This window comes from Paenibacillus sp. Z6-24 (assembly GCF_054161335.1).
In genome coordinates this window covers 4,698,358-4,756,028 of record NZ_CP096398.1, presented here as the reverse complement: position 1 = coordinate 4,756,028, position 57,671 = coordinate 4,698,358, and the positions used below count along the sequence as shown (strand labels likewise).

Here is a 57,671-nt window from a genome sequence, read left to right as displayed (position 1 = left end):
GCGGATATCGTAATGGAGATAAATGATAACCCACGTAATAAATGTACTCGTGATTGACATGGCACAAAATACAAGATGCGGCTGCTGTCTGTGAATCCACTGCGTCCAGAGAATCATCCCGCTCATCAGTATAATGGGAATCAGCAGCGTATCAATATAGAACTCATACCGGCTTATTGGGTAATACAGAAATAGAAAAGATACTAACTGGGAGATCGTATGAACGGAGACGACGAGCCAATAGGAATGGATGAACTTGCGGATCCATTTGGATTGCTTACCCAGCTGCTCCGGATCATCATGGGGAAGCTCTAAAAATTTCATAACATCACCAAACTGCCTGTTCAGATGTAGATTGCACGTTAACTTAATTATTATAGATCATTATTCAGCCAGATTAAAAGGCAAGCATTACCAGTCAGTCACCAAATAAAACAGCGAATTTTGACATTCGGCACAAAAAGGAGATCAGTTGATATGAAGCCATCATGGTATAAGGAACTGGAGCTGGACGATTACCCGTACGACGTATCGGAAGAGGTCATTCTGTCTGGCGAACTCCCGATATCTTTTGCGGGAAAAGAGCCTGCTCTGGTACAGGTGGAGTTTGTGCTTGCGCCGGAGAGTGAAGAACAGATTGACGAGATTACCGAACCGACCGCCCGGCAAAAGGAAATCTGGGAGACTTATCTGCAGCAGCAGGAAAATATTCATACGGAGATTCTCCAGGCGATCCATGCCTACTATATGAAGGTAGAGGATCAATACCGCCAGGCTTATGCCGGTCAGGAAGCGGGAGGAGAGCCACTGGAGTTGGAATCCATCGTTCCTCATGTCACCCGGCCGCAGGAACTGCTGGATTATATCGACCTGATAGGCTTCCTGATCCAGAGCGTGCCGAAGACGGGAGAGATGTATCTCAATTTTCACTGTACATGGGATACGGAGCACGGACTCGGGGTTAAATTGAGTGACTGGCATCCTTCCTATATAGGCGGTGCCTACACACTGTATGATCTATGAAAATATGGCGGATATCGTTTCACTTTTTGCTGGAGTGTTAAATATACAGGGATGAACGAATAAGGGAACCGGCTGTAACTTCGATTCGCAATAACGTATTGATGCACATAACATCCAATATTCAATATCGATCAGGGAGGCGCAGACTATGACTACTTTTACGACACCGCTGGAGATTGAACATCATATGATCGCTACGAATGGAGTCGACCTGCATGTAGCCCAGGCGGGTCCGATTGATGGACCGCTCGTGATCCTGCTGCATGGATTCCCCGAATTCTGGCATGGCTGGATGAATCAGATCGAGGCACTTGTCGGTGAAGGGTACCGGGTATGGGCGCCTGACCAGCGCGGTTATAATCTGAGCGACAAGCCGCAGGGCATCGAATCGTATACACTGGATGTACTGGTGGATGATATCGCCGGTCTGATCCGTTCGTCCGGCCGTGAACAGGTGGATATGATCGGTCATGACTGGGGAGCGATTGTGCTATGGAGACTGTCCGAGCGCTATCCTGAACTGATCCGTCGTCAGGTCATTATGAATGTGCCTCACCCTGCCGTTATGATGGACTTTTTGAAAAGTCATGCCAAACAGATGATGAAGAGCGCCTATGTATTCTTTTTCCAGATTCCCGATCTGCCCGAGAAAATTCTGGCGGCCAAGGATTGGAAGCGCCTGACCGGTATGCTGCAGCAGTCTGCCAATGAGGGGGCGTTTTCCGAAGAGGAGCTGGATATGTACCGCGAAGCCTGGTCACAGCCGGGAGCTGATACAGCCATGCTCAACTGGTATCGTGCACTTATGCAAAAAAGACCCGAGATTTCCGATACGGCGATGATCACAGTTCCGACCCGAATGATCTGGGGGTCCAATGATCAGGCGCTGAGCAAAGAAATGTCCGATCTGAGCATCCGCAAGTGTGTAAATGGAGAATTAATTCATCTGGACCACTGCACACACTGGCTCCATCATGAAGATCCAAAGCGCGTCAATACCTTGATATTGCAGCATTTAAAGTATGATTAACAGCTATTGAAAAATAAAATTACAAAAATTACCTTATAGTCATTGTTTTTCTTCAGGTTATGGGTTATAATAAGAATATCGAAATCGTGACCTGAACTCACATATTGTAGAGGGTTATTATTTTGAAGGTTTATAACCTTGTACAATATGTGATTTTTCTATTTTATCGGATGTATTTTCCTCTGAATAAAGAAGGTCATGTAAATTTAATTTTGGAGGTATTCCACATGCAAACAGGTACAGTAAAATGGTTTAACGCAGAAAAAGGTTTTGGTTTTATCGAGGTTGAAGGTGGCAACGATGTATTCGTTCACTTCTCCGCTATCCAAGGTGACGGCTTCAAAACTTTGGACGAAGGCCAACGCGTAGAATTCAACGTAGTTGAAGGAAACCGTGGACCACAAGCTGAAAACGTTGTAAAACTGTAATTCAGCTAAGAGACGCCCTTAACGTTTGTTAAGGGTGTTTTTTTATTAAGCAAGCCCATGTATTTCTATGAGCTGGATGATACGGTATTTCTTACTGTTGTTATATTAGTTATCGGTAGTACGCCGTGTACATTGAATAGATGGCCGCAAATACTAGCGAAATATTGATCACGCTCTGGGAGGGGACTACATGTACTATTCACGGAAAAATCCATTGCAAGAAATTCCTACAGAAATGACTGAGATCTGGGTATGCACGGATTCGGAATGCAACGGTTGGATGCGTAACGATTACGCGCTCGCAGAAGAACCGGTTTGTTCACAGTGCAAGTCACCTATGACCCGAGGCCAGAAAGAGCTGCCTGTTCTGGATTATGCGTATTCCAGCAAGGGGAAAGCCGCTAAAAAGAAATAATATTTTGGCACATAGGATCATATACACGCACCACTTTATTGAGAGCATCTGAAGAGGCTCCGGTAGGGTGGTTTTTTGTTTGTGTACAGAAAGAATACTCCTTTACATAAAATTTACGCAAATCACTTTACAACGTGTACAGGTGTTGTATGATATAGTTTGTTCCAATGAATAATGAAATCGATAAAGCCGGTGAGCAGTTGATCGGAAGGCACGACCTATACCATATGAATAAGGTGAATAATACGAATGAAACCAATTGATTTGCAATATAAGATGCCTGCCGAGTGGACAGCGCATGAACGTACCCTGTTATCCTGGCCAGTACAGGACTCTATGGTGTATCCGGAAGATTACGAGAATGTATGTAAAGGGTACCAGGAGCTGGTAAGTGCGATTGCCGAGTTCGAGCCGGTAACACTGGTCGTGAATCCGGAAGATCTGGAGGCGGTTCATCCGCTGTTCGAAGGACTGGCTGTAGATTTCCTACCTTTGGCACATAATGATGCCTGGCTGCGTGATAATGGACCGACGATCGTCGTCAATGAAGCCGGCGAACGCGCTGGTATCAACTGGGGATTCAACGCATGGGGCGGCAAATATGAGCCATGGGATCTGGATGATGCGGTAGCACCGGCTGTATTGAAGCATCTCGGTATGCGTCAATTCGATGCTCCGCTCGTACTGGAAGGCGGCTCGATTCATGTGGATGGCGAAGGAACCATGCTGACTACCGAGGAGTGCCTGCTGAATACCAACCGTAATCCGCAGCTGTCCCGCGAACAGATTGAACAGCATGTCAAGGATTATACGAATGTAGAACAGATCATTTGGCTGAATCGTGGTCTGGCCGGCGACGAGACCGATGGTCATGTCGACAATGTAGCCTGCTTTGCAGCGCCGGGTAAAGTCATTCTTCAGGTATGCAATGATCCTGCCGATGATAATTATGAGATCACCCAGGAGAATCTGCGTATTCTCGGCGAAGCGACCGATGCACGCGGACGCAAGCTGGAAGTCATCCAGATCGAACAGCCGCCGCTGGTCATGTATGGCGAGCAGCGTCTGACCCTGAGCTATCTGAATTTCTATTTTGTCAATGGCGGCATTATTCTGCCGGTATTCGGCGGCACAGCCGAAGAAGCGGACCGCAAGGCGATTGAAGTGCTGCAGCAGACATTCCCGGATCGCAAGATTCGTACAATTGACGGAATGGCGGTTATCCGCGAAGGCGGCAACGTACACTGCACTACACAGCAGATTCCGGCAGGCCAATAAGCCGCTGCAACCTGTCCTATTATAGACAACTGTAAAACGGTATATATAGAAGCAACGACATGTCTGCTTATCAAAGACAGCAGGCAAGAAATGCAATCCACTATGGGAAGGATGACTTCGATACGATGAGAAATGTAAAAGTGGCAGCCACACAAATGAGCTGTTCCTGGGATATTGACGATAACATCCGCAAAGCGGACCGCCTGGTACGCGAAGCGGCAGCACAGGGTGCACAGATTATTCTGCTGCAGGAACTGTTCGAGACGCCGTATTTCTGTCAGAAGGAAAAAGCGGAATATTACCAGTATGCTACAGAGCTGGAGCATAACAAAGCGATCAACCATTTCCGTGCTGTTGCCAAAGAGCTGGACGTTGTACTGCCGATCAGCTTTTATGAGAAGAAAAACTATGCGCGTTACAATTCACTCGCTGTGATCGATGCAGACGGCGAGATTCTGGGTCGCTACCGCAAAAGTCATATTCCGGATGGTCCGGGCTATGAGGAGAAATTCTACTTTAACCCTGGAGATACCGGATTCCAGGTATGGGACACTAAATATGCCAAAATCGGCGTAGGCATCTGCTGGGATCAATGGTATCCGGAAGCGGCGCGCTGCATGGCACTGATGGGCGCAGAGCTGCTGTTCTACCCGACAGCGATCGGCTCGGAGCCGCAGGATACGTCCATTGATTCCAAAGATCACTGGCAGGCGTGCATGCTTGGTCATGCAGGCGCCAACCTGATCCCTGTTATTGCCTCCAACCGGATCGGCAAAGAGGAAGACGAAGATTCTTCGATCAACTTCTACGGTTCTTCCTTTATCGCCGGACCACAGGGCAACAAAGTCCAGGAAGCCGACCGCAGCAGCGAAGGTGTGCTGGTAGCCGAATTCGATCTGGATCTGCTGGAGACCCAGCGTCTGGAATGGGGCATCTTCCGCGACCGCCGTCCGGATCTGTACCAGATGATCGCCACGTACGATGGCGAGCGCAGAATCAAGTAATGGATATATAAAAGCAGGCCGTAGATCATGAGGTATGATGATCTACGGCCTGCTTTATTTTGTTTGGGAGGTATTTTGAGTACATAAACCCACCCAAAGTGCTACTTGATAGCAGTCAATTTCCGCACGGCAATTGTTGGTCGTACCACTGCATGGATCAACAGAGATACACGTTCTCATTTCCTTATTGAGAATTATTATCATCTTTAGATAAGTGCAAAATAACATAATTATCCGGTTCTTGACTATGACGTATCTGTCTTTTGCCATTCTCCTGCAAAGACAATAGATTCATCATGTTTTCGGTTCTTCACCAGTCCATAGCGGTTAATGGTTAGATAGGGGACACCGGCAGTATAAGCCGGAAGCCGACATATCGTTAACCAGGCAAAAGAATATAAAAAGCCTATCATAAACAGCCAAGTAGAGAGGAGCTTCCACCGATGAATAACGCACGCTATATTACGTTAAAAGATGGAACACAGCTGCCTGCCATCGGGCAGGGGACGTGGAATATGGGAGATGATCCTGCTCGCAGAATGGAAGAGATTCAGGCGCTTCAGTATGGGCTGGAGCTCGGAATGACCGTGATCGATACGGCAGAGATGTACGGGGAAGGACGGTCCGAATCCCTGGTCGGTGAAGCGATCAAGGGACGGCGGGATGACGTATTTCTCGTATCCAAGGTATATCCGCATAATGCTGGCGGTGAGCGGCTCGTGAACAGCTGTGAAAACAGCCTGCAGCGTCTCGGCACAGACCATCTTGACCTGTACCTGCTGCACTGGCGCGGACAGATTCCGCTGCACGAGACCGTAGAAGGCATGGAGAAGCTCGTCCAGCAGGGCAAAATCCGCCGCTGGGGCGTCTCCAATCTGGATGTCGAGGATATGAATGCGTTGTTCAGCCTGACAGATGGCAAGAACTGTGCGACCAATCAGGTACTGTACCATCTGGGATCACGCGGGATCGAACTGGATTTGCTGCCATGGCAGCAGGAGCACCAGATGCCGGTTATGGCCTATTCGCCGCTGGCGCAGGCAGGTACGCTGCGTCGGGAACTGCTTTCCCATCAGGCGCTGCAGGATGTTGCGGAGCAGCAGGGGGCGCATCCTTTCCAGATTATGCTGGCCTGGTGTATTCGCAGCGGCAATGTTATGGCGATTCCCAAGGCATCCAGCCGTGAACATGCGGAGAGCAACGCCGGAGCAGCTGCGATTGAGCTGACTACGAAGCAGCTGGATCAGCTGGACCAGGCATTTGCCGCGCCGTCACACAAAGTACCATTGGATATGATCTGATATGGCACACCACTATCTGTTCGTCAGCAGCTGGAAGATCGGCACACCCCGGGAGCAATTATGGGAGCTGGCTGATCATATTGAAGACATTGAATTCTGGGACAATGTAAACTTTGAAAAGATTGAACAGGGCAGCGGGCCCGAAGGCATCGGCGATGTATTTCGCTGCACATTCAAGACCAAAATGCTGCTGCGGCTATCGATCCTGCTCAAGGTAACGGACAAGCAGAAGCCTGACCAGTTTACACTGGAGGTCGAGGGTCCATTATCCGGTACGGGTACATGTTTTATGAGCAAATCGGACGATGGCCGCTCTACCCATCTGCGCTGTGAATGGAAAGTGCGTATCGACCACCGTATGCTGCGAGCCGCCAACCGGTTCATGCGCCCGGTGTACATATGGAGCCATGACAAGGTGATGGACGAAGGTGTATACGGTGTAGCCAGACAATTAAACGCGGAAGTTACGGACACTCACCATGAGACTACAATATACCGCTAATTCCCGGCAATGAACGAGATCATGGAGGGTTGAGAATGGGGAAGTACCAGTTTACGGACAGGCATCAGGGATTGGCGCTGCCTATTTGATGAAAATGAAGACCAAGCTGTGGTACAGCCTTTCTTTTCGCTTCCATGCGATAGAGAAGCAGCAGCCCTATCTGATCCGGCTGAAGGCATCCGGTGATCTTAAAGGTCATGGAATCTTTCGGCTGGAGCCGATTGGGGAGTGCACCGGGCTGGTGTAATGTATGCTTCTATAGTATTCGGCAATGAAAGAATCTGGTTGATGGATATTGTTAATTTGCATGTTTACTTTCTACAGAGAAGGGTAAATTGTAGTTAAGCAACAACGCGAAGAAGAAAGCAAAACAATTGAACATCTAAGGAGGAAAAACATCATGACTGGAAGAAAAGCTCTATGGACGACAATTGGACTGGGTGCTGTATATCTTATGCGTAACAAAGGTGCACGTGACAAAGTGATGAATCAGGTTCGCAATATCTCGGGTTCCATGCGTCAGCGTAAAGACACAACGACAACAACTACGCTCAATCAGTAATCCATACAGAGAATCAAAGCCTAACCTAATCTGCTCAGGCTGGATTGCAGCCAGGCAGCAAGGTCATACGCAAGACACTGGTGATGCACAAATTGCAGCGCCGGTGTCTTTTTCATTTGCCGCTTTGTTGTACCCCACATTTCATGGAAGAAAGATAGCGCGATACTATTCGGTTATCCAATATAAGGGTAATCTGCAGTATATATAAATTATAAAGAAAAGATAAAGAAGAATCCGGGCAAGTGTGTTATTGGAGGGGAATAATGTGATTAATCAATCAGGACATGACCGAATAATTTACGAACATATCTATCATGCTGCCTCTATAGGGATTGCAATAATTGATCCGGAGAATGGTACGTGGATGCAGGTGAACCCTGCGCTTTGCCAGCTGCTGGGCTATGAAGAGAGCGAACTGTATGCATTGCGTGAAGAAGATCTTGTTCACCCGGCAAGTCCGACCACCTATCCATACACGACGATTGCATCGGAAGCAGCTGTCTCCCAGGGAGAACCGTACTGTACCCGCAAATATTATAAACACAAGCTCGGACACATGCTGCAGATAGGCATCGAGGTTTCTACCATACACGATGCAGCGGGCCGGGCTGTATATTATATTGCACAGTTTCAGGAAATCCAACCGGTTCGTCGCCATGCGTATTTGACCGGGATCGACCAGGAAATTTATCGTCTGATTACGGAAAATGCCAATGACCTTGTCTCTTACAGTACGCCGGATGGGATTCTGCGTTATGTGTCCGAATCTTTTTATAAGGTACTGGGCTACAAACCTGAAGAGATGATCGGCCAGAGTCGGATGCAGTATTATCATGCTGACGATTCGGCAGGCATGATTGCCAGCGGTCGGGGCTATCTGGATCAGGGCATGACGACCCGGAGACTCAAACACAAAAAGGGCTATTACCTATGGTTTGAAATTTCTTTCCAGGTCGTTCGCGATGAGCATGGCGAAATTACCAAGGTGCTCGGAATCGGTCGCAATATCAATGACCGCAAAAAGTACGAAGACAGTCTGCGTGAAGCCCAGCGGATTGCGCATATCGGCTCGTGGGACTGGGATATGTCCACAGATCGGATTACGGTGGGCAGTGAGACACAGGAGTTGTTTAGCTACATTTTCGAATATACCGAGGTACCGATCGAGAAAGTTCGGGAGATTGTGCATCCGGAAGACCTGCCCTCTCTGCAGGCCAAAATCCGCCAGTCCATGCAGACCGGAAGCAACGGAGAGGATATATTCCGTGTCCTGCTGAAAGACGGGTCGATCCGCTATCTGCAATCTCACTGGAATGTCACAACCGATCATCAATCCCAGCCGGTTCAGATTATCGGGATGACCCAGGATATTACTCCGCGGATTGAGATGGAGGAGCGGCTGAAGCAGAGTGAGCGCCAGTATCGGCTGATCTCGGAACAATCGCTGGACTTCATTTCCCGCCATTCTGTGGAGGAGGCTGTGTATCTATATTGCTCTCCTGCTTGTTATAACATTCTGGGTTACCAGCCGGAAGAACTGGAAGGGGAATCCAGCCTGCATTACGTTCATGGGGATGATGTAGCTGCGGTCAAAGAGTATATAAATCTTCATCTTGCCGGTGAGCAGACCAAGCCTGTCATTTACCGGCATCGCCATAAATCCGGGGGATATGTCTGGCTGGAAGCATCCGGCCGCTATATCCATGATGAGGAAGGCCAGGTCAAAGAAATGATCTCGATTGCGCGGGATATTACCGAGCGTCGTCAGGCTTCTTTGCTGATTCAGGAAAGCGAGCAGCGGTACAAATCGCTGTTTGATTATAACCCGGCCAGCGTATTTTCCTTTGATAACCAGGGCAGGTATACGACGATCAACGCACAGATGGAGCAGTTGATGGGCCGTACGGAGGAGGAGCTGATCGGCAGATCCTTTGAGTGCTTTGTCGCTCCGGAAAGTATCTATGATACGGCAGAGCATTTTGAACATGCCCTGCACGGCGAGCCGCAGTCGTACGAGTCCGAAGTAGTGGTCAAAGGCGGCCAATACCGCCGGATCAGTGTCGTTAATCTGCCGATTGTGGTCGATCAGCAGATTGTGGGCGTCTACGGTATAGCTACCGACATTACGGAAATGAAACGTCATATGGAACAGATCGAGAAGCTGGGCAATGAGTATACATTGATCCTCAATTCCGTATCGGAGGGCATTTTCGGTCTGGACAATGAGGGCCGGGCGACATTCATTAATCCGGCAGCGACCCGGATGCTCGGATTCAGCACCCGTGAACTGGCCGGTCAGCTGCTGCTGGATATGTTCCAGCTGACGCATGCGGACGGCACCACGTACACGTCGGAAGACAATCCGATCGATCAGGCACTGCGGGAAGGCACATCGTATGAAGAACAAGAAGCGATTTTCCTCCGCAAGGATGGTTCTAGCGTCCTCGTCTCTTACCGGATCACTCCGATCTGGGATCGCGGACAGCGCAAGGGAGCTGTCGTTGTCTTTAACGACATTACCAATGAGAAGCAGATTATTCGCGCCAAGGAACTGGCGGAAAGGGCAGATCGGGCCAAATCGGAGTTCCTTGCGATTATGAGTCACGAGATCCGTACGCCGATGAACGGCATTATGGGTATGACCGGTCTGCTCGCAGATACGCCGCTCGATGAAGAACAGCGCAGCTATATCGATATTATCCGGGACAGCAGTGACTCCCTGCTGCATATCCTGAACGAAATACTCGATTTTAGCCGGATCGAAGCGGGCAGAATGGTGCTTGATCATGAGCCGATCCAGCTGACGAACCTGCTGGACAGCGTATTTGATCTATTCTCCACACGAGCTGCCGAGAAGAAGATCGAGCTGACTTATCATACTGATGACCAGGTTCCATCGATCATTATCAGTGATGCGTCCCGGATGCGCCAGGTGCTGGTGAATCTGATCAGTAATGCGATCAAATTCACCGATAAAGGCAGTGTTAATCTGTCTGTCCGTCAGCTGGAACGCCGGTCAGATGAATGTGTACTGCAGTTCGAAGTCAGTGATACCGGTATCGGTATCTCCAGTGACAAGCAGGGGCTGCTGTTCCAGTCCTTCTCTCAGCTGCATCCCGCGATCAACCGCAAATATGGCGGTACCGGTCTGGGACTCGCTATTTGTAAAAAGCTGATTGAACTGATGGGCGGTACGATCAGCGTAGACAGCGAAGAAGGCATGGGAGCCACTTTCCGCTTTATTCTGCCTATGCAGTACATTGTGGAAGAGGCTATTATGGAATCTGCTTTCAGTTCTAATGCAGTCTCCGCTCTCAGCGAGCGGCAAGTCTATACAAGCGGCAGCGGCAAATATGGATTGCTGCGCATCCTCGTCGCCGAGGATCATCCGGTTAATCAGAAGCTGATGCAGGAAATGCTGCGGAAGCTCGGTTACCAGACGGATATTGCCTACAATGGCCGGGAAGCGGTAGTAGCTGCTTTAACTCATCCGTATGACCTCATCTTCATGGATATCCAGATGCCTGAGATGGATGGCATCGAAGCGACCACGGAGATTCGCAGCCGCCTGCAGCCGCATGAGCAGCCGGTCATTGTCGCCACGACAGCATTTGCCCGTAATGAAGATCGTCAGATGTGTCTGAACGCAGGAATGCAGGACTTTATCAGCAAGCCGCTGCGTCTGCAGGAAATCGACCGTATTCTCAAAGAATGTGCGTACTATCTCCAACAACTCGACCAGGGAGGACGACTATGAAGCGCAAATTACTCATTACCGGAGCTGGCGGCCGCATCGGCAGCGCGCTCTATCAGGGACTGAAGAAAGAGTATGATATTGTGGCGACAGACGTAGTGGCGAATGAGGCAGAGGGGATCCGCGAACTGGATATTACAGATCCCGACCGCATTGAGGAAATGATGCAGGGGGTGGATACTATTCTGCATATCGGCTGGCAAAAGGACAATGACGATTTTCTCGGCGTCGCCCTGCCGGTCAATGTCACCGGCGCGTATCATTTGTACGAGGCCGCCCGTAAAAGCAGCGTAAGGCGCCTGATCTTCGCCAGTTCCAACCATGCGACCGGCTTTTATAAGGTTGGTGAAGAAGTGGATGTGAATGATCCCTACCGCCCGGACAGCATCTATGGACTGAGCAAATGTTATATCGAGCTGCTCGGCCGACTGTACGCGGATCAGCATCAGCTGTCTTCATTTAATGTACGTATCGGTAATTTCCCCGGTGATGATCGTCCGCATTCCCAGCGTGCTGCTCATATCTGGATTTCGGAGCGGGATATGGTACAGCTGATGCGCTGCTGTATCGAAGCGGATGACAGCCGCAAATTCATGAATCTGTATGGCACATCTGCCAATACGGATAACTACTATGATATTGCCTATCTGGAGCAGGAGATTGGCTATAAGCCGCAGGATGACGCCGCCGAGCTGCTGGCTGAGGAGGAGCGCCGTCAAGGTGAAATTCCGCAGGACGAGACAATCTATCAGGGGGGTCAAAAAGAATAAATAGAAAGAATACGTTTAAAAACAAAAGCCTGGAACCTAGCTCCTTTTTAATAAGGAAAGGTTTCAGGCTTTTTATTGATTGAATGATTACACTTTAAATACGGAAACGGAGTCGTTGAGTTCTTCGGCCAGTGAAGCAAGGGATTGTGAAGAAGAGGCCGTCTCTTCGGCTGCAGCGGCAGATTCCTGACTTGCAGCAGCAATGGACTCTACCGCAAACATGACCTCATTGGCCTGAGCGGATTCCTGCTCGCAGGCAGCAGCAATATCATTTACTTTAAGTGCTGAATTGTTGACCATTTCGATAATTACCTGGAAGGAATCCCCGGTTTGGGTAGATTGGTCTACACTCTGTTTTACAGAATCTACGCTGTCCTGAGTGTTTTTTTGCATCACTTTGATAATGGTGGAAATTTGTTTGGTTGCATCCATACTGCGCTCAGCCAGTTTACGTACTTCATTAGCGACAACAGCAAAGCCTTTACCCTGATCTCCTGCTCTGGCTGCTTCAATTGCAGCATTCAGGGCAAGCAGATTGGTTTGATTGGCGATATCGTCAATTACACTAATAATTTCACCAATACGCTGTGAATCTTCTTCCAGGCGATGCATGGATTCGTTGACATTCTGCATACTTACCATGGACTGATCTACAATACGGCCACCTTGATGAGCCATTTCAACTGTTTTATTGGACAGATCTGCAGCTTCACTTGCGCTAACCGCTACCGAATCAATAGCAGCAGATAATTCCTTGAACAATTCGGTAATATTGGCGGAAGATTCGGCTTGTGTACTGCTCGTATTGGCGATTTCCTCGGTAGTGGCTGAGATTTGCTCCGATGCAGCAGCTACGCTTTGGGAGGAGAGGGAGATTCGTGCAATTAGGTTACGCAGATTATCTGCCATAGTATTTACAGAAGCGGATAATTGGCCTACTTCGTCTTTTGTATCAATATCGGATTTACCGCTAAGATCTCCCTGAGCGAACTGGGAAATCAGTCTGGACAGCTGAATCAGCGGATTCGAGATTGTCCGGGCAATCAAGTATCCAAGCAGAATACTGAATATTGTAGCCGTTACAAGGACGATAATAGTGATATTGCGTGTACTTTCATAACTGGATTGAGCATCAATGCTGGCCTGACTGGCTAGATCTGTGTTGATTTTGAGCAGTTGCTCCAGAGAAGCAGTCACTTTATCTCCGGCCTGTTTAAGAGTTGTCTCTTTAAATTCTATAAACTTTGCTGTACCTGCAATAGTATGCACCTGAGCCATTTGACTAGCCTGATCATACAATTGAATATATTGAGAATAATTAGTATGAAATTCAGCTAATGTTTGCTGCTCTATTTTTGTTGTCGCTAATGGAGTAAAGAGTGAAATATTTTCGTTAATATTTGCTTTGAAATCAACCATTTTATTTAGGTAAGATTGCTGTTCTGCCTCAGCTGTAACGGTGTTGAGATCCCTTACGGCTACTCTAAGACGTTGGTAGTAAATTTGGATGGCGGACAGACTTTGTACCGAAATCAGATTGTTACTTGTAATCTGATGGGTACGTTTATTGGATTGCTCCAGATTACGCATGCTATAAATACCAAATGCGATTAATACAAGGATAATAAGGGAAAAGGAAGAAAGGACTTTAACGGATGTTTTCAAGTTATGAAACCACTTCATAGTGTGCCTCCAATTTCAAATTGTGAATTTATTATATATTTCGACAAAGTTAAACAAATGGTAATAGGTAAAAAGAACTATAAAAGCTTAATTAGTTAATTATTTACAAGAAAATTTTTTTGTGTGAAAAATTTATATGTTAATAGTTTATTAGATTAGGTATTTGGCAAGCAGCCGTGTTTCTGAGATGGAGATTAAGGGGATAAAAGATTAGTTGAAATTTTACAATAAAGGAGATAAGACTTATGCAGGAAATCAAACAAAATGACACGGGATTCGTTATGGAAGTGGATGGAGATCCCAAAGCGGAAATCGGCTTCGGCCCGTATGATGAACAGTCGATTATCATCGACCATACTTTTGTCTCGGAAGAGCTGCGCGGTCAGAAAGTAGGCCAGCAGCTGGTGCAGCGTGTAGTGGATGTGGCGCGCGAGCAGGGCAAGACAATTGTACCAGCCTGTTCCTATGCACTGGCACAGTTCAAGCGCAATGAGGAATATCATGATATCTGGCGTCAGGATACGTAAATAACGCCCCAATTGCAAAACGTTCAAACTGTTGTCACCAATCCGCTTATCCTTATCCGGTTTATTAAAATATAATATAATGAGGATATTTCGATATTCCCAGTATGAATCGCAAGGATGGGAGAGTACACATGGACAAGGGTACACAAACCGGCAATCTTAAGCCAACGACCAATAAGAATTTTACAGGTCTGATCATTACCGTATCTGTAATTGCGAATGTCATCATTTTGCTGCTGTTTTTCTCACCGGCTATCGGCTACAAAGGAACGGTTGGCTTTGATATTACCCTGCTGCCGCGGATGAATGCGATCTTTAACAGCTTTACCTTCATCTTCCTCGTCGCAGCGCTTATCTCAATTTTGAAAAAGAACATCAAGCTGCACAGGAGCTTCATTCTGGCGGCATTTTCATCCACACTGCTGTTTCTGGTTACCTATTTAACCTTTCATTATCTCTCACCGGAGACTGCCAAATACGGCGGCGAAGGATTTATCCGTACCGTCTACTTCTTCATTCTGATTACGCACAGCTTCCTGGCCGCGATTATCGTACCGCTGGCACTGTTTGCACTGGTATGGGGATGGACGATGCAGATCGCCAAGCACAAAAAAATCGTCCGCTGGACGATGCCGATCTGGCTGTATGTAAGTTCTACCGGAGTTATTGTCTATCTGATGATGGCACCCTATTATTAAGCATATCGGGTACGAGGATATGTACAAAAAACCGTGGCTTCCCGGGCCACGGTTTTTTATTATGCTATTTGAAAATAATAGTGTTATATCCAATCTTCATCTCATGGAATGTCGGTGTGTACGATAATGGATGCATCTGTCCAGGGCGGTAATTGTAGTTCTTATTTGATACCGTCTTTGTAGTTTTTGCTCCAGTTCTTGTCACCCAGGTGGGAAAAGTCTTCTACTGTTCTTTCCAGTGTCTCAATCAGCTGAGCTTTGATTTCGGAAATGGTATCACGATATACACGTTCTTCGTTGCCATTGATGCGATCGCCGTAAATAGCCAGAGAAGCAGTGTACTGACGATGTTTTTCGACCAGCTCATCGATGGATTGCAGAGCGTGTTCAACATAGCGTGTAATTCCTTGCTGTTCTTGTGGCAGCAATTCCCGAAGTTGCTGTACTTTGTTATGAGTTGTCATTTTCGGTCACCTCGTGTTTTAATTGTAAATTTACATTAACATATTTTCATGGATTATTCATTAAAACTAGATTAAATATGTTAATTTTTTCATAGACTAGCCAACATTGAAATAAATTAATTACTGATAACATCTATATATCATCAAGATTTAGTGTGAAAACACCATAATCATTGGTTACAGAAAAATGATGTGTCTAATCTGTGAATGTGCTCGCTTATAATATCATTTCGGCAGTTTGTTTCACTAAGTTAATAGCTTCAGTGACTTTAGTCGCAATTTGTCGACAAATAGGAAAAATCTCCTATGCCAAATGATCTATTTAAGAGTGGGCAAAAAGGAGCGGGTTAGAACGGGCTTTTTGCGTGTAGTTAGTTTTATAATGAAATGTATCTTTATAGAGCTGTAAATCGACAGCTCAAGTCAAAATCATACTAGGATGGTGAATGAATGGAACTACAATCGTTAAAACAGGTGGAGAAGCTGGCCCTGGAAAAGAATATGATTTTTAGACAGAGCAGACTCCGCTACCTGTCGCGCTCCATGCTGGCGAGTATGTTTATCGGATTCGGGGTTATCGTAGCGTTTAAAACAGGGAATTTCTTTTATGCGGTGGAATCTCCTGCAGCCTACCCGATGGCAGCACTCACCTTTGGCGCGGCGATTATTTTGATCTCGCTGGGCGGAGGAGATCTGTTTACAGGGGATACGTTCTATTACTCCTATGCAGCACTTATACGTAAACTACGCTGGCTGCAGGTGATCAAGATGTGGGTGACCAGTTATATCGGCAATATTATGGGGGCTTGTGCTTTTGCCCTGCTGATCTATCTGACGGGGCTATATTCGGATTATTCGGTCAATGCTTTTTTGCTGAATGTGGTGGAGCATAAAATGCAGGCGCCTACGTCCCAGCTATTTTTCCGGGCGATACTATGTAACTGGCTCGTCTGTCTGGCATTCTTTATCCCTATGGGTCTCAAAAATGAGGTCGCCAAGCTGTTCTGTATGATGCTGTTCGTATTTTGCTTCTTTATTTCGGGCTATGAACACAGTATTGCCAATATGTGTACATTTGCAATTGCTCTGGTAATCGATCACCCGTCCACCATCAATTTTGCAGGCGTTATTCATAACCTGATTCCGGTAACCATCGGAAATCTGATCGGCGGTTCGGTCTTTATGTCGATGATGTATTATTATGTGAACAAGCCTTTTATGGATACCGATTCAACGGATGAACATACTGCAGACCAGGATTGATTTATATTCCTTTACGCAAAAAAAAGATAATCAGCGGTATTTACTGTAAATAACTACTAATATTTTATGATTCGACAAAATAATTAATGATATAGTTCTTAGTACCTTGATTATATAAAATTATTTTAGGTATATAGTTTCGATTGGGTTCTTGGCTGGTTACAATATACTAGAAACAAGAATGATTGTAACCAAAGGAGAGCGTAAAACCAATTATGAGCGTATATCAATTTGCGGCAACAACAATGGCTGGTAAGGAAGTATCTTTGGAGGAATACCGTAATCAGGTTATTCTGGTTGTGAACACAGCGAGCGAATGCGGATTTACTTTTCAGTTTGAAGATCTACAGAAGCTATATGATCGTTATAAAGATAGAGGCTTCATCGTACTCGGATTTCCTTCCAACCAGTTTGCCGATCAGGAACCGGGCGATAATGAACGGATACAGGCTTTCTGTATGCTGAATTATGGCGTAACTTTTCCGATGTTCCAAAAGGTGGATGTACGGGATCAGAATGCGCATCCTTTGTTTACGTATCTGGCGGATTCCAAGCCTTTTGAAGGTTTTGATATGACGCATTCGGTCGCGAGAATTCTGCTGCCGCTATTGCATGAGCGCCATCCTGAATACATGCCGGGCGATTCAATCAAATGGAATTTTACCAAATTCCTGATTGACCGTAACGGCGAAGTGATCAAACGCTTTGAGCCTACAACCGATCCTTATGATCTTGAAGGCGATATTGAAGCTCTACTGTAAGTAAGGCATCCAAATAGCATAAAAAAAAGCCCGGTGATATTTTCACCGGGCTTTTTGGATACTGCAACAACCTAAATGGGATATGAGGAATAGACCATCGTGCAGATCCATGTATTGAGGATAGAATGAGAAGCCCATTTGCCCTACATCGCACTCGCAAACATGCGTATAACATCTTCCCTGGAAGGCTGAATCGGATTAGTGGCGCCACAGGCATCCTTCATCGCATTGGCAGCCAGGGTATCAAAGTCTTCGGGCTTGACGCCCAGCCCCTGCAGACCGGAAGGAATACCGACCCGCCGGGATAGCTTCTCGATCGCCTGAATCGCCAGCTCTACACCCTGCTCGGGCTGGGACTCATCGACCTGCTCGCCCAGCGTACGGGCAATGATGGTCAGGCGGTCTGCGGCAGCCTGCATGTTATAGCGTTCTACGTGAGGCAGCAAAATGGCATTGCACACGCCGTGAGGCAGATCGTAAAATCCGCCCAGCTGATGGGCCATGGCATGAACATAGCCAAGACCCGCATTATTAAAGGCCATACCGGCGAGGAATTCGGCATAGGCCATTTGTTCACGGGCTTCTTCGTCCTGACCGTTATCCACGGCACGAACCAGATAGTCGCGGATCAGCTCGATCGCTTTGAGTGCACAGGCATCCGTGATCGGCGTGGCATCCGTGGATACATATGCTTCAATTGAGTGAGTGAGCGCGTCCATACCGGTTGCTGCTGTCAGCGATTTGGGCATCGCCATCATCAGCTGCGGATCATTGACAGCGATCAGCGGTGTGGTGTGCTTGTCGACGATCGCCATTTTCACATGACGCACTTCATCGGTAATGATGCAGAATTTGGTCATTTCACTGGCCGTTCCGGCAGTGGTATTGATCGCGATCAGCGGAGCAGCCGGATGGGAAGAGCGGTCAACGCCCTCGTAATCCTCCATAGTGCCTCCATTGGTCGCGAGCAGGGCGATGCCTTTGGCACAGTCATGAGGTGAGCCCCCGCCGAGAGAGATGATGCAGTCGCAGCCATTATCGTTGTACGCCTGCAGCCCTTCGGTTACATTGCTGACCGTAGGATTGGGACGTGTGCCGCTGTAAATGACGGATGTAATGCCTGCCTGCTGCAGCATATCGGTCACTGTAGCGGCAATACCGATCTTCACCAGCGGTTGGTCGGTAACGATGAGCGCTTTGTGATATTGGAGCTTGCGGATTTCCTCACCGGCGTCCTGCAGGGAACCGGAACCCATCAGACTCATACCGGGCATCATGAATTTTGCTTTACCTGCCATTCTGATCGACCTCGCTTATTGGATGTTAGAAGCAATTGGGTTATACTTACTTTATTAAGTATAGCTTGAGAACGGATACAAAAATATCAATTGCTGCCGTAAAATATACGTGGTTTCAAAGAGGGAGAATCTATGGAACAGGCACTGCATGGTTTTGACCGTTACGATGAACTTCAGTATGGATATCAGACCGATCTGCTGCGTATTTTGTACTATGATCTGCCGGCGGATTACAACGAAAATTATGCCGCTTATGAGTCTCCCAAGCTGTGTACGGTGCTGGAGGGACAGAAACATGTGCGCACCTGCACAACAGAGCAATTTTTCACCCATGACTGCAGTGAAATGCTGCTGCTGCCCGCCCATTCACGGATTGAAATCAATGTGCCCGTACCGACACGTGCGCTTGTGTTCGAGCTGAGTGACCAGCTGATATCACGGCTGCACCCTGTTGTGGAGGAAGAGCTGGGCAGCGATATTGCGATTGATAGCAGCACGATGCTGCGCTGTGCAGTGAATCATCAGAGCCGGGATCTGCAGGAGACGATTCGGCGAATCCGGCGTCATCTCAGCCTGCACAATGAGGATCGGCGCTTCCTGATTGATTTGGCTGCACAGGAGCTGACCTACCATCTACTGCATATTCAGGGGGCAGAGCAGGTATTGAAGCTGAACCGGAGTGATCCGGTGTATCAAGCGATCCGCGATATCAACGATCATATCGGCATGATCCACCATATCCGGGATCTGGCGAGCCATTACCGGATGTCCCACACGAATTTTACAAGCCGGTTCAAAAAGCTGACCGGGCTGACGCCGCGGGAGTATATTACCAACCGCAAGCTGGAGGAAGCCAGCCGGATGCTCCGGCATCACACGGTAACCGAAGTGGCAATAAGCCTGCAGTATGATAATATTTCCCACTTCATCGGATTGTTTCGCCGGAAATATGGCATTACGCCGAAGCAGTACCAGCTTAGTCTGCATTCGGCAGTTGAGCTTCCGCATTAGGCTGGAGATGATCGGTTGGAGGGACAGAGAACAAGGGCAGACCGCTTGGTAAGGTTGATAATATTTCTCACTGCTTGCTCTCTATATGCAAGTACAAAAACCAGGCGCAGCAATAAATAGGCACAACAAAAAACCGACTCCTCGTTAGGGTCGGTTTTGTCATATATGGATGATTCTGCACTTACTGCAACGGAAGACTAGCGGCTGCGGGAAGGTACAGAGCACTTTTTGAGATACTCCAGCTTACGGATAATTTCTTTTTGCCATTTGTGGTCGCCCACATGAACAGCCAGATTGAGAAGATCCAGATAATCGTCGATTTGTAGTGAAGTTTTCTGAGTCATTGCGTTCATCAAGATTCCGTCTCCTTTGAAGCGCAGGGATAGCAGCGCATATATAATGAGGCACAGGGTGCACGTTGCAGCAATCGTCAAATTTCCGTATTCAGGAATTATCAGTGGATTATCAACCGATCAGGAATGATAATCATTATCATATCTACATTCTTATTGTAAGCATTCAACCGGTGAATTGCAAACCATTTATCTAAATTTTTTTGGAAATTATTCAACTGTTCACAGGTTATACACGGTTCGGTCATGGGATAATACGGATAGCATGTAATTGTAGCGTCGTCTGGCGCAATAAAATGGACTTCCGGTGTCCGATGGCACCGATCAGCGGAATAAAGGAGAATGATATGTCTTACCGATGGATGAAATGGACGATCTTGTTTTTACCGACCGTTACTATTGGGTTATGGGAGTATGTGAGGCATCAGCTGCTGATGCCGTATCTGTCCATGGAAGTGGGCAACTGGCTGTCGCCGGTGATTGTATATATTGTCAGCGTCACCCTGCTGCGCCGGCTTTTCACGATGATGGAGCATACGCGGGCTGCACTGGACCGGGAACGAATTGCCAAAGGCAAGTTGGAGGAACGGCAGCTGCTCGCCGGGGAACTGCATGACGGGGTCGCCCAGTCGCTGTTCCTGCTCGGAGTCAAGCTGGACCAGGCCCGGCGCCGGTTTGATGACCCGGAGGTGCACAAGATGCTGAACGATATCAGCCGCACTGTCAGTGAAGCCAATCATGATGTACGCCAGTCGATTGCCAATCTCAAGTATTCCCCCCGTCAGGAGGATGCCGGAGAGACCTCACTGGAATATCGCATCCGTGAGATGATTCCGCTGGCCGGGATCAAGGTGGATTTGGACTGGCAGCTGGATGACGGATTGTTAAAGCCGGATGAGCAGGCCGAACTGCTGGCCTGTATCCGGGAAGCGCTGCTGAATATCCACAAACATGCGGGAGCACGAAGTGCGACCATTTCCGGTATACGCAGTGATGCAGGCTGGCAGATCATCGTGCAGGATGACGGACAGGGATATAACGAACAGGAACTGACCGATCCGGGCAAGTTCGGACTGCGCATTACGGCGGAACGGGCCGAACTGCGCGGCTGGACGTTTGCGCTGCGGCGTGAGCAGAACCGGACCCGATTCGTACTGACAGGAGGAAACGGACATGGATAGAGTACGTGTACTGATTGTGGATGATCATGCCCATGCCCGGGAAGCCACAAGTGTTATTTTATCGGAAGAGCCGATGTTTGAAGTGATCGGCACGGCCGCCAGCGGTCAGGAAGCACTGGAATTTACAGAGAAATGGATGCCGGATCTGATTCTGATGGATATTTCCATGAAAGGCATGGATGGACTGGAGACGACGCGGCTGATCAAGCTGAGATTTCCCTATGTGAAGATCATCATGATGACCGTGTCGGATGATGCCGCCCATCTGTTCGAGGCGATCAAGCAGGGAGCACAGGGTTATCTGCTCAAAAGCCTGCCGCCGTCGACCTGGCTGGAATATCTGCGCAGTGTGGCCTCCGACCGAGAGGGCATGAGCCAGGAGATTGCGCACCGGATTTTGCAGGAATTTCCGTTTGGCAAGGCACAGAGCGATCCGGCTGCCGATACGCTGACCCGGCGGGAGCGGGAGATTCTGCAGTGGGTATCATCCGGCATGACGAACCGGGAGATTGCTGCCGAGCTGGTCATTTCCGAGCAGACGGTCAAAAATCATCTCAAAAATATTTTGCAAAAATTGCAACTCGAGAACCGTGTGCAGCTGACCCGGTATGCGCTGGAGCAGGGCTTGGCTTCGGATCAGCGTCCGCGTCCATAATTCATTCAAATTTGAACCGGTGAATGACGGTTATATAGCCCTATGTAGTCATTTTCCACCGACAGATGTTCCGTTATGATGAGAAAGGTTCATTGGATTGGGGTCCCATGACCGTTCGGAAAGCAGGTGAAGGATTGAGCAACATGATAATACGATCAGATAAATCACAGAATGTACAGACAGCAGGGTTACTATCGTTCGCTGATCGCTGTGACGGGTCTGCGAAAGGTGGGAGCTACCGCGGAAAGCATGCAGCCCGGCGTGGCGCAGCAGGCAAAGGCAAAGCCTTGCTGCACAGCGTACTTGCTCTGCTGGTACTGCTGATGTGTATACTGTTCCCGCAGCAAGGTATGGCTCACTCGGCGGTCGTGGAATCATCACCGTCACAAAACGAGGTGCTGGAGCAGTCCCCGCAGCAGATCAAGATCCGTTTTAATGAAGATATTCAGCGTGCGTATTACAGCATCCAGCTGATGGATTCGTCCGGCAAGGTGATCGGACCGATCCAGGCGAAGATTGATGAGAATGACGGTACCGTGTTAAAAGCGGATGTGCCGATGAAGCTGGCAGGCGATATTTACAATATTTCCTGGAAAGCCGTATCCGGCGACGGACATCCGGTACAGGGTGGAATCGTGTTTCAGGTCGGCGATGGCGCCGGCAAAGACGTAAACGATACGGATGTGCGTATTAGCGACAAGCCGGTCAATCCGCTGCTGGTCGTTATGCGATGGCTGCAGTATGCCGGACAGGCGATGCTGCTCGGGGCACTCTGTCTGACCCTGTTCTTGCTGCCGCAGCGGCTGCGTGCCGGGGAGCATACCGGATGGATGACAGGCGGCCGCTACCGCTGGTTCGTGATAGCGGGCAGTGTGATTGCCTTGGCAGCTCTGGTGGCACAGCTGCCGCTGCGAATCGCCTGGGATGCGGATGTACCGCTGTCCGGCACCGGTGCCGAAGTAATGACGACTTTGCAGGCGACCGTGTTCGGCAAGGTCTGGTTGTTCCAGATGATCTTTACCATACTGGGCATCGCGGGTCTGCTGCTCATACAGCTGCGCAAGTTATCCGTATCGGTCCGCAAAGGGATCGGTATGACAGCATTTGTAATGCTGGTCGCAGCGCTGCTGGCCAAGGCATTTGATGGACATGCCTATGCAGAGCCGTATGCAGGTATTGCGATTGCGGCTGACTTTATCCATCTGCTGTCGGCTCTGATCTGGAGCGGAGCGCTGCTTGCACTGGCACTATTTCTGCCGAAGATTACGGAAGCGTACAGCGGTGAAGAGCGCCGACTTGTATACTGGAGCATCGTTCGCCGGTTCTCCTGGTGGGCGATCGTATCGGTAGCGGCGTTGCTGGTGACCGGGATTTACGGCAGTCTGGTCTATTTGCCGGAGCTGAATTCGTTGTTCACGACCGCGTATGGATTGACACTGCTGGGCAAAATTCTGCTGTTCCTGATCATGGCAGCCTTTGCCGGGCTGAATTATGTCAAAGGGCGCAAGCAGGAGGAAGAGCTGGGCAAGGATCTGATCTGGGAAGTGCTGACCGGATTCGTCATTCTGGTGCTGGCTGCGATCCTCGTGCATCTGTCGCCTATGGGCGGCTCGCTGGTCAAGGTCAAGCCGGAAGAGATTACGGCGCAGACACAGCAGATCGAAGGCTATGAAGTGAGTCTCAAGGCGACACCGCTGGAGATGGGCAGCAATGACTTTATCGTGACGGTCAAGGATGCCAAAGGACAGCCGGTGAATGTGGAGCAGATTCAGATTACGATGACTCACATGGATATGGCGATGGCACCTGCGGAATTCACGATGAGCAGCGCAGATGAGCAAAATGGCGTGTACCAGAAAAAGTCCATGATCAGCATGAACGGACGCTGGCAGATCGACATGCATATCCTGACCAAAAAGCTGGATAGCATGGATGTGCAGTTTACGATCAAAGTAGGATAATAAACAGCAACAACTGCAGGACACATTGCATGATGGAATGTGTATAACTCAGACAAAGGGGCTTATTCATTTATGAAATCCAAATCCGTATTTACCCGTATGATCTCGCTTACCTCGGCTGCTGTTCTGGCCGGATTCGTTACATTCGCAGGCGTTGCCAGTGCGCACGTGACCGTCAAGCCCGCCGCATCCATGACCGGTGCCTGGGAGACCTACACAATCAAGGTACCTTCGGAAAAGGAAATTCCGACAACCAAGGTAACACTGAAAGTGCCGGAAAATCTTTCTTTCAAACAGTATCAGCCTGTTCCGGGCTGGAAGACGACCACCGAGAAAAATGATGCAGGCGAAATTGCAGCCATCACCTGGGAAGCGGAAAGCGGCGGCATTGAAGCCGGACAGTTCCAGCAGTTTGTATTTGTCGGTGAGAACCCGGCCAAGGATAGCGAACTCGCCTGGGATGCCTACCAGTACTACAGTGACGGCAGCATTGTGGAATGGACCGGAGACGAGGGCAGTGATACGCCTCACTCCATGACTGTGGTCAGTGCCGAAGCGACCGGTGCAGCAGCGCCGGCTGATCATGGACATGATAGTGCAGGTACGGCAGGCAGCGGCACTACCGGTACGGATAGCGGAACCCCTACGACCGGTGAAGATGCAGCGGGCTCCGCGCAGCCAGCTGCAGACAGCGGTGCAAATGCCGCTCCAGCCGCAAACAGCGGTATGCAGACGGCGACACTGATCCTTTCCATCGTTGCTCTGATCGCAGCGATCGGCGCATGGGTGACGGCTGCACGCAAACGCAGCAAATAAATATAACAACTCTACTCAGCAAGCCTGATTTCCCGCTAGAAGGAGATCAGGCTTTTTCATGGCTTGGATGCTTCTTTTTGCCGGGGGAATTGGTATACTTGCTATAATAATGATAGCTGGATTGATAACAGATGACATGGTGAAGGAGAATGCTATGACGTACCGTCTTGGTGTAATCGGACCTCAGCCATCCGTCGACCATATTCTGGAAGTGACCCGGAATATGGCGGAGGATGCGCAGTTTATCCCATTTGTCTATAATCATCCGCAGGAGATTCCCGGCATTCTGGAGCAGAACCGTCCTGGTCTCAAAGGCTGGTTCTTTTCCGGACCGGTCCCGATGTCTGCAGCGCGTCCTTACTTGCGGGAAGCGGAACTGTCGGTTTACTGCAAGCCTGCCGGTTCTGGCCTGTACAGGGGAATGGTGCAGATGTTGATGTCGCAGCAGATCGGAAGCCGCCCTTATTCGATTGATATGGTACGTTCGGAAGATATAGATTTGCATGAATCCCTGGCAGAGCTAGGGATTGTGACAGAAAGATTGTACATGCATATTTTTGATGCAATGGAAGATCCGGAGACGATCATCGATTTTCACTTGCAGTTATGGAAAAGCGGCAAAAGTGCCGCTGCGCTGACTTGTATGCACTTTATCTACAACGGGCTGCAGAAGCATGGCATGCCGGTGTACCGGCTGACGATTACCCGGCAGGATATCCGACAGGCGGCAGAGCTGCTTATCCAGCAGGCACGCAGCTCTTATTTCAAGGATACCCAGATCGGCATGCAGATGATCGAGGCGGATCTGATGACGCTGAGCAATCGTACAGGAAGAGGACGTTACTCCATCCAGTATGCCGAGCTTCAGATGCAGCAGCGCATGCTGGAGCTGTGTGAGCGCATCGATGGAGTCATGATGCCGCATGGAATAGGCAGCTACCAGTTAATCAGTACCCGCGGTGCCATTGAGCGGGAGCTGCCGGAGCTGCGGCGGGCGGTTGGCAAGCTGGAGCTGGAACTGGATATTCCGGTATCAGTTGGAATCGGCTACGGGGATACGGCTTTTACAGCGGGCAACCATGCGATACTGGCACTGCAGCATGTACGGAGTCGGCAGCAGCCGATGCTGGTCATCATGCAGGATAACGGCGACATTCGTGAAATGGTCAAAGATGAAGCGCAGTGGAGCTATGCTTCACGGTCCGTGGACCCCAGCCTGCTCGCCCTATTGAATGAAGCCGGAATCAGCGTCAAAACCTACAGCAGAATCGAAGCGCTGACCCGTCATCTGAACTGGGACGGCTTCACCACTTCTCAGCTATCCCAGCAGCTGTCCATGACGATTCGCAACGCACAGCGCATTATGAGCAGTCTGTGCCGTATCGGACTGGCAGAGGTGGAAGGAGAAGAGCAGCAGTCAGTACGCGGCAGACCGCGCAAAATTTACAGGCTGCGCCGGGATCGGCACGATGAATAGTGAGAGGGTGAAAAACGTGAAAAAGGGTACTTTCCCAATCAATACAATACTTAAAATATATTATCTGATCATGGCAGTGGCCGTGATTGCACTAATAATCGGCAAGGAAAGATGGCTGGAAGGTGCTGGAGGCACGCAGGCAGCGATGTGGCTGTATTACGGAGCGGTGACTGTGGGCATACTGATCCTGGTGCCTGCGTTGGTAATGGCATGGTTCTGGCTGCGGCGCTGGATGACCACCTACAAGGTTGAGCCGGGACTGCAGAAAGTTCTGCTGATTATTACCATTCCGATGATGCTGGTGATCGGGTATATGCTGGAACTGGTATTTATCATGATTTTTATTGGTCTGGGCGGCAGCTCTTAATGCTACGTTTCTATTGAGGCTGTTGATCCATCAAGCCGGAAGACCATCATCTATAATATAAATATGTAAATCATATCGACTTACCCAACAAGCCCATGCAGCTGTAATATCTGCATGGGCTTGTTGGCGATTCACTGTGAAGGTGAATCGGTTATTGAAGTGGAGTCGGTGCTCGCAGGAATCACATTATTCGATCCGGTCGACACGAACCACAGGAGCACTCGTAGTTACACCGATTACCCCGGATGGTTGAGTGTCACCCAATCCATATTCCGGTTCAAATTCCGGATCGGGCATTCCCGGTGCTCCGGTATCTGCACTGCCGTTAGCTTCATTATCCGTGGCAGCACCGGAATCGGGACTGTTGTCTGTATTATCGGCGCCTGCTCCGGATTGCTCCGGGGTCAGCGATTGGAATTGTCCGTTAAACTGTCCATAAATGGTAAAGCTGCCGGTGGCAAATTCCATATAGCCGGTCAGCCATACATAACTGTCTCCCTGCCGTGCCAGCGCACCATTCTCATCCACCGATATGATCTCGGCGCTGAACTGTATCGTCTCATTCGGATGAGAAGCCACTTCAGCAGCCGTGATAGAGCGATACATGCTGTTATCGGTCCGGCTGTCGCTGAGTGTATAGCTGCCATCCTGAACAGGGCGGTAAATATCCGTCTGTCCAGCAGCGCCGTCAGCAGGTTCATGTACATCAATACTGCCGTCCTCTGCGGTCTCATAACCGGCGGCCGCAACAGACAGCAGACTGCGGAACCCGCTTCCGGTCAGTCCATAAAAGGAATACTGATGACGGTCATCTTCAGCCGAGCCGGACTGGACGACGATGACCGGCTGCTCGCTGCTGCTGAGCCGCGGCTCAAGGGTCAGCGACAGTATCTGATTCGCAGTTTGGCCGATCTCCCCGGACCATACACTGGCTGCGCCATCGGACGACATTTTGCCGAAAAATAGACGGTTATTATGATCGGTAGCGATGCTGTACACCGGCACATCCGCCCAGTTGACCCCGCCGGTTACATGCTCGTAGGCGACAGAAGCGTTGGAGCTCTGCAGCAGATGGACTGGATCGGCGGTCGCCCAGGCAATCTGAGTACGGGCGATCGGCTGACTCATATCTTCCAGTGTGCCCAGGGATTCATACAGATTCACAGCCTGCTGGAACTGCCCGGCAGCAGACAATGAAGCAGCCTGACCCTGAAGGGAAAGGATCTGCTGGCTGATTTGCGTCAGCACCGGAGATGAATCCAGTCCCAGCTCGCTGGCAGCATCCCTGAAGCTGCGGGCATGGGATACAAACTGCGCAGTCCGTTTTGCCTGGATGTCCTTGGTAATGACCGAGCGGGTCCCGCTTTCGGCGAGGCTCACGATCCATGGAGCCTTGTAATTATGCTGCTGATACATCTCTGCTGCATATACCGCCTGATTCAGAAATTCCGTGAAATTCCCGGCTGCCGCCAGCCGGTTCAGCTTGGTCTGGTCATAGCTTTCCAGCAAATTGCGGATATACTGCTGCATCGGTTCCCTGGTATCCCAGTAAGCCTGCGGGATACGCAGCAGGTTCCATTTATAGGATTCATCCTTGTAATTCGCAGTCTTTAGATTCTCCTGCAGACCGTCTTCAAAGCTCTGGCGAAATTGGGTGAAACCGGTCTGCAGCTTTTCTTCCATCGTATAGTCTTGCTGAATCTGTTCGTATTCCTTTTGAAAGCGATCGTCGGCCTGCTTTTGAGCGCTGACATGCCCGCTCCAGCGCTCATAGGCGCTGAGAAAGGAATCGAATTGCCGGGTGTCGATAGCAGCCTGCAGCTCACTGGCACTGGCGGATACGACGCTGTTCCACTGGCTGATTGGCTGCAGCTCAGCCAGCCGGCTGCGGATATGCTGTTCCTGGTAGGACAGATACCGGTTCTCGGCCGCCCGGCTGTACCACTGTTCTGCCGGAATCCATTCCTGGTGGGCATAATACTGATCCGCCAGCTTGATCCAGCTGATCTTGTGATAAATGCCGACACTTTTGAACACGATCAGTATCAGGCCCACTGTGCAGCAGACGAGCAGCAGATTGCGTAACGAAAACAGCCGAAGCACGCTCATGGACGTTCAGCTCCGGCGGCATCCGGTTCAAAGGCAGGATCGGACGGATACAGTTCTGCCCGGATACTTTCCATATCCTGACCGAGTACTTCGCTCTGCAAAGCCGGATCGCTGTGGACCACATGATATAATCGGACGAAGCGTTCCCGGGGCAGGAAGCGGGCATACCGGCGGATAAAGCCCTGATACATGGTCACATACCGCTTCATGCGCACAGCAGCCGATGCCACGCTGATCAGAATATTCCAGCCATTTTCCATTTCCAGAATTCTCGGTTCGTTGGCAATAATGTAGCGGATTGCCCGGTCCTTGATCATATCCCGTTTGAGCCGGGCAATTTCCCCGATATAATCGGCGACCAGCGGATCAAAATCCCTGGTAATCAGCGATTCCAGCTCCAGATCCATATCGCTGCGCAGCCGGAAGTTCTGCAGCAGGGACAGCAGCGCGAGCCGCAGTCGATCATTGCGGACGAGTACGGCGGTCTGACGCAAAATATGATAGCCTTCCACATCTTTCCCGCTGCGCACGGTCTCTACGCCGGTCGACTGGTCATGCACGAGTCCGTCGTGTATGGTGGCATGATCATAGCGGAACATCCGGCTGAGCTGACGCAGCGTCTCCCGCTCTGTCATCCGGCGCTGTACGAGCACCAGCAGAGCGAGCAGGATCAGACCGGTACCGGCGGCAATAGCGATCTGGGTCATATCCTGTGCCAGTAAAATGGCTATGATTATAAGCAGCACTGTAAATAAAATTTCGTTCAGCATTTTCCGGCGTGCCCGGGAGCGCGCCCGTTCCATCACCGGTACCAGTCTGGCTCTGCCGCAGCTCGGACAGGCTTCGCCGGGCAGGATGGTGTACTTCCCGCATCGGCGGCAGGTCCGCAGCCGGTCATAGTTGCGGCGGCTTCGTTCGAGCACAGGCAGCTGAACCGCTTTTTTGGTAGTTGTCATAGTATGCAATCACTCTCTGTAATTCATATTTGGTTATTCCCGTTCGTTGACGGCGGCCAGCAGCTGTTTCTCCAATTCTTCCTCGGAAGGGGCCTTTTTACGGCGAAAGGCATAAGCTAACAACCGGCTTACGACAAAAAGAAACATAATCGCGACACATGCGTATGCAAGTATATCCATAGGATAATCCTTTCTGTATGTTCAGGTAGTAGAAGTTTGGTTATTTTCTATTTTATGCGAAAATCTATTCCAGAATAAAGGGAGCGGTGAAGAATATTCAACTTTTAGCCTGTAGTCCAGTGATTTCCCCCGTCTTAAGGTGGGGAAAGAATTCAACAAGATACGTTATAATGGTATCCGGCTTCCTTTGAGGAATCAGACGGCAAACGAGACTTTTTGGATGTGTATGGATTATTATGGATATTGTGGTGAAAATGGTATCAAATTTTTCACTTTATGTGTTTTAAGGCATGTTAAGGTGAATTTAACCGGCTTTTAATCATAATCCGCTAAACTATGAGAAAATCGCCTGTCCTGTGTGTCTACATTTTACCTTAAGCGAAGGAGTAGAATGATGTTCCGTAGAAAACTCAATCTTATGTATATAACGCTGGCAATGATTCTGTGTCTGACACAGCTGCCAGGTACGCTGTTCGCCGCATCGGCCGCAGCCAACAATAACAGCCCGTCCTCTGAGGTGGACGCGGTACTGCTGCTGGATGTCAGCAACTCGATGAAATCCAGTGACCCCGAGCAGCTCGGGAATGAAGCGATGAAGCTGTTTATCGATATGCTGCCCACCCAGGGTGACCGGGTCGGCGTGGTTGCCTATACCGATCAGATTGAACGGGAGAAGGCGCTGACAGGCATTAACTCAGCCGATGACAAAACGAATCTCAAAACCTTTATCGATGATCTGAACCGCGGTCCGTATACCGATATTTCGATCGGGATGAGAGAAGCGGTCAATATTTTGCAGGACAGTTCGCAGCAGGGCAATGAGCCGATGATCGTGCTGTTCGCAGATGGCAATAACGAACTCAACAGCAACTCGGGCCGCTCCAACAGCGAAGCCGATCAGCAGCTGCAGGAAGCGGTGCAGCAGGCCAAGCAGAAGGGCTATCCGGTCTATACTGTGGGTCTGAATGCCGACGGCAAGCTAAATCAGCAGGCGCTGAAGAACATCGCCACCGAGACAGGTGGTAAATCTTTTGTAACCAGCTCAGCGGATGATCTGCCGGGAATCCTGAGTGAAATCTTTGCGGCTCACCAGCAGGTGAACGTGGTGCCAGTGGATTCGATTACCGGTAACGGACAATTTCAGGATGTGAAGATCAATATCCCGAATGCCAGCGTCAAGGAAGCCAATATCTCCATTATGTCTTCACAGAAAGTGGAAGTGAAGCTGGTCGATCCGTCAGGCAAAGCAGTGGGCGTTCCTTCGGATCAGGTGAGCATCTCCACCTCCAAAAGCTATTCCCTGGTCAAACTGCTGAAGCCTCAGCAGGGAGACTGGACGCTGCAGGTCAAGGGAGCCGATCAGGACAATATCGATATCAACCTGATCTTCAACTACAGCCTGGAGATGGCGCTGGACCCGATTCCGGCCAAAAACTATGGCAAAGGCGATAAAATCGATATCGTATCCTATCTGACCAGCAATGGGCAAAAGCTGACCGATGCCTCACAGGTTGGCAACCTCAAAGCTGTACTGAACGTCAAAGACATGGACACCGGAGCGACCAGCCAGGTGTCACTTAGCGGCAATGGAACAGAGTTCAAGGGAACTTTTGAAGTGACGGATAATCATAAATACCAGCTCGTTGTGAGAGCGGAAGAGCAGAGCTTTTACCGGGAGACGACTCCGGTTACTGTAGATGCGACCGGCGCTGGTGCAGGGACCGGCAGCACGGAGGAAGCGGCCGGCCTTGGCACAATGGCATGGGTACTGATCGCAATCGGCGTTCTGCTCGTACTGACCGGAATTTGGTTCCTGCTGCGTCTGCTCAAGCAGAAAAACAGAGGATTCGTCGGTCAGATGGTCATTGAGATCCGCGACGAGAATACCGGAGAGAAATCCTACCCGCAGTACAAGAAACTGACGACCTTCCGCGGCAAGTTCAACCTGCATCAGCTGCTGCAGCTGGCGCCGGAGCTGAAGGAGACCGAGAGCATTACCTTTACACCGGGCAATAATGACCGTATCATCGTTCGCAACAATGCGGACAGCATCATTGAGAAATCCGGCCGTGCAATCGATGCTTCCCGCGGCTATGAACTGAAGAGCGGCGATCGTCTGACGATTGCACTGCGCCAGGTGGACAAGACCGTTCTGCTGGAATACCTGACCTGATGATGGACATGCCATTTCCATAGCCAGGGTTACCGGGGAGATGGCATGGCAGTTGGGTGCAGACAGATAGCCGGACATATTTAATTCATGATTGAACCGTATAATAAATCAGACACCAACTGGAAATACCAAAATACAACAGACAAATGGGAAACCAATCAGAGCATAATTCAATACGTTAAAAATAGAAGGTTACAAGGGGGATCATCCATGAAACCAATCGTTAGAGAACATATCCAGCAGCTCGACGTATCGCTTGGCGGCGGTATTGTCAGTGAGAAAATAAGAGTCGATACCATCGACAATCCGATCCTGATTATCGGCCTTGGAGGCACAGGGATTGATGCCCTGCTGCGTCTGAAATACCAGATTAACCGCCGCTTCCGTCTGCCGGAAGATCCGGTTACCAAGAAAAAGCAGGAAAAACCGGATAATGTGGAATTCCTCGCTTTTGAGACCAACGAACAGGATCGCAACAAAAAATACAAAGGCATCGGCCTTGATCCGCATAATGAATTTGTACTGCTGTCCAATCCGGAGATCGGCGGACTGCTGCAAAACCGCAGCCTGCTGGAGCCTTATATCACTGAATGGCTGTCGCCGGAGATGAGCATCACCGACGGCATGAACGGCGCGGCGGGTGTACGCCAGGCCGGTCGTCTGCTGCTGTTCACCAAGATCAACCAGGTCGTACAGAGCATCGATAAAAAGATCAAAACCCTGTCTGTCGGCACCAATAAAAAGCTGATGGTGTTCCTGCTGACCGGTCTGTCCGGCGGTACGGGCAGCGGTTCGTTCCTAGATATCTCATATATCGTACGGGGTATTGTAGAGCGCGATTACGGCTCTGCCGGGATTGACCGTCTGACCATGCTGGGCTACCTGTTCACACCGGACGTTAACCTCTCCAATAAGAGCCTGAGCGAGCACACCCGTGAATATATTCGCAAAAACGGCTACGCCGCGCTCAAGGAACTGGATTACTGGATGAACGTGGACAGCCGCGGCGAACGCTTCAAGCAGCAGTACGGCAGCATCCTGAACGTGAATTCACCGCTGCCGCCATTTAACCTGTGTCACCTGATCTCGGCGACCAATACCGAGGGCAAGCTGCTGGAGAATGCCTACGATTACTGTATGAATGTAACAGCTGAGAATATCACCAACTTTATGGCCAGTGAGGAAAAAGCCTCCGGCGAAGAGTTCGCGATTCATGACTATATCAGCAATATCCGTACGAATATCGCGCAGATGAACCGCGCCTATCCGGCGAACTATGAATACAACATTATCGGTGCATCCTCTGCGGTGCTGCCGATTGAGGAAATGACGACCTATCTGGCGTATCGCTTGTTCCAAAAGATGGACAAAATGTTTGATCAGGCACCGGATCAGGAAGCGGTAGAGAACTTTGCCCGCAAGCTGGGCGTCGATCTGGATACGATGACCAAAACATTCGAGTCCCGTGTACCGGAGCCGCTGCCAGGCTTTGAGAACAGCGAGCGTCTGAGCTACAACAATGTTGTCAAAATGCAGGCGGTCAATATGGATACCGAGCTGGAACAGACATTCCTTGTCCGTGCCCGCGAAGAATATATCAAAGCCAAGCAGCAGCTGCCTGGTGAGATTGTCGGTCAATTCTCCGACCAGATCCGCCGCATGTTCCTGCATCCGGAACAGGGACCATTCTACGTATCCCGCCTGCTGTATACGGAAAATGGCTTCTCTCTGCTGAAAATGCTGCTGTCCTATATTGAGACACTGCGCGAGAGCCTGACACGCATCCCGCGTGATATCGAATCGGCGGCAGAGTATGCGAACGATCGTCTGGGCGATGCCAAGAGCGCCTTTGTCTCCAAAGATAAAAAGAAAAATGTCTATATCGAAGCGAAGATCGACGAGTACTGGCTGCGTGCGGATATCGAGCGTACCCAGCAGATGATCGAATTCTATGAAGATCTGTATCAGCTGCTGAACCGTGAGAATAACCGGATTTACGGCGTATTCACGGAAGTGCTGAATGCTCTGAGCTCCATTTTCGAGAAAAATGGCGAGTTGCTGACCAGCGGTACCGAGCAAGCCGACCATCGCGGCAACAAAACGTACTACTGGAATCTGGTTAGCGTGCCGGACATCTCCAAAGCGGTCAGCGACATTATGGACAGCAAGGACGGCGATGATCTGATCCGTGATTTCTCTACCCAGCTGCTGGATCATTCCGATCAGTGGGTCAAAGAGCAGGAAGTGGATATCGTACGTTCCATCTCCGACTTCCTGAGCGACAAGTTCGGCGATCTGATCACCCGTTCGATGGAAGACTTCCTGGTGATGAAATACGGCGAAGACGAGCCGATCGAGAAATTTGTAGAGCGCCAGATTGCCAGCCGTCTGGATGACGATGCAGTACCCGTATTCCACCTGAGCAACAGTGCAGGCAATCTGCACTTCCCTTCGTGGGGCTTTGTGTCGGTGCCGGTACAGGCGCCAAGCATCCTGCGCGGTATTCGCAACTACCAGACCAATGCCATCGGTAAATCGCACTTTACGATCAAGGAGAGCCAGGTCAAAAACCGGATCTTCTGGCTGAACACCCGCAATGGTGTACCTCTGTTCGTCTATACACCGCTCAAAGTGTATGAAGAGAACTACGAGCGCACCATTCTGGACCGTGAAGGCGTCGGCCGTCACCTCGTGATGACCGAGAAGGAGAACTGGACGTATCTGCCGTCTCCAATTCCTGAGCGTTCCTGGGGAGAGACATACGTCAATCCGCGTGTACAGTCGTACAATGCGCGCATTCGGGCTGACTTTGCCCGTGCCCGTGCACTGGGAATTATCTCGGAGAAAGATGTCGACCAGAATACGAGCAACCGGTTTGCGATGAACTTCAGCCAGCCGTTCGATCTGGATGCGGTACTGAGCGGATACGATCTGCGTCTGGATGCTGCCCGTCCGAATCTGGGTGAAATCAAGCGTGCGCTTACCGAACTGCGCCGCCTGATGGGCGAGGGACTGCCAGCGGAATCGTCCAAAGATATCTTTAACAGCTACAACGAAGATCTGGCTGCCGAGAATCTGATCCGTTCTCCGAAACTGATCGAGCGTCTGCGTGAAGAGTTAGCCAAGTACGACGGCATTCAGCTGAAAATCACCGAGCTGGAAAGCATGCTGGGCCGTTTTGAAGGCGAGGAAAAGCTGACCGATCAGTTCGTACAGGCATTGTACACCGATACGATCACCAAAAAAGGTGCATTGTACGTATATGACCGCGATCCGGAAGAAGAAGCATGGGAGCCGTTCGCGAATCTGATGAAAACCAAAAACGTGGTCGAGTTCGAAGTGTTCGAACATTTCCGCAAGCTGGATGAGAAAAACCGTGCGGTACTGATGCGTAAAGCCGACCGCCGGGATAACGAGCTGACAGCATCCGAGGATATTGCTCCGCTGCTGTCCAAGCTGGATGAATTATATGAGACTTATCTGGAAGCGCGCGATCGTCTGGAATACGAGCGTGTCGAGCTGGTCAATGGGGACGAAGCCTACCAGTTCTACAAGCAAATGGTAACCAAATTAAACGATCTGCGCCGGAAGCTGAGATAATATGGATGTTCGGCTGAGACAATTCGCAGAGGCATACGCTGCTGCCGAAGAGAAAACAGCCGGGCAGGGAGACGGGCGGAGCAGTATTCACTACCCCGCCGTTTTCCTGTTTATCGGGGACCATGTCCGCGATGCGGCTGCTCATATCAGAAGCGTAAATGCACAAAAGTGGGATAATGGCGCTGGTGTCATGTATGTTGAAGTATTACCGGAATCTGCTGCAGACTCTTCTTCCCGATCACCAGAAGCGGATGATCCGCAGCAGATTTTGTCATACCTGTCTTTACCTGCTGTATCTTCCGGCAAGCGGGGGCAGCGACCGGACTGGAGCACGCATTTCCGGGAAGACGGCAAGCATCTGCTGGAGCTGAACCGGGCATTTCGCCAGGCGGCCCGCAGACTGGCCGACTTTGGAAGAATATATTCTTCCTTTGACCGGCTGCATCTGTCGGTGGTGACACGGGTGGAAGATCCGATGAATATACTGGTTCCGCAGATTGCCCTGCTGGCCCGCTCGATTCTGGGACAGTCCTTCAAATCGGTACAGATGGATATCTATGCACTGATTCATGAAGGAGAGCAGGAGGAGAACTTTGGGTATGCCAACTCGGCTGGGGTTGCTTTTCTGCTCGAGCTGGAGCAGGTGCAGCGGGAAGATTACAGTCTGAGCGCACCGCTGCAGCGCACCGAGGATGGACTCGCGGTGATGGTCCATCATACGGCGGCTCCGCTGTTTGAACTGGCTTATATACTGTCGGATCGTAACGAGCGCGGGGTGGCGGTTAGCGGCGGCGTGAACAGCAACTACGATATGATCTGCCGAATCAGCCTGCTCAAAAACCGGCAGCGTCCGGAAGATGGCAGCGATCTGGCTTTTAGCGGCTCGGATTACAACAATACGGCTTTTAAAAACAATATCCGCAATGCGGATGGCAGCCAGGGGCTTGTATCGGCCGGGTATGCCCGTGTGCGCAGACCGGATCTGGCAATTGCGCTGACCGTATTGGAGCACTTTTTCCAGGGGATTGTGGAGCGGATGAAGCGGGAGCCTGCGCTGAATATACGGGAGCGCGAACAGCTGCTGGGGATGGATGAACCATCGATGGACCGGCGGCTGGAGCGGCTGATTCCGGATGAATCGCGGCTGGAAGATATGAACAGTCTGATGACGCGTTCGGTCAGCTTTTCTTCACTCAAATCGATGAGTCTGCGGGAAGCAGAGTATGCTTTATTTGAAAAGGGCGGCGATGCGTTCTTCCGGGACAATTACGAGCAGGAAGCTGAACGCAGACTGGCCCAGTGGGATGCTGCACACGAGTTCAAGCATATCGTGGCCGAGCAGATGTGGGAGCATCCGGATGTGCACTTTTACCAGCTGGCTGCGTGGAGTGATGAAGCGGAGAGCACCAGTCTGTGGGAAGTGCTGCGCAGCCGCATCCGCGATCTGAATATAGCGATCGAGCAGGCGCAGCTGGAGCTGGAACAATGGTATAACAGCCGAGCCGATGAACTTTCTTTTCCCAAAATGCCGTTTATGGACAAGCATAATGTGCGTAATCTGACCCGGGCGCTGATCCAGGCGATCTATCCGCATCGTCTGCATATTCTTCGTCTGCAGACCCGGCTCAGGCTGTATCGAAGCTGGGAAGAGCAGCTGGCTGCCCTGCACCGGGGCAGCATGGAACTGATGCGCCGAATGGACCAGATCGGTCGGGACCTGCACACGGCATCGGCAGAAAGCATCCGTACCGCCGATGATTATATCGGCCAGAATATCACCGACTACTACAGCCGCCTGACGGCCGAAGTAATGCGGGATATCGAGGATAAGCGCGGCGAGAAAGCCTTTTTCGAAGAGCGCAGCATGGCGGATGTAACCCATCTGCTAGAGCAGGGTTCCGCGGTACTGATCGAACGCCTGATTACCGTATGCCGCCAGGAACTGCTGCCGTCACCGGCACTGTCCCAGACGTTCGAGCAGGAGCTGCTGCAACGGGCGAATGTTACAATCGACTACGCCAACAAACAGGCTCTGTCGCAGGAGGACCTGTTCAAGGAGCTTTACCGGACGCTCGAAGACCGGGCGACCATTCATATCCGGCTGCTGGATTATACCCATAAGCACCGGTATGAAGAAAAGTACATGTTCGGCAACGCGAACGGAGAGTTCGTCCGCTACGCCGCCGGCGTCGATAATACGACCCGCATTTACAAAACCGGCTTCATCCATGAAGACCGCACCAGCGGCGTCGAAAAACTCAACCTGATGGGCGGCTTCGGCATCACCGATCTGATCTATTACCGCAACGGCAAAACGTACTACGATACGTATGTCCAAAACGGCTACGAATTCCATACCGAAGAATCCGGCCTGAAAGAAACATAAGTTGCAGTAGACTAGCTGGTTAAGATGTAGAATCATAAAGAAGACTTCAACACACTAACGAACTAGTAATAAAAGTAGCAATCAAAAATTACCAGCTTCTACAACCACCAATATTTACCGACATAACAGCGCGCGCAGCGCAAGCCATCATTCTCTTTGCCAGTCTGTTCCCGGGTGGCAGGAAGCACAGAGCGAAGGGGGAAGAATGATCCAATCGAAGCGAAGCGTTCGCCTTTGAAAATGGATATCGACTGCGGTAGGCAGTTATTTCGGATATCCGTTTTCAACAGCGATCGGCTGGATCATCTTCCCCCGCAGCGCTGTCCCTTCCGCCCACCCACGGACAGATGCAGCAAGAGAACCGATGGATACTTATAATGTGAAAAGGGGAGACGCCAGAGATGCAGCGCAAAGTAAACTGGCTTATGGTTTTATTCAGTCTGATCGGAGGAGCAATCGGTTTTATTCTCAGCGAATGGTTTTTACATTCCTATCTGGACCGGATGCCCCGTATTTTTTTGATGGGGATTTATTTCGGGATTATCAGTCTGATGATCGGCATTTTCTGCCTGCTGGCTGAAGTGATTTCGCCCAAATTAAACGGGGCGTCGTGGAGACAGCGCTATACGGATGTGTCATGGAAATTGCTCGTGCCGGCTACACTCGTGGTAATGTTTATCGGCGGACTGGCGGCCGAGGCACTGTATCAGCTTGATTTTAACGGAGCCAAGACAGTAAAAGATGTTGTGGTTGTCATTGATAATTCGGGCAGTATGCAGGGAACCGATCCACAGAATCTGCGCTATCAAGCTGTGAAAAACATGGTTGATTCCATGGATAAGGATATGCGTGTCGGCATTGTGCAGTTCAGTGATGAAGCCAGTGTGGCACTACCGCTGACCGTACTGAATCCAGCTTCCAAGCAGCAGGTACATCAGACCATGGATACGATGGTAACGACCGATGGCGGTACGGATTTTACGCTTGCCCTTAACACGGCGATGCAGATGATTCAGGAACAAAATGATGATACCCGTGGTACTGTCGTAATTATGCTGTCGGATGGAGACAGTACGCTGGATTCCAACACATTGCAGCCTTTTCAGCAGCAGGGAATTGCCATCCATACGATTGGTCTGAGTCTGCAAAATGGGGTGAATCCGAATCTGCTGCCTGAGATTGCTTCGCAAACCGGTGGACAATACTATGATGTGTCCCAGGCTACCGACCTGCCGAAAACATTCCAGCAGATCTATGACACGCTGGACAAGCGTACACTGGTCACAGAGCGCAGTGAACCATTCAACAGCAATCTGTATTATCAGATTCTGCATGTGGTCCTGATTATGATTCTGGGAGCACTGCTCGGCGTAGGTCTGGGGTTGCTGTTTGATAACAGGTTCCTGGCACGAAGCTTCGGTATTGGAGGCGGCGTTGGCGGTCTGCTGGCCGGTCTGCTATTGGAATGGGGAATTGGCAAGACGGACTGGACGGACGGCGTTATCCGCTTTCTGGCGATTATGATTCTGGCGCTGGTCATTGCCCTGTTCACCCTGGTGATTCCAATCGGGGAGAATAACAAGCGCATGATTCGCCGCAACGCCCCCCCGCCACCACCAACAAGTTCAGGCAGTCCACGCCGCAGACGCGGTGAGAGTGCGCGCAGCTTCCAGCGGTAGAGTGGTATCATTTACAATTGCATGGATAATGAAAGTAGATAATAAATATGAGGGTACAATCAAGTCCTGAACAGGAAGGAGATGGTGCAATGCGTTATATCGATGCAGAGCCTGAAGGTGAGCAGGGGATTCATGGGCTGACCGCTCAGGTGGAGGATGGATGGTGTACACTGCGGTGGTTATGGCCGCGTGACGCCGAAGCGGTATATATTCAGCGATTATCCGGGAGCGGCACAGCAGGTCCTGCTGCCGCTAATGAAGAATATGCTCCGGCAGCGGATGGGCAAAGCGACCAGGCTCCTTCCGCTGCCGGACTGAAACTGTATACCCGTGAAGAATATAAAGCCGTCAATGGCTACCGCGACCGGCTCGACCAGTTTGGCAAAATGGGCTATGTGATCCATCTGGTTGTCGAGCATAACGGTGAACAGGCGCTGCTGCGCCAGCCGGATGGGCGCAACCGGATTGAAGTCAGCGCTGGCCGGGCGAAGATCCATTATTCGATCCGTCAGCAGGGCAGCTGGCTGAGCAAACGGAAAACGGTGCGCATCGAGGTGCATGCCGAAGTACCGGTCGCCCGCGATGTGCTCTGTTATGTTAAAAAAGAAGGCGGTTATCCGGCAAACCGGGAAGACGGAATCGTTTACCCGTTTGCGGAACCGTTCCAGGCCGGACGCAATGAGCTGCCGGCTATAGAGATGGGCAAGAACGAGTATGTACGGCTCTTTTTTACCGATGGGCGTATGTATGGACAGATGTATGAATTGATTTTGGAATAGGGGGAAGATGGTGAGATGAAGATCTTCGATTGGTTCAAGAAAAAGCCGGATGCCGAACCCAGACCGCTATTTTACGATATCGTGTGCCCATTTTGCTTTAACAAGTTCTCACCGGATGATGTGGAATTCCGGGCGAGCCATCATCGTGAGGATGATGAAGATTATGCACTGCGTGAAGATGCGCGTCTGAACCGCTATCGTGAGCGTTATGGTCTGGATACGGTCCGTGATATGGAAGCGGTGCTGCTGCCGGGAGATGTGCCGGAAGAGCACCGGATCTACTCGGATCATGTGTTGGTGGGGCTGAATGACCGGTATGGCGAGGTCACCCGTCGTCGTCTCTGTCCGCACTGTCATAACGAGCTGCCGGTTACTGCCGGCAAAGTGCCAAGCAATATTATCTCGATCGTTGGCGCTTCCCAGGTCGGCAAATCGGTCTATATGACGGCGCTGATTCATACGCTGCAGAACACGACAGCGGATAATTTTGAAGCGGCCTGTATGCCGCTGACGACAGAGATCAGCCGCAAGTTCCGTATGAACTATGAGGAGCCGCTGTTCGAACGCGGTGATTTGCTGGCTTCCACGCAGAAGGAACGGATGCAGGAGCCGTTTATTTTCCAGTTTGTGTTCAAGGATGAGGAAAAGCCGCCGCTCACACTGGTGTTTTTTGACGTGGCCGGTGAGGGAATGGTCGATCAGGATTATCTGGGACTGCACGGTCAGCATATCAAAAATTCGTCCGGCATCCTGTTCATGGTTGATCCGCTGCAGATCCGGTCCATCCGCGATCGTATCCGTATTCAGCTCGGTGACAGCCGCGGCGAATGGGTGTCCCGTTATGACGAGCCGCGTGATGTGGTATTGACGCTGTTCAGCGACTTTATCGCCCATCAGGAAGACAGCAAGACGGATATTCCGACGGCTGTTGTACTGACCAAGAGTGACATGCTGGAATCGCTGCGCGGCGATGATGGCGAATATATTAAGTCCAACAGTAATATTTTCCATAATGTCGTGCACCGGAATCATTTTGATCTGGATGAGTTTGAGAATATCGACGGAGAGATCCGCCGCTTTATTGAGCGAGTGGATCGTCCTTTTAAAGGGACGATGGATGTGTATTTCAAGGATACCGCTTACTTTGCCGTCTCGGCGCTGGGCAGCAACCCGGTCGAGCAGAAGCTGCAGAGTGTGGTCAGCCCGATCCGGGTGGATGAGCCGTTTATCTGGCTGCTTTACAAACTGAATTATATTGAGGGGAGACGAAAAGTTTGAGTTTACTGTCGAACACTCCGATTCAGCAGCAGCTGTATACACGCGAGAAAAGCGGCATTTTCCGGACGACCGAGGGTTACGATACGATTGCCCGGTCGCCCGGTCTCGATGACGCCTATATCAAAAAGTATCTTCACCCGCTCTGCAGCTACGATGCACCGGTGGAACTGTCATCACAGGGAGAGAAAGATGCATCGCTCTATCCCGAATCGCTGCAGCTGGTGAGGCTGGATAACCGGGATGCGGTACTTGGCCGCAGCCAGTATGTCGCTGCCGACTTTACCGGTCTGCGCAGTACCTTTTTTACCCATAACTATGTATTTGCTTCGGCTTTGACAGAGGAGTGGGTGCATCATTACGAGCGGTGGCTGAATGCTTCCTTCCGAAGCAGTTATGATGTGGAGCAGGGCACGGTGCTGGAGCCGCTGAATGAACTGCCGCAAGAGCCGGCTGCCGCTGCAGATCCATTAACCGTGCTGGCTGAACTGAATATCGATGAAGCGCTGTTCCGGCAAATGCTGGGCGCTGTCATGTCGGCGATTCATAAGCACCGCAAAGTATATATTTCGCTGAATGTACCTGTACTGGAACTGCCGGTGCAGGCGAAAAAGCTGATCGGCGTCCTCATGCAGGCGCTGCCGTATGCATTCCGCCGCAGACTGGGCTTCACTACATATGCCAAAGAGCCGGAAAGCCGCAAAGGCATGCAGCTATTATTCGTGGAGACAGGCTCGATTCGTGCGGGTGACCGCAATATTGAACGGGATTACATTTTCGACCTGAGCAATGGACGTATTCAGGCAGCCCAGGCGGGCAAATCCGGTCAGATCTATATCGACTGGGCCTGGCGGCATCTGAATCAGCCGGAGCGGCTGCGTGAACTGCTGGAATTTGCCGATCAGGGACAGGCGGGTATCGATGCTGCCGGGGAATCGCTGCCTGATCCGGGGCAGTATGATGAATGGACCTTGCTGTTCCGGGTGGAACAGGGAGACGAGCAGCTGTACCGCGAGCAGCAGGGCATGATTCTGCAGTCTCTGCTCAAGCATCTGCGTCCGGCCGGTGCACTGGAATCGGCGATCCGGCTGAATGATCTTTTTCTGTCGCGGTTTGACCGTGAATTTGACGTAGTGCGGAATGGTCAGGTGCCGGATGTATCGATCGCCGAAGTATTTGCGGAATATTACGGCATTGATCCGGACCATACCGGTCGCAAAATTGTGGAATATTTTATCTGGGCGATCCGCAACGCTATCAGCAGCGGCCAGGCGGTCAAGAGTCAGGCTTTTTATGCGATGATGGAGAATCAGCCCCGACTGTATGAGGCGTTTCTCGCTATTGTCGGCAGCCAGCCGGGTCTGGCTACGATGCTGCTGACACCGCTGATCGACCGCAAGTTCCAGCAGGCACAGTCGGTGGAGGAAGTGATTCACCTTGCTGCCGAGTGGGGCAGCAAATATCCACAGCTGCTGGAAATGGAAGATTACTGCAGTCGCGCCAGTCAGTCATTTATGGAGGCACTGCGTCGCAGTCCGGATCTCATGACAGCGACCGGTAATGCCTTTCATATGCTGGAGGAAGTGGAGCAGGATAACCAGGCAGCAGACATCAACAGCGAAGCCTGGATCAGATCCGGTCTTGGTCAGGAAATGCGTGCACTGGCAGAACGTTTCCTGCTCAGCGAACTGGAATGGTCCTCGCTCACCCGCGAACGCCTGCTGCAGGCGGATTTCCTGGCGAGTCCGCTGCCAAGCGACGATTATCCCGAACTGGCAGAACGTCGTACCGCTTCCAAAAAACTCGCGCTTCAGCTGCTGTACATCTGGTTTACCGAAACTAAAAATCCCGAGCAGGTAGTCGATTTGCTTGAACATCTGCCTATCGCGGAAAAGGACCGGATTCAGCAGCTGGGCCGTTCCTGGCTCGGTGAAGATATACGCAGCAAGCAATTTGGGCGACTGCTGGGAGCTTTTAGCTACAGCGCCCAGCCGAACGATATGGACTATTCCGGCATGGTGGAGGAAGTGCGCAAACAGGCACCGGATTCGCAGACGATCTATGACTTTTTCCGCTGGTCGGAGGATCGTCCTGAATTTATGCGGGAGGCTGGAGGAAATGATCGCGGATTCCCCGAACCTGCGCAGCGAGCTGCCGAACGCGGCGCTCGTAATGAGCGGACAACCAAGCGTGCAGCGGCAGAGCCGCGCTTTGTCCCTGCCTATGAAGCGGCCATCCTGGCTTATTTCCGTAAATACGATCCGGAAGCATTCCGCAAAGGTACGCTGTCCAAAAGCGACTCTGGCAGCGAAGGTCCTGCCCTGCAGGCGGTCTACGGCCGTGCCCGTGACGAACTGGCGACACCGCTGGCCAAATGGATGAAGCGCAACCGCAAGCGGCTGCCTTTTCTAGGACTGCTGTCGGTGGTTGGGCTGGCTGTTATCGTCGGACTGGCATTCTATCTGGTAAACGTGTTCAGTGGCGATCCGATCCAGGTCGCGACTCCGACCACGTCTCAACCAGGCACAGGAACCGAGTCGCAGCCAGCGGCCGATCTGCCGGAAGTGATCGTGACGCTGACCGGGCTGCCGGATGAGGAAGATGCTGCAGGAGCAGCGACCGACTCGACCGACGCAGCCTCCCCAACCGGGAGCAACACAGCCGCAGCATTTTCCGGCGTTGTCAAGACGAGCAGTACCGGCACGTCTACCGACACCGGAAGCTCGACGACCGGTTCGGCAGATGATGCGCGAATGGTGTTCCATTTTACCAGTATGACGGCCTGTCAGGCATTCCAGCCCAAACAGGCTACATTCATCCTGGGTACCGGACAGACGGCAGACTACAATCAGCTTAAACCGCAGTCTGCCTGCGACGCACCGGCTGCCGATGCGGGAGCGGCGGATTCTTCCACTGCTGACAGCAAGGGTACAGCCGGAAGCACTGATTCGGAAACAAATACGGACGCTGCTACCGGCACATCAGCAGAGACGAACAGCGGCGCAACTGCCGGGACTGCAGCGACCAATGACCCGAACGCTGTGACCAAAGAAGATTCATCTACAGCAGTGACGGATAGTTCGGCAAACCGTTCAAGTACCGGAACATCCACCAATGGCAGCGGAACTGAAACCGGCTCTTCGACAAGCGGCACTTCAGCAGCCGGCACGGATAACGATTCCGCCGCACTGGAGACGCTGACCGAGGAAGAGCTGGAGACGACGCATCCCTTTACGGTAACCGTCAGCCTGCCCAAGGATATTGAAGCCACCAATATTAATCAGGTCAAAGTTGATGGCAAGCAGTATCCGGTCACTTCACTCACCAAACCGGCCGGTTCAGATACTGAAACCGAAACTGGAACTGAAACTCCGTAATCTAATGCTCTCCAACTCGGTGCTTTTCCTGATATTTACGCAATGACATTATACGAAATACAATCCATTACGCAGATGTCAGGTCCAATGACCGGGATGAATATGGAACATTAGGCAGGACGACAAGCAGGAAGATAATAGAATTAAATTCGCTTTATCCGATTAAGACGAAGATGAGCAGACCGCTGTTTATATTATAAATAGCGGTCTTTTTTTATACGGAGAGAATCTTATCGAACAACACCGGACACTATTTCAGATGAGGGACAGTCCAATCGATCCAAGGAGGCGGGGCAATGCCGAGCAATCAGGAACGCAGACCACCGGAAGAAGGGCAGCAGTGTGATGTGCTGATCGTCGGAGCCGGTCCGACCGGACTGACACTGGCGATAGAATTAATGCGCAGAGGGGTAAGCTGCCGGATGATCGACAAGGCAGCAGAGCCTTCCCGCCAGAGCAAGGCGCTGGGCATCATGGCGCGTACGCTGGAGCTGCTGGATCATTCGGGTATTACAGAGCAGCTGGTGGAGCAGGGACAGCCGGTAAAAGCCGTACAGGTACGCAGCGGTACCAGTATACTGGCGGATGTGGAGCTGACACCGATTATCCGCAGCCGGTATCCGTATATTCTCACCCTGCCGCAGAGCCGGACAGAACAGGTACTGTATGAGCGGTTGACCATGCAGGGAGGAATTGTCGAGCGATCCACCGAGCTGGTCGCGTTGGAGCAGCTGCAGGGGGAAGGGGCGGATTTATCGGATACTACGGTGCAAGCGACGATTACCTCTGCCAAGGGAAGCGAAATGATTCGTACCCGCTGGGTCGTCGGCTGCGATGGAGCCCATAGTACAGTCCGGCATCTGCTCGGTCTCTCCTTTGGCGGAGATGCGATTGCCCAGCAGTTTGGACTGGCCGATGTCCATGTTCATTGGCCGGTGAAGCCGGAGGGAGTACGAATTTATCTGCATCAAGGGCATATTGCAGCCTTTTTCCCAATGCCTGAAGAGCGGTACCGGGTTATTATCGCTGCACCGCCGGATGCCCCGTTCACCGGTGAGCAGCGGCAGAGCGGTTCGTCGGCGCATAGTCAGACGGATGTTACTTCTTCTCATGGAGAATGGTCCCGACCGGAACCTGACGATGCCGAAGGTGAATATGCACCGCTGGATTCAAACCATAACGGTTCGGCAGAGATGGCGCTGCCGGATATTCAGCGGATTGTGGATGCCTGCATGCCGGAACGAGACAGGGTGGAACTGTATGATCCGATCTGGACGGCACGCTTCAAAGTAAATGAGCGCAAGGTGGAGCATTACCGCCGGGGTGCAGTCTTCCTCGCAGGAGACGCAGCCCATATCCATTCTCCGGTAGGCGGGCAGGGAATGAACACCGGCATCCAGGATGCGGTGAATCTGGCCTGGAAGCTGGCCCTGGTCTGTAACGGGCAGGCGTCTGCAGCCATACTGGACAGTTACGATGAAGAGCGCGAACCGGTCGCGCGTGCACTGCTGCGATGGACCGGCTTGTTCACACGGCTGGTGATCAGTCGGTTGCGGCCGCTGACCTTTATGCGTAATACGGCTGCGCCGCTGCTCTCCTCCCGCCGCTTTGTACAGCTGCAGGTGGCCGAGCGTCTGTCGGAGACCGGCATTCGTTATCCGCACAGTCAGATCGTCAGCCAGGGAAAAGGATGGCACAGAGGCATGCCGCTGCCCGGAGAACGTGCTCCGGATGGGGGCAGACCGGATCGTGGTGTTGTCTCCGGCAGGCATGTGCTGCTGATATTCCCCGGCACGGTACAACCGGAGCTTTCTCCATCTTCCGCTGCACGTAAGGATGTGGAGGATCTGGAAGAACGGGATGAACGACCGCTCTGGATGAGGGTCTCGGATTCATGGCGGAACGTGATTGATCTGTCCGTACTGCTGCCGGATCAGCCGCTGATGCTGCCGCAGCCTCTGCCTGCCTATTACGAGGTGGATCATGCCCAGCTGCTGCATCGACTGTATGGAATGGAGCGCGGCGGATATGTGCTGCTGCGGCCGGATGGTTATATCGGTTTTGTGGGAAGTCTGGCGGATGAACTGGAGTTAATCGGCTGGGTAAACCGGTTTTTTCGTATTCCGGTCCGTTATTCATAAAAAAATATCAAACAGTGCAGTGGAAGGGAACTGTATGAGCGGCGGCTATTGTGAGTCTTTCATGATAACAACCGCTCGTCAGTCTCCCGGGTGAATCACGAAAATATGTTCGTTTCCTATACCAATCCGGGGAAGGCATCATGTATAATATGGGATATTATGTTGACCAATTACGGAAGAAAGGCAAGGTTGTCCCATGATGTTATCTTCTCCGGTATCCTGCACGGATAAATCGTATATTGCCCTGCTGAGCTTCGAGGAAGATCGGGGCTTTTTCCTGCATATTTCCTATGGAACTCAAGCGATGGAGCTGGAGAAGGCCATGGAAGTGCAGCAGCTTGTGATGGGCCGCTCATTGAGCGGCAGTGACCGCTGGCAGATCAGTGCCGCGGGACACAGTGAATGCCTGCTCATGCCCGAAGAAGCGGGCAAGCTGTACAGCCGCCTGCTGCGTCTGCTGCCTGGTACACTTGAACTGGAAGAAGGCATTCCGGTACAGACCTACTGGGACAAGCATGCCGCCGCGGTACTGGCTGGCGGCGAATCGTTCTCGTCCACTTCCCTCTATGAGTCCGACTATATAACGGATGTGACGGATGAGGCAGATGAGGCAGTCAATGAATATGCTGCAGATTCATCCTCCGATGATCATATAGCTTATGCTCCGTCTGCCACAGAATCGGCATCTGCGACCTATCTGCATACAGCAGCAGTACAGGAATCAGGGATTAGCTATGGTGAGCCGGAGGAGTATATTCCGTATGAAGAGGAATCTTTTGCAGGGGATATTCATCAGGAGGTGCGCTGGGTACTGGAAGGACGCCGGGAAGAGCGCAGCGGAATCGGACAGGTGACAGCCGTACCGATGATCGAGATCGGCGGCATTCGTTATCCGGCGATTGAACTGTCACGCCGTCTGGGCTCGGCAGGCAGTTATGTGCAGCTCGATGGACACGGACAGATTGAGACGGAGCGTCTGCGTGAACTGGGACTCGGTCCCATGGGCAGAATGGCCGATGGCACTTCACTTGACCGCAACAGCAAGCTGACCCCGCAGGAGATTATCCAGCGCGGCTCGGAGCGGCTGCGCGGTCCGTGGGAAGAGATGGTCATCCCCGAGCTGGAACTGCCGGATACCAACCGGGGCATCCACGGTCATTTTGACTTTCTGTGCCGATGGGGAATATCCGGGGGCATATTGGGCGGTGTGATGAGGCATGCCGAGGAAATGGGAGAGTGGCTGTATGAGCTGCTTCGCCGCGCTCCAAGCTGCCGCATCGGTCTGATCGGCAAGAAGTCCCTGCTCGGTACACTGCACAAAATGTGGTCAGTCACGCTCGGCGGGTTCTGGCAGGATGCCGATACACGTCCCCCAGGCAAAGGAAATCCGGATCACGGCGGTCTGATCGCCGTACCGGTCAGTATGCTGACACAGCGCGGCACAGTACTGCCCGGCGGTGTGGATATCGCCATCTATCTGGAGCCGGACGAGATGACCGGCGACGTATCCAGCAAAATGTATAAAGCGATGAATAAAATCAACGCCCGGCTGCGCCTGTCCGTCTATTCGGCGGAGCAGCGGCTGGATGAACCGCATATGCGAACCGCCCAGACCAGCCTGCTCAAGCTGTTTCATTCGGTCGTGCGCGAATATGCGATTGCCGACCCGGATCATCCGCTGACCGGGCTTCCGCCTGCTTTTGCCATGACGATCCGTAAGGCTGCGACAGGAGCAGGCGCAGCGCCTGCAGTGGAGATGCGGACAGGAGGATTTGCCGAGTTCGAGCTGGGAAGTGAAGATCAGGGATGGAGCATTCCGGCACGTCAGGAGCAGCCGAATACAATGATCCGTCAGGGGCAGCGCAGGGCATGGACGGATTCATCCGATCGTTCCCGGCGGACGGCAGGGCTGCTGGAAGAGCTGTCCCTGCAGGGAATCGAGATCGGGATATCGGGCCATTCGCACGGCAGTAATCCAGGAGACAGCCGACCGATTGGGCAAAAGGATACTCCTGCCGAAGAAGGATCACGTTCGATACCTTTCCGCTCGCTGGTTCATGCAGCGGACAAGGTGGATCACGAGAAATATACAGGTATGGAGATTCATCTGGCACCGCTGGATCTACAGGTGCAGCCGCTGTATGGTCTTCCGTTGGCCGGTCGTCCCGGTTCGCTTGCCATACCGGAATATGAGGCACAGCAGGCCGACCTTCCGCAGCGCGATGCAGAGCAGCCGCATTCATCGGCCGCTGACGAATCCGACCCGGCTATCCTGCTTGAGGACGGATATGCACTGGATCTTGAAATGGAGATCGAACCGCTGAATATATCCGCTTTTGCCGCGCCTACTGCAGCCGAAAGGGGCAGACCGGTTATAACAGAGGCAGAGCAGGAACAGACCCGTTCGATGTCTTCGATTCAGAGCGCCGAACATATCTTTGCCCGCCGGGCACATGAGATGATGGAGCATGCCGAGGAAGAAGCGGAGTTTGTGCCGTTTATGAGCTACTGGCCAACCTATGAGAGCATGACCTGGCGGCAGAAGAAATGGTACTTTTACTGGCGTCAGGAAGTCCGGCAGGGCAGATATCCGGTGACGGATCTGTCGTATATTTTCCTGCTTTGTTATGAAGTGATCAATGGAGCAGGCTGGCAGGAGCCGGTCGAGGGACATCATCTGCTGATGAATCTGTGGCGCAGTTACAGGCAACGGTTCAGCAAGCTGGACCGGTATCTGCCGCAGTGGATTGTGGACTTTTCCCAGGTGCATGAACTGCGGGAGCCGCTGATCGAGCTGCTGCGGGAAGTGCCGCGTCATCTGCCGGTCGAACTGGCCGATCTGGAATGGGAACGAATCTGGAGCGCATCGCCGGCAGTTATTCCGTTTGACCTGCTGCCGCAGCTGATCCATTATGATATGGAGCGCAGCCGCTTCTATGCAGAGGTGGGCGGCGAGCAGATGCGGGAATATATCCCCAAAGTGCTGGCTGCAGTCGATGCCTTTCTGGACAAGCAGCAGGGCATCCGGCTGATTCAGCTGTTCCGGCCGCCAGTATACCGAGAGACGGAGCGTTACCTGTTCCGCAGTGCGGTCTATGATTCGACCCGTTATGGCCGGACTTGCACCATTCGCCGTCTGCCGCTGACCGAGCATACGCCGCTGCGTGAATTTTTGACCGGCATCGTCAAGCTGACGGAAAATGAGCTGCGCCGTCATCTGGGATTCAGCGGCCGTCTGCGGATCAGTCCGCCGGTCGAGCCGGAGATTGCGCGTCTGATCGAACGGTATGTGAAGCGTGCCTTTACCGTGCCGGAAGAAGCACCCGCGCCGCGTCAGGTACAGATCGATGCGAGTGTGCTGGAGAAGCTGCAGGCGGACTCGGATGTCGTACGCGATATGCTGACCCTGCAGGAAGAGGAAAAAGCAACCATCCGCCGCGAACAGGCCGAGGAAGCGCTGCTGGAAAGCTGGAGTCAGGCAGCCGCTGCGGTGGAGCCGGATCATAATGATCCAGTGATCATTTCAAAAGAACTGACGGTAGCATCTGCGGCGGCGGAGGAGTACGAAGCAAAGACACAGTATATGGAAAATCCCCATGAATACAAAGAATACAATCAAGATCAGGATCATACGCACCGGATCGGCGCGTTGGATCAGGACTCTGCAGCGAATACGACGGCAAATAAAGTCTCTGTCACAGAACAGTCCGTCTCGCTGGCCGCCGCTCGCCTGCATCTGACCGACGAGCTGGAGGAAGAATGGAGAGACTGGGCCGAGGCGCTGCAGTCGCAGCATATCGGATTCCTGGCGGCTGTCCTGGATGGCGCGGCCGAGCATGAGCTGCAAAAGATTGCCGGTACGCACGGTACAATGGCCGCGCTGCTGGCAGATGAGATTAACGACCTGGCGATGGATACAATCGGCGATCTTCTGCTGGAAGATGGGACCGTGATGGAAGAATACAGATCATTGCTGGATGCAATCATCATGAGGTGAACTGGAAATGAATGAAGTGAAAATACCCAAACGGGTCACAACGGCGCTGGTGAATTCCTTTGCCGCCGGGGTGGTCCCGCGTATCGGACTGGAGCATATCGCTGTCGGTCGTAAATATGAAGTGGAATCCATTTTGCGTGAACTGGAAAATGTCGCCGATGGCGGAGCAGCGTTCAAGCTGATCACTGGACGCTACGGCAGCGGGAAAAGCTTCCTGCTGCAGATGATCCGCAACTATGCGATGGACCGCGGATTTGTCGTCGCCGATGGCGATCTGTCACCGGAGCGCCGTCTGACTGGTGCCAAAGGGCAGGGACTGGCCACGTACCGCGAGCTGATGACCAATCTGTCGACACGCACCCGCCCGGATGGCGGAGCGCTGGAATCCATGCTGCAAAAGTGGATCTCCAATCTCCAGCAGCAGGTGATGGAAGAAAATAACGTCTCTCCCGATGATCCTTCGATCGGTATCGAAGTGCAGCGCCGGATTCATGCGGTCACCGCAGAGATGGAGGGCTGGGTGCATGGTTTTGATTTTGCCAAAGTACTGTCCGCCTACTGGCAGGGCATCCGGCTGAATGAGGATACCCTCAAGCAGTCCGCCCTGCGCTGGCTGCGCGGCGAATACCAGACCCGCACCGAAGCCCGCCGGGAATTGAATGTAAGTGTCATTATCGATGATGACGGCTGGTATGATTACATGAAGCTGTGGGCGGAATTTGCTGCCCGGATCGGCTATCGTGGTCTGCTGCTGTTCGTCGATGAAGGCGTGAATTTATATAAAATATCCAACAGTGTCTCCCGTCAGAGCAACTATGAGAAGCTGTTGACGATCTTCAACGATACAATGCAGGGCAAAGCTGGGCATCTCGGCGTCTTTGTCGGCGGTACGCCGCAATTTGTCGAGGACCCGCGCCGCGGTCTGTACAGCTATGAAGCGCTGCGCTCCCGGCTGTCGGAGAGCCGGTTCGGCAGCAGCGGCACCAAGAACTTTGCCGGTCCGGTTATTCGCTTGGAAATGCTGTCGCATGAAGAGATTCTGCTCATGCTGCACAAGCTGCAGGATATTCACTGCCAGCATTACAAGTATGAACGGGTGCTGGAACAGCATCAGCTCGTCGCCTTTATGCAGACCGCTGTATCGCGGCTTGGCGCGGATGAGCTGCTGACTCCCCGGGAAGTGGTGCGGGACTTTGTCGATCTGCTCAATACGCTGCACTTTAACGAGGAGCTGACCTTTGACGGGCTGCTTGGCCAGCTGGCGGAAGCGCCTGCCCAGGTCTATAGCGGAGCGATCGACCGGAATGATCCCGATATGATCATTCATCCGGGCTCCTCTTCGTCAGCAGGTGGACGCAAGGATGCGCGGGCACAGACTGGTCCTGCAGCCTCCACTCAGCCGGATGAAGTCGATGATTTCCTGGCGGAGTTTGACCTGTGAGCGGGCATCCGTTTTACCGGCTGGCTCCATTTATTCAGGAATACATTTACCGCAGCGGCTGGAAAGAACTGCGAGAAGCCCAGGTGGAAGCATGCCGGGTACTGCTTGATACGCCGCATCATCTGCTGATCGCGTCGGGTACTGCCTCGGGCAAGACGGAGGCGGCCTTTTTCCCGGCGCTGACTGCGCTGTATGAGCAGCCGTCCCGTTCGGTCGGCATTCTGTATATCGGGCCGCTCAAGGCGCTGATCAACGACCAGTATGAACGGCTCAAGGGTGTGCTGCGCGATTCGGAGATTCCGGTGTGGCATTGGCACGGCGATGTACCGCAGTCACACAAGACCAAGCTGGTGCAGAATCCGTCCGGCATTCTGCAGATTACGCCTGAGTCGCTGGAAGGTCTGCTTATGAACAAGCCCAATGCGATTCCGGCGCTGTTCGGTGATCTGCGCTATATCGTTGTCGATGAAGTGCATGCCTTTATGGGTGCGGATCGGGGCATTCAGGTATTGTCCCAGCTGTCCCGCATTCAGCGGCTGGCAGGCTGCCGTCCGCAGCGGATCGGATTATCCGCGACGCTGAGCGATTATGAGAGCGCCTGTCACTGGCTGTCTTCCGATACCGGACAGCCGGTCGAGGTCGTCTCGCCGCAGGGTTCGCGCAAGCTGCGCATCAGCATCGAGCATTTTTCCTTTCCCGACGCGCGCAATGAAGAGCAGGCCCAGCAGCTGGAGTATGCCCAGCAGGCATATCATAATTTCATCTACGATCAGACCCATCACAAAAAGGCGCTGATCTTCACCAACAGCCGCTCGGATGCGGAATATCTGACTCTGGAAATGAGGCGGGTCGCCGCCAAACGGCAGGAGCCGGATATTTTCCATGTGCATCATGGCAGCATCTCGGCGATGCTGCGCGAAGAAGCCGAAGCGGCACTGCGCGAGGGCTACGGACCGGCAGTGGCAGCTGCCACACTAACCCTCGAACTGGGCATTGATCTCGGGGAACTGGAGCGGGTCATTCAGCTGGGAGCACCGTATTCATGCTCCAGCTTTGTCCAGCGTCTTGGCCGCTCGGGCAGACGGGAAGGATCGGTCTCGGAGATGATCTTCGTTTGTCCGGAGGAAGAGGACGAGCAGGCACAGCTGCCGGCACGGATGCCGTGGATTATGCTGCGAGCGATTGCCGTTATCGAACTGTATGTCAAAGAGCGCTGGGTCGAGCCATTCAGCGCACGCAAGCTGCCGATCGGTATTTTGTATCATCAGACGATGAGCACACTCAAAAGTATGGGCGAAGCAGAGCCGTCCGAGCTGGCGCGCGCGATTCTGACACTGCCGCCGTTTCGTCATTTTACGGTGGAGCAGTATCAGCTGTTCCTGCAGTATCTGCTGCAGCTGGATCATATTCAGCGGACCGAGGAAGGAACGCTGATCATCGGTCTGGCCGGGGAGAAGATCGTCAACAATTTCCGCTTTTATGCGGTGTTCAAGGATGATGAGGAGCATTCGGTATACAACGGGTCGGAGGAGATCGGTTCGATCACGACTGTACCGCCGCCGGGCTACTGCTTCTCGCTCGCCGGCAAGCTGTGGAAAGTGGAAGAGGTTGATACCCGCCACAAAGCCGTCTACGTCAAATCGTCCAAGGGCAAAGTGGATACCCTCTGGCTCGGTGCAGGCGGTGATGTGGATACCCGGATTATGCAAAAGATCCGCGATATTCTCGCCTCCTCTGACATCTACTCGTATCTGGCGCCAAATGCAGTCTCGCGGCTGGAACGTGCACGTCGTCTCGCTAGAGAAACGGGACTGCTGGAGCAGATCGTGATTCCGGCAGGCGGCGATTCCTGCTTTATCCTGCCATGGGTAGGCAGCAAGGCGTTCCGGACACTGGAGCGCCTGCTCAAAAATAATTTGTCCGAGCGTCTCGCCCTGCGCGCGGTAACGCCAATGGAGCCGTATTATCTGGTCGTCTCCGGCAAAGCCGATGCGGCCGAGATACTGGCGGAGATTATCGCCGAGTGCAAGCGGATCGATTATCCGGAGCAACTGCTGGCCGATGAGGAAGCCCCTTATCTGGGTAAATACGACGAATTCATTCAGCCTGGACTGGTCCGGCAGGCATTTGCCATGGACGGTCTGGATATGGAGGGACTGCGCAGCGGACTGAATGTGCCCGGTGTGCAGATCAATATGATGCCTCCGATAAATGAAGATCACTATACAGGTATAAACGAAGAAGCTGGAGAGTATTAATCTCCAGCTTCTTTTTTGGGTTGGATAGATGGCTGGAATAATGCGGTCAGCAGCGGGACTATTCGCGCCGCCAGCTGCTGCGGCGTCTCACGGTCGCTGGATCGTTCCTGGCTTCACTGAAGCGTCGAACCATACAGCGACCAGCTGACCATGGTAGCAATTACTTTCGGCTGGACAGGTTTCTGATCCGGCTGCTGCTTTTGGCTATTTTACAATAACTCCTGTCTGGGCAGAAGTGACAACTCCTTTATAAATCCTCGGTAAAATGGTCCAGCACCATACAGCCGGCGCCCTGAGCCACAATATTGTAGGCTTCACTCGATTCATGCAGCTGGATAGAATGGTTCGGATAATGGCTCAGCCGGCTCTGTGCGGTAGCTGAAGCGACTTCGTAGAAGAGCGGCTTCGGAACGAGCGTACCGCCGAACACGACTACATCCGGACGCAGCAGGAAAACAAGATTGCTGAGCCCGATGCCAAAATAATAAGCGGCATCCCGGATTACTTCCAGACAGAGCGAGTCTTCCTGTTCGAGTGCACTGAGCACATGATGGAATCCGATCTCCTGGATATCACTGATTCCGTCTTGCAGCATCGATACATGACCGCGCTTGATCCGCCGGATCACTTCATCCCGGATCGCCGGCAGGCTGCTATATGCCTGTAGACAGCCATACGATCCGCAGCTGCAGCGATGGCCGTGGATATCCACAATCATATGACCGAACGCATCATCCATCTCTGTGCGGCTGCGCACCATTCGTCCCTGCACGATCATACCGCAGCGAATCCCAATATCACTGGAGACAAATACCAGATTGTCGGACGTCTGCCAGTAATGATTGCGGTATTCCGCCAGCGCCGCCAGATTGGTTCCGTTATCCAGGAACACGCGGATATTGGTCAGTCGTCCCAGCATCTCGACGACAGGCAGCTCCTCCCAGCCTTCAGCAGGAAACAGATGGGCTTTGCGGAGAATGCCATGCTCCCGATCGATAGGGTCGAGCACCCCGACGCCGATGCCCAGCAGCTGTTCTGTCCGGATATTATGCTGATTCATAAAGTTCAGCACACAGCCGGAGACAAACATCAGCGTATATTCCCCGGTACAGCGGGAATCCATCTGCAGCTTGGCTGTATCCAGAATATTCAGCTTGAGATCGAGCAGCAGTACAGTAGTGTACAGACTGGTAATCTCCACGCCGATCAGATAACAGGCTTCCGGCTGGATCACGTACATGAGCGGCCGCCGTCCGCCGCTGGACTCTCCAATACCGCTGTCATAAATAAGCCCGGCATGTACCAGTTCTTCCAGCAGACGCGCGCAGGTCACATTCTTGTAGCCGGTCATCTCGGCAAGGGTATTTATACTTACAGGTCCGAGCTTTCGTACCAGGCTGTATAGCAATTTCAGGTTTTTAAGTTTTGGGGAGGTTAATCCGACAAATTGCTTTAACATATTAGTCCTCCAACATAGTGGTATGTCGAGCATACGGGTTAGTTGTATTTTATATGAATATTCCATAAAAAAGAAGTTTGACTTGCGTCTCTTTTTATAATAAATGATAAAAGTTGATTTATTATTATTTGTTTAATTCTATAATAATAAATTGTATAGATACTTTTTATATAATATATTTAAAGTTCGTTTACATCCGTTATGTTATGCATTAGACTTAATACCGTCCAACACCTGCACAGCCGAAATGAAACCGATGATACCAGCGTTGCCACTCATAATATGGAGGGAACTATAATGCACAATATGAAGGATATTCAGCAGACCAAAGATTTTCTCATGAGTCAAACTACACATCGTCCGACAATCGGTCTGATTCTCGGCTCCGGCCTGGGATCGCTTGCCGATGAAATTGAGAGCGCTTTTACGATTCCATACAGCAAGATTCCCCATTTTGCCAAATCCGAAGCGGTAGGCCATGCCAATGAGCTGGTGATCGGACAATTGATGGGCAAGACTGTGGTTGCCATGAAAGGCCGGTTCCATTATTATGAAGGTTTCACACTGGATGAAGTTACATTCCCGGTACGTGTTATGAAAGCACTGGGCGTGGAAAATGTGATTATTACTAATGCCTGCGGCGCAATCAATACCGACTTCCAGCCGGGTGAACTGATGCTGATCACCGATCATATCAATCTGGTGGCAGCCAACCCGCTGATCGGTCCCAACAACCCGGAGCTGGGTACTCGCTTTCCGGATCTCTCCAAGGTCTATCATCCAGAACTGCGCCAGATCGCTTCCCAGGTGGCACAGGAGATGGAGCTGTCCCTGCAGCAGGGTGTATATGCATGGTGGAGCGGCCCGGCTTATGAGACACCGGCGGAGATCCGCATGATCCGTACGATGGGCGCGGATGCTGTGGGCATGTCCACCGTACCCGAAGCGATTGTCGCTACCCATGCCAGCATGAAAGTACTGGGCATTTCCTGCCTGACCAATATGGCCTGCGGCATTCTGGATCAGCCGCTCAATCATGAGGAAGTGATCGAGGTAGCCGGCCGTGTCAGAACCGATTTTGTCCGGTTGATCAAAGGAATTTTGGAACACCTGGAATAAGTGTGAAGCAGGAGTAAATTGCTTCTGTAGAGTTAAGATGGGGTGAAGTATTGAAAGGGATTATCTATATTTTACTGGGTGCATGCAGCTATGGTGTGCTGTCCACCTTTGTAAAATTGGCGTATCACGACGGATTTATCGTCAACGACGTCGTAGGCAT

Annotated in this window: 45 protein-coding genes (2 of these 45 only partly in view); 36 read left to right on the top strand and 9 right to left on the bottom strand. The window is 51.7% G+C overall.

Features of this window, described 5'->3' with window-relative positions:
* Window positions 1-324, bottom strand: the 5' end (the start) of a protein-coding gene (locus M1D61_RS20580; protein WP_458120418.1) for a GGDEF domain-containing protein. Its footprint begins 792 nt before the window's first position; the window shows 324 of its 1,116 coding nt (coding positions 1-324); its start codon is at window positions 322-324; its stop codon lies off the left edge, out of view.
* A gap of 153 nt (window positions 325-477) precedes the next feature.
* On the opposite strand from M1D61_RS20580, the gene M1D61_RS20575 reads away from it, so the two are divergent.
* From M1D61_RS20575 to M1D61_RS20520, 12 genes are all read left to right on the top strand, one after another.
* Complete coding sequence (locus M1D61_RS20575; RefSeq protein WP_458120417.1) at window positions 478-1,023, top strand: DUF6985 domain-containing protein; 546 nt, start codon at window positions 478-480, stop codon at window positions 1,021-1,023.
* Between the two features lie 148 nt (window positions 1,024-1,171).
* Window positions 1,172-2,053, top strand: coding sequence for an alpha/beta fold hydrolase (locus tag M1D61_RS20570; protein WP_458120416.1), 882 nt, complete (start codon window positions 1,172-1,174; stop codon window positions 2,051-2,053).
* A gap of 227 nt (window positions 2,054-2,280) precedes the next feature.
* Entirely contained in the window at window positions 2,281-2,481 is a 201-nt protein-coding gene (locus M1D61_RS20565; protein ID WP_017813974.1) for a cold-shock protein, read from the top strand.
* Between the two features lie 190 nt (window positions 2,482-2,671).
* Window positions 2,672-2,896, top strand: coding sequence for a cold-shock protein (locus M1D61_RS20560; protein WP_046213817.1), 225 nt, complete (start codon window positions 2,672-2,674; stop codon window positions 2,894-2,896).
* A 249-nt stretch (window positions 2,897-3,145) separates the two neighbouring features.
* Complete coding sequence (locus M1D61_RS20555; RefSeq protein ID WP_458120415.1) at window positions 3,146-4,174, top strand: agmatine deiminase family protein; 1,029 nt, start codon at window positions 3,146-3,148, stop codon at window positions 4,172-4,174.
* Between the two features lie 125 nt (window positions 4,175-4,299).
* Window positions 4,300-5,178, top strand: coding sequence for an N-carbamoylputrescine amidase (gene aguB, locus M1D61_RS20550; protein ID WP_458120414.1), 879 nt, complete (start codon window positions 4,300-4,302; stop codon window positions 5,176-5,178).
* Between the two features lie 443 nt (window positions 5,179-5,621).
* Entirely contained in the window at window positions 5,622-6,479 is an 858-nt protein-coding gene (locus tag M1D61_RS20545; RefSeq protein ID WP_458120413.1) for an aldo/keto reductase, read from the top strand.
* A 1-nt stretch (window position 6,480) separates the two neighbouring features.
* Entirely contained in the window at window positions 6,481-6,981 is a 501-nt protein-coding gene (locus M1D61_RS20540) for a hypothetical protein (RefSeq protein WP_458120412.1), read from the top strand.
* A gap of 85 nt (window positions 6,982-7,066) precedes the next feature.
* Window positions 7,067-7,228 carry a hypothetical protein gene (locus M1D61_RS20535; protein WP_458120411.1) on the top strand — a complete coding sequence of 54 codons (162 nt, stop codon included), beginning with the start codon at window positions 7,067-7,069 and terminating at the stop codon, window positions 7,226-7,228.
* Window positions 7,229-7,381: 153 nt separating this feature from the next.
* A complete protein-coding gene (locus M1D61_RS20530) occupies window positions 7,382-7,543 on the top strand; it encodes a hypothetical protein (protein WP_458120410.1) in 162 nt (53 codons plus the stop codon).
* A gap of 265 nt (window positions 7,544-7,808) precedes the next feature.
* The gene (locus tag M1D61_RS20525) at window positions 7,809-11,300 is read left to right on the top strand and encodes a PAS domain S-box protein (protein ID WP_458120409.1); all 3,492 of its coding nucleotides are present in this window, start codon (window positions 7,809-7,811) and stop codon (window positions 11,298-11,300) included.
* Window positions 11,297-12,067, top strand: coding sequence for an NAD-dependent epimerase/dehydratase family protein (locus M1D61_RS20520; RefSeq protein WP_458120408.1), 771 nt, complete (start codon window positions 11,297-11,299; stop codon window positions 12,065-12,067). The genes M1D61_RS20525 and M1D61_RS20520 overlap by 4 nt, the downstream gene beginning before the upstream one ends.
* A gap of 87 nt (window positions 12,068-12,154) precedes the next feature.
* Here M1D61_RS20520 and M1D61_RS20515 read toward each other — a convergent pair whose 3' ends face one another.
* Complete coding sequence (locus M1D61_RS20515; protein ID WP_458120407.1) at window positions 12,155-13,750, bottom strand: methyl-accepting chemotaxis protein; 1,596 nt, start codon at window positions 13,748-13,750, stop codon at window positions 12,155-12,157.
* A 245-nt stretch (window positions 13,751-13,995) separates the two neighbouring features.
* Here M1D61_RS20515 and M1D61_RS20510 point away from each other — a divergent pair, with 245 nt between their 5' ends.
* Both M1D61_RS20510 and M1D61_RS20505 read left to right on the top strand, forming a co-directional pair.
* Window positions 13,996-14,277, top strand: a complete 282-nt coding sequence (locus M1D61_RS20510) for a GNAT family N-acetyltransferase (protein WP_458120406.1) — start codon at window positions 13,996-13,998, stop codon at window positions 14,275-14,277.
* A 131-nt stretch (window positions 14,278-14,408) separates the two neighbouring features.
* The gene (locus tag M1D61_RS20505; protein ID WP_458120405.1) at window positions 14,409-14,975 is read left to right on the top strand and encodes a DUF420 domain-containing protein; all 567 of its coding nucleotides are present in this window, start codon (window positions 14,409-14,411) and stop codon (window positions 14,973-14,975) included.
* 161 nt (window positions 14,976-15,136) lie between these two features.
* Here M1D61_RS20505 and M1D61_RS20500 read toward each other — a convergent pair whose 3' ends face one another.
* Window positions 15,137-15,439, bottom strand: a complete 303-nt coding sequence (locus tag M1D61_RS20500) for a hypothetical protein (protein ID WP_458120404.1) — start codon at window positions 15,437-15,439, stop codon at window positions 15,137-15,139.
* 450 nt (window positions 15,440-15,889) lie between these two features.
* On the opposite strand from M1D61_RS20500, the gene M1D61_RS20495 reads away from it, so the two are divergent.
* Together M1D61_RS20495 and M1D61_RS20490 are read left to right on the top strand one after the other, a co-directional pair.
* Entirely contained in the window at window positions 15,890-16,702 is an 813-nt protein-coding gene (locus M1D61_RS20495) for a formate/nitrite transporter family protein (RefSeq protein ID WP_458120403.1), read from the top strand.
* A gap of 215 nt (window positions 16,703-16,917) precedes the next feature.
* Window positions 16,918-17,463, top strand: coding sequence for a glutathione peroxidase (locus M1D61_RS20490; RefSeq protein WP_458120402.1), 546 nt, complete (start codon window positions 16,918-16,920; stop codon window positions 17,461-17,463).
* 143 nt (window positions 17,464-17,606) lie between these two features.
* Here the strand turns inward: M1D61_RS20490 and M1D61_RS20485 are convergent, their stop codons facing one another.
* Entirely contained in the window at window positions 17,607-18,761 is a 1,155-nt protein-coding gene (locus M1D61_RS20485) for an iron-containing alcohol dehydrogenase (RefSeq protein ID WP_458120401.1), read from the bottom strand.
* Between the two features lie 132 nt (window positions 18,762-18,893).
* On the opposite strand from M1D61_RS20485, the gene M1D61_RS20480 reads away from it, so the two are divergent.
* The gene (locus M1D61_RS20480) at window positions 18,894-19,772 is read left to right on the top strand and encodes a helix-turn-helix domain-containing protein (RefSeq protein WP_458120400.1); all 879 of its coding nucleotides are present in this window, start codon (window positions 18,894-18,896) and stop codon (window positions 19,770-19,772) included.
* A 197-nt stretch (window positions 19,773-19,969) separates the two neighbouring features.
* On the opposite strand, the gene M1D61_RS20475 is transcribed toward M1D61_RS20480, so the two are convergent.
* Complete coding sequence (locus tag M1D61_RS20475) at window positions 19,970-20,125, bottom strand: hypothetical protein (protein WP_458120399.1); 156 nt, start codon at window positions 20,123-20,125, stop codon at window positions 19,970-19,972.
* Window positions 20,126-20,472: 347 nt separating this feature from the next.
* Between M1D61_RS20475 and M1D61_RS20470 the strand changes: the two genes are divergently transcribed.
* The 6 genes from M1D61_RS20470 to M1D61_RS20445 all read left to right on the top strand — a co-directional run bounded on the left by M1D61_RS20470 (window position 20,473) and on the right by M1D61_RS20445 (window position 26,582).
* Window positions 20,473-21,306 (top strand): sensor histidine kinase, encoded by an 834-nt coding sequence (locus M1D61_RS20470; RefSeq protein ID WP_458120398.1) that lies wholly within the window; start codon window positions 20,473-20,475, stop codon window positions 21,304-21,306.
* Window positions 21,299-21,961 carry a response regulator gene (locus tag M1D61_RS20465; protein WP_458120397.1) on the top strand — a complete coding sequence of 221 codons (663 nt, stop codon included), beginning with the start codon at window positions 21,299-21,301 and terminating at the stop codon, window positions 21,959-21,961. Before M1D61_RS20470 ends, M1D61_RS20465 begins: the two co-directional genes overlap by 8 nt.
* A gap of 143 nt (window positions 21,962-22,104) precedes the next feature.
* Window positions 22,105-23,922: a copper resistance CopC/CopD family protein gene (locus tag M1D61_RS20460; protein WP_458120396.1), complete on the top strand. Its 1,818-nt coding sequence runs from the start codon at window positions 22,105-22,107 to the stop codon at window positions 23,920-23,922.
* Window positions 23,923-23,994: 72 nt separating this feature from the next.
* Window positions 23,995-24,738: a YcnI family copper-binding membrane protein gene (locus M1D61_RS20455; RefSeq protein ID WP_458120395.1), complete on the top strand. Its 744-nt coding sequence runs from the start codon at window positions 23,995-23,997 to the stop codon at window positions 24,736-24,738.
* A gap of 154 nt (window positions 24,739-24,892) precedes the next feature.
* Window positions 24,893-26,215: a GTP cyclohydrolase IIa gene (locus M1D61_RS20450; protein ID WP_458120394.1), complete on the top strand. Its 1,323-nt coding sequence runs from the start codon at window positions 24,893-24,895 to the stop codon at window positions 26,213-26,215.
* Window positions 26,216-26,231: 16 nt separating this feature from the next.
* Entirely contained in the window at window positions 26,232-26,582 is a 351-nt protein-coding gene (locus M1D61_RS20445) for a hypothetical protein (protein ID WP_458120393.1), read from the top strand.
* 186 nt (window positions 26,583-26,768) lie between these two features.
* On the opposite strand, the gene M1D61_RS20440 is transcribed toward M1D61_RS20445, so the two are convergent.
* From M1D61_RS20440 to M1D61_RS20430, 3 genes are read right to left on the bottom strand one after another with little or no spacing between them, the layout of a single operon-like run.
* Complete coding sequence (locus M1D61_RS20440; RefSeq protein WP_458120392.1) at window positions 26,769-28,691, bottom strand: hypothetical protein; 1,923 nt, start codon at window positions 28,689-28,691, stop codon at window positions 26,769-26,771.
* Window positions 28,688-29,647 (bottom strand): hypothetical protein, encoded by a 960-nt coding sequence (locus M1D61_RS20435; RefSeq protein ID WP_458120391.1) that lies wholly within the window; start codon window positions 29,645-29,647, stop codon window positions 28,688-28,690. Before M1D61_RS20435 ends, M1D61_RS20440 begins: the two co-directional genes overlap by 4 nt.
* A gap of 33 nt (window positions 29,648-29,680) precedes the next feature.
* Window positions 29,681-29,827 (bottom strand): hypothetical protein, encoded by a 147-nt coding sequence (locus M1D61_RS20430; protein ID WP_458120390.1) that lies wholly within the window; start codon window positions 29,825-29,827, stop codon window positions 29,681-29,683.
* A 394-nt stretch (window positions 29,828-30,221) separates the two neighbouring features.
* On the opposite strand from M1D61_RS20430, the gene M1D61_RS20425 reads away from it, so the two are divergent.
* From M1D61_RS20425 to M1D61_RS20375, 11 genes are all read left to right on the top strand, one after another.
* Window positions 30,222-32,000: a vWA domain-containing protein gene (locus tag M1D61_RS20425; protein WP_458122574.1), complete on the top strand. Its 1,779-nt coding sequence runs from the start codon at window positions 30,222-30,224 to the stop codon at window positions 31,998-32,000.
* A 210-nt stretch (window positions 32,001-32,210) separates the two neighbouring features.
* The gene (locus tag M1D61_RS20420) at window positions 32,211-35,600 is read left to right on the top strand and encodes a tubulin-like doman-containing protein (protein WP_458120389.1); all 3,390 of its coding nucleotides are present in this window, start codon (window positions 32,211-32,213) and stop codon (window positions 35,598-35,600) included.
* A gap of 1 nt (window position 35,601) precedes the next feature.
* The gene (locus tag M1D61_RS20415; RefSeq protein ID WP_458120388.1) at window positions 35,602-37,986 is read left to right on the top strand and encodes a transcription initiation factor TFIID; all 2,385 of its coding nucleotides are present in this window, start codon (window positions 35,602-35,604) and stop codon (window positions 37,984-37,986) included.
* Between the two features lie 401 nt (window positions 37,987-38,387).
* Entirely contained in the window at window positions 38,388-39,665 is a 1,278-nt protein-coding gene (locus M1D61_RS20410) for a vWA domain-containing protein (RefSeq protein WP_458120387.1), read from the top strand.
* A gap of 89 nt (window positions 39,666-39,754) precedes the next feature.
* Window positions 39,755-40,444 carry a beta-mannanase gene (locus tag M1D61_RS20405; protein WP_458120386.1) on the top strand — a complete coding sequence of 230 codons (690 nt, stop codon included), beginning with the start codon at window positions 39,755-39,757 and terminating at the stop codon, window positions 40,442-40,444.
* Window positions 40,445-40,459: 15 nt separating this feature from the next.
* Window positions 40,460-41,722: a TRAFAC clade GTPase domain-containing protein gene (locus M1D61_RS20400; protein ID WP_458120385.1), complete on the top strand. Its 1,263-nt coding sequence runs from the start codon at window positions 40,460-40,462 to the stop codon at window positions 41,720-41,722.
* Window positions 41,719-45,096 (top strand): GAP1-N2 domain-containing protein, encoded by a 3,378-nt coding sequence (locus tag M1D61_RS20395; RefSeq protein ID WP_458120384.1) that lies wholly within the window; start codon window positions 41,719-41,721, stop codon window positions 45,094-45,096. Before M1D61_RS20400 ends, M1D61_RS20395 begins: the two co-directional genes overlap by 4 nt.
* Before the next feature lie 296 nt (window positions 45,097-45,392).
* Entirely contained in the window at window positions 45,393-47,237 is a 1,845-nt protein-coding gene (locus tag M1D61_RS20390; RefSeq protein WP_458120383.1) for an FAD-dependent monooxygenase, read from the top strand.
* Window positions 47,238-47,433: 196 nt separating this feature from the next.
* Window positions 47,434-51,234 carry a TerB N-terminal domain-containing protein gene (locus tag M1D61_RS20385; RefSeq protein WP_458120382.1) on the top strand — a complete coding sequence of 1,267 codons (3,801 nt, stop codon included), beginning with the start codon at window positions 47,434-47,436 and terminating at the stop codon, window positions 51,232-51,234.
* 7 nt (window positions 51,235-51,241) lie between these two features.
* A complete protein-coding gene (locus M1D61_RS20380) occupies window positions 51,242-52,675 on the top strand; it encodes an ATP-binding protein (RefSeq protein WP_458120381.1) in 1,434 nt (477 codons plus the stop codon).
* Window positions 52,672-54,933, top strand: coding sequence for a DEAD/DEAH box helicase (locus M1D61_RS20375; protein ID WP_458120380.1), 2,262 nt, complete (start codon window positions 52,672-52,674; stop codon window positions 54,931-54,933). Before M1D61_RS20380 ends, M1D61_RS20375 begins: the two co-directional genes overlap by 4 nt.
* Window positions 54,934-55,180: 247 nt before the next feature.
* On the opposite strand, the gene M1D61_RS20370 is transcribed toward M1D61_RS20375, so the two are convergent.
* The gene (locus tag M1D61_RS20370; protein ID WP_458120379.1) at window positions 55,181-56,392 is read right to left on the bottom strand and encodes an ROK family protein; all 1,212 of its coding nucleotides are present in this window, start codon (window positions 56,390-56,392) and stop codon (window positions 55,181-55,183) included.
* Window positions 56,393-56,689: 297 nt separating this feature from the next.
* On the opposite strand from M1D61_RS20370, the gene M1D61_RS20365 reads away from it, so the two are divergent.
* Both M1D61_RS20365 and M1D61_RS20360 read left to right on the top strand, forming a co-directional pair.
* On the top strand, window positions 56,690-57,511 hold the full coding sequence (locus M1D61_RS20365) for a purine-nucleoside phosphorylase (RefSeq protein WP_458120378.1): 822 nt from the start codon (window positions 56,690-56,692) through the stop codon (window positions 57,509-57,511).
* Between the two features lie 50 nt (window positions 57,512-57,561).
* A protein-coding gene (locus M1D61_RS20360; RefSeq protein ID WP_458120377.1) for an EamA family transporter crosses the window boundary here: on the top strand, window positions 57,562-57,671 show its start. Its footprint extends 826 nt past the window's final position; 110 of the gene's 936 nt are visible here — the first part of the coding sequence; its start codon is at window positions 57,562-57,564; its stop codon lies beyond the right edge, outside the window.

Excerpts from the sequence above, each read along its gene's own strand:
- aguB (WP_458120414.1), top strand. The coding sequence starts at position 4,300 with ATGAGAAATGTAAAAGTGGCAGCCACACAAATGAGCTGTTCCTGGGAT.
- M1D61_RS20405 (WP_458120386.1), top strand. The coding sequence starts at position 39,755 with ATGCGTTATATCGATGCAGAGCCTGAAGGTGAGCAGGGGATTCATGGG.
- M1D61_RS20530 (WP_458120410.1), top strand. The coding sequence starts at position 7,382 with ATGACTGGAAGAAAAGCTCTATGGACGACAATTGGACTGGGTGCTGTA.
- M1D61_RS20570 (WP_458120416.1), top strand. The coding sequence starts at position 1,172 with ATGACTACTTTTACGACACCGCTGGAGATTGAACATCATATGATCGCT.
- M1D61_RS20475 (WP_458120399.1), bottom strand. The coding sequence starts at position 20,125 with ATGAACGCAATGACTCAGAAAACTTCACTACAAATCGACGATTATCTG.
- M1D61_RS20545 (WP_458120413.1), top strand. The coding sequence starts at position 5,622 with ATGAATAACGCACGCTATATTACGTTAAAAGATGGAACACAGCTGCCT.
- M1D61_RS20510 (WP_458120406.1), top strand. The coding sequence starts at position 13,996 with ATGCAGGAAATCAAACAAAATGACACGGGATTCGTTATGGAAGTGGAT.
- M1D61_RS20515 (WP_458120407.1), bottom strand. The coding sequence starts at position 13,750 with ATGAAGTGGTTTCATAACTTGAAAACATCCGTTAAAGTCCTTTCTTCC.
- M1D61_RS20540 (WP_458120412.1), top strand. The coding sequence starts at position 6,481 with ATGGCACACCACTATCTGTTCGTCAGCAGCTGGAAGATCGGCACACCC.
- M1D61_RS20565 (WP_017813974.1), top strand. The coding sequence starts at position 2,281 with ATGCAAACAGGTACAGTAAAATGGTTTAACGCAGAAAAAGGTTTTGGT.
- M1D61_RS20575 (WP_458120417.1), top strand. The coding sequence starts at position 478 with ATGAAGCCATCATGGTATAAGGAACTGGAGCTGGACGATTACCCGTAC.
- M1D61_RS20385 (WP_458120382.1), top strand. The coding sequence starts at position 47,434 with ATGATGTTATCTTCTCCGGTATCCTGCACGGATAAATCGTATATTGCC.
- M1D61_RS20430 (WP_458120390.1), bottom strand. The coding sequence starts at position 29,827 with ATGGATATACTTGCATACGCATGTGTCGCGATTATGTTTCTTTTTGTC.
- M1D61_RS20380 (WP_458120381.1), top strand. The coding sequence starts at position 51,242 with ATGAATGAAGTGAAAATACCCAAACGGGTCACAACGGCGCTGGTGAAT.
- M1D61_RS20425 (WP_458122574.1), top strand. The coding sequence starts at position 30,222 with ATGTTCCGTAGAAAACTCAATCTTATGTATATAACGCTGGCAATGATT.
- M1D61_RS20555 (WP_458120415.1), top strand. The coding sequence starts at position 3,146 with ATGAAACCAATTGATTTGCAATATAAGATGCCTGCCGAGTGGACAGCG.
- M1D61_RS20420 (WP_458120389.1), top strand. The coding sequence starts at position 32,211 with ATGAAACCAATCGTTAGAGAACATATCCAGCAGCTCGACGTATCGCTT.
- M1D61_RS20390 (WP_458120383.1), top strand. The coding sequence starts at position 45,393 with ATGCCGAGCAATCAGGAACGCAGACCACCGGAAGAAGGGCAGCAGTGT.
- M1D61_RS20455 (WP_458120395.1), top strand. The coding sequence starts at position 23,995 with ATGAAATCCAAATCCGTATTTACCCGTATGATCTCGCTTACCTCGGCT.
- M1D61_RS20520 (WP_458120408.1), top strand. The coding sequence starts at position 11,297 with ATGAAGCGCAAATTACTCATTACCGGAGCTGGCGGCCGCATCGGCAGC.
- M1D61_RS20490 (WP_458120402.1), top strand. The coding sequence starts at position 16,918 with ATGAGCGTATATCAATTTGCGGCAACAACAATGGCTGGTAAGGAAGTA.
- M1D61_RS20365 (WP_458120378.1), top strand. The coding sequence starts at position 56,690 with ATGCACAATATGAAGGATATTCAGCAGACCAAAGATTTTCTCATGAGT.
- M1D61_RS20495 (WP_458120403.1), top strand. The coding sequence starts at position 15,890 with ATGGAACTACAATCGTTAAAACAGGTGGAGAAGCTGGCCCTGGAAAAG.
- M1D61_RS20485 (WP_458120401.1), bottom strand. The coding sequence starts at position 18,761 with ATGGCAGGTAAAGCAAAATTCATGATGCCCGGTATGAGTCTGATGGGT.
- M1D61_RS20435 (WP_458120391.1), bottom strand. The coding sequence starts at position 29,647 with ATGACAACTACCAAAAAAGCGGTTCAGCTGCCTGTGCTCGAACGAAGC.
- M1D61_RS20370 (WP_458120379.1), bottom strand. The coding sequence starts at position 56,392 with ATGTTAAAGCAATTTGTCGGATTAACCTCCCCAAAACTTAAAAACCTG.
- M1D61_RS20460 (WP_458120396.1), top strand. The coding sequence starts at position 22,105 with ATGATAATACGATCAGATAAATCACAGAATGTACAGACAGCAGGGTTA.
- M1D61_RS20465 (WP_458120397.1), top strand. The coding sequence starts at position 21,299 with ATGGATAGAGTACGTGTACTGATTGTGGATGATCATGCCCATGCCCGG.
- M1D61_RS20505 (WP_458120405.1), top strand. The coding sequence starts at position 14,409 with ATGGACAAGGGTACACAAACCGGCAATCTTAAGCCAACGACCAATAAG.
- M1D61_RS20410 (WP_458120387.1), top strand. The coding sequence starts at position 38,388 with ATGCAGCGCAAAGTAAACTGGCTTATGGTTTTATTCAGTCTGATCGGA.
- M1D61_RS20450 (WP_458120394.1), top strand. The coding sequence starts at position 24,893 with ATGACGTACCGTCTTGGTGTAATCGGACCTCAGCCATCCGTCGACCAT.
- M1D61_RS20415 (WP_458120388.1), top strand. The coding sequence starts at position 35,602 with ATGGATGTTCGGCTGAGACAATTCGCAGAGGCATACGCTGCTGCCGAA.
- M1D61_RS20480 (WP_458120400.1), top strand. The coding sequence starts at position 18,894 with ATGGAACAGGCACTGCATGGTTTTGACCGTTACGATGAACTTCAGTAT.
- M1D61_RS20440 (WP_458120392.1), bottom strand. The coding sequence starts at position 28,691 with ATGAGCGTGCTTCGGCTGTTTTCGTTACGCAATCTGCTGCTCGTCTGC.
- M1D61_RS20470 (WP_458120398.1), top strand. The coding sequence starts at position 20,473 with ATGTCTTACCGATGGATGAAATGGACGATCTTGTTTTTACCGACCGTT.
- M1D61_RS20400 (WP_458120385.1), top strand. The coding sequence starts at position 40,460 with ATGAAGATCTTCGATTGGTTCAAGAAAAAGCCGGATGCCGAACCCAGA.
- M1D61_RS20560 (WP_046213817.1), top strand. The coding sequence starts at position 2,672 with ATGTACTATTCACGGAAAAATCCATTGCAAGAAATTCCTACAGAAATG.
- M1D61_RS20500 (WP_458120404.1), bottom strand. The coding sequence starts at position 15,439 with ATGACAACTCATAACAAAGTACAGCAACTTCGGGAATTGCTGCCACAA.